This window comes from Lentzea sp. NPDC054927 (assembly GCF_053610285.1).
Genome location: NZ_JBSGXZ010000030.1, coordinates 53,959 through 109,228, shown reverse-complemented (window position 1 = coordinate 109,228; position 55,270 = coordinate 53,959). Strand labels below are relative to the sequence as shown.

The 55,270-nt window shown below is 69.4% G+C and carries 57 protein-coding genes (3 of these 57 only partly in view); 21 read left to right on the top strand and 36 right to left on the bottom strand.

The window, feature by feature from the left end; translation table 11 throughout:
• Positions 1-19, top strand: the final stretch of a protein-coding gene (locus ACWGE0_RS31370) for a DUF742 domain-containing protein (protein ID WP_452264517.1). The gene continues 356 nt to the left of window position 1, outside the view; the window shows 19 of its 375 coding nt (coding positions 357-375); the start codon falls outside the window, past its left edge; it ends in the stop codon at positions 17-19.
• Positions 1-593, top strand: the 3' portion of a protein-coding gene (locus ACWGE0_RS31365) for a GTP-binding protein (protein WP_452264516.1). 1 nt of this gene lie to the left of the window's left edge; the window shows 593 of its 594 coding nt (coding positions 2-594); its start codon straddles the left edge of the window (only 2 of its three bases are visible, at positions 1-2); it ends in the stop codon at positions 591-593. The genes ACWGE0_RS31370 and ACWGE0_RS31365 overlap by 20 nt, the downstream gene beginning before the upstream one ends.
• Positions 594-766: 173 nt before the next feature.
• On the opposite strand, the gene ACWGE0_RS31360 is transcribed toward ACWGE0_RS31365, so the two are convergent.
• The 5 genes from ACWGE0_RS31360 to ACWGE0_RS31340 all read right to left on the bottom strand — a co-directional run bounded on the left by ACWGE0_RS31360 (position 767) and on the right by ACWGE0_RS31340 (position 6,704).
• Entirely contained in the window at positions 767-2,125 is a 1,359-nt protein-coding gene (locus ACWGE0_RS31360) for a tryptophanase (RefSeq protein ID WP_452264515.1), read from the bottom strand.
• A 12-nt stretch (positions 2,126-2,137) separates the two neighbouring features.
• Positions 2,138-3,358: a tryptophan dimethylallyltransferase family protein gene (locus ACWGE0_RS31355; RefSeq protein WP_452264514.1), complete on the bottom strand. Its 1,221-nt coding sequence runs from the start codon at positions 3,356-3,358 to the stop codon at positions 2,138-2,140.
• Positions 3,359-3,601: 243 nt separating this feature from the next.
• Entirely contained in the window at positions 3,602-4,558 is a 957-nt protein-coding gene (locus ACWGE0_RS31350) for a lysyl oxidase family protein (protein WP_452264513.1), read from the bottom strand.
• Positions 4,534-5,880: an NAD(P)/FAD-dependent oxidoreductase gene (locus ACWGE0_RS31345; RefSeq protein WP_452264512.1), complete on the bottom strand. Its 1,347-nt coding sequence runs from the start codon at positions 5,878-5,880 to the stop codon at positions 4,534-4,536. Before ACWGE0_RS31345 ends, ACWGE0_RS31350 begins: the two co-directional genes overlap by 25 nt.
• Entirely contained in the window at positions 5,880-6,704 is an 825-nt protein-coding gene (locus tag ACWGE0_RS31340) for a glycosyltransferase (RefSeq protein ID WP_452264511.1), read from the bottom strand. The genes ACWGE0_RS31345 and ACWGE0_RS31340 overlap by 1 nt, the downstream gene beginning before the upstream one ends.
• Positions 6,705-6,942: 238 nt before the next feature.
• Here ACWGE0_RS31340 and ACWGE0_RS31335 point away from each other — a divergent pair, with 238 nt between their 5' ends.
• Both ACWGE0_RS31335 and ACWGE0_RS31330 read left to right on the top strand, forming a co-directional pair.
• Positions 6,943-8,397: a sugar transferase gene (locus ACWGE0_RS31335; RefSeq protein WP_452264510.1), complete on the top strand. Its 1,455-nt coding sequence runs from the start codon at positions 6,943-6,945 to the stop codon at positions 8,395-8,397.
• Between the two features lie 26 nt (positions 8,398-8,423).
• On the top strand, positions 8,424-9,614 hold the full coding sequence (locus ACWGE0_RS31330) for a putative glycoside hydrolase family 15 protein (protein WP_452264509.1): 1,191 nt from the start codon (positions 8,424-8,426) through the stop codon (positions 9,612-9,614).
• Here the strand turns inward: ACWGE0_RS31330 and ACWGE0_RS31325 are convergent.
• From ACWGE0_RS31325 to ACWGE0_RS31285, 9 genes are read right to left on the bottom strand one after another with little or no spacing between them, the layout of a single operon-like run.
• Positions 9,595-10,692, bottom strand: coding sequence for a glycosyltransferase family 4 protein (locus ACWGE0_RS31325; protein WP_452264508.1), 1,098 nt, complete (start codon positions 10,690-10,692; stop codon positions 9,595-9,597). The two genes, ACWGE0_RS31330 and ACWGE0_RS31325, sit on opposite strands and share 20 nt — an antisense overlap.
• Positions 10,689-11,753 (bottom strand): glycosyltransferase family 4 protein, encoded by a 1,065-nt coding sequence (locus ACWGE0_RS31320; RefSeq protein WP_452264507.1) that lies wholly within the window; start codon positions 11,751-11,753, stop codon positions 10,689-10,691. Before ACWGE0_RS31320 ends, ACWGE0_RS31325 begins: the two co-directional genes overlap by 4 nt.
• Positions 11,750-13,150 carry an oligosaccharide flippase family protein gene (locus tag ACWGE0_RS31315; protein ID WP_452264506.1) on the bottom strand — a complete coding sequence of 467 codons (1,401 nt, stop codon included), beginning with the start codon at positions 13,148-13,150 and terminating at the stop codon, positions 11,750-11,752. The genes ACWGE0_RS31320 and ACWGE0_RS31315 overlap by 4 nt, the downstream gene beginning before the upstream one ends.
• Positions 13,147-14,397 carry a glycosyltransferase family 87 protein gene (locus ACWGE0_RS31310; protein WP_452264505.1) on the bottom strand — a complete coding sequence of 417 codons (1,251 nt, stop codon included), beginning with the start codon at positions 14,395-14,397 and terminating at the stop codon, positions 13,147-13,149. The genes ACWGE0_RS31315 and ACWGE0_RS31310 overlap by 4 nt, the downstream gene beginning before the upstream one ends.
• Entirely contained in the window at positions 14,394-15,248 is an 855-nt protein-coding gene (locus ACWGE0_RS31305) for a hypothetical protein (protein WP_452264504.1), read from the bottom strand. The genes ACWGE0_RS31310 and ACWGE0_RS31305 overlap by 4 nt, the downstream gene beginning before the upstream one ends.
• Positions 15,245-16,279 carry a glycosyltransferase gene (locus tag ACWGE0_RS31300; protein WP_452264503.1) on the bottom strand — a complete coding sequence of 345 codons (1,035 nt, stop codon included), beginning with the start codon at positions 16,277-16,279 and terminating at the stop codon, positions 15,245-15,247. Before ACWGE0_RS31300 ends, ACWGE0_RS31305 begins: the two co-directional genes overlap by 4 nt.
• On the bottom strand, positions 16,261-17,457 hold the full coding sequence (locus ACWGE0_RS31295) for an O-antigen ligase family protein (RefSeq protein ID WP_452264502.1): 1,197 nt from the start codon (positions 17,455-17,457) through the stop codon (positions 16,261-16,263). Before ACWGE0_RS31295 ends, ACWGE0_RS31300 begins: the two co-directional genes overlap by 19 nt.
• Positions 17,448-18,392 (bottom strand): polysaccharide deacetylase family protein, encoded by a 945-nt coding sequence (locus ACWGE0_RS31290; RefSeq protein WP_452264501.1) that lies wholly within the window; start codon positions 18,390-18,392, stop codon positions 17,448-17,450. The genes ACWGE0_RS31295 and ACWGE0_RS31290 overlap by 10 nt, the downstream gene beginning before the upstream one ends.
• The gene (locus tag ACWGE0_RS31285) at positions 18,389-19,213 is read right to left on the bottom strand and encodes a hypothetical protein (RefSeq protein WP_452264500.1); all 825 of its coding nucleotides are present in this window, start codon (positions 19,211-19,213) and stop codon (positions 18,389-18,391) included. The genes ACWGE0_RS31290 and ACWGE0_RS31285 overlap by 4 nt, the downstream gene beginning before the upstream one ends.
• A gap of 111 nt (positions 19,214-19,324) precedes the next feature.
• Between ACWGE0_RS31285 and wecB the strand changes: the two genes are divergently transcribed.
• Positions 19,325-20,440, top strand: a complete 1,116-nt coding sequence (gene wecB / locus ACWGE0_RS31280; protein ID WP_452264499.1) for a non-hydrolyzing UDP-N-acetylglucosamine 2-epimerase — start codon at positions 19,325-19,327, stop codon at positions 20,438-20,440.
• A gap of 54 nt (positions 20,441-20,494) precedes the next feature.
• Here wecB and ACWGE0_RS31275 read toward each other — a convergent pair whose 3' ends face one another.
• Positions 20,495-22,963: an SEFIR domain-containing protein gene (locus ACWGE0_RS31275; RefSeq protein WP_452264498.1), complete on the bottom strand. Its 2,469-nt coding sequence runs from the start codon at positions 22,961-22,963 to the stop codon at positions 20,495-20,497.
• Positions 22,964-23,145: 182 nt separating this feature from the next.
• Here ACWGE0_RS31275 and ACWGE0_RS31270 point away from each other — a divergent pair, with 182 nt between their 5' ends.
• The 4 genes from ACWGE0_RS31270 to ACWGE0_RS31255 are packed head-to-tail and all read left to right on the top strand — an operon-like array spanning position 23,146 to position 26,425.
• The gene (locus tag ACWGE0_RS31270; protein ID WP_452264497.1) at positions 23,146-23,307 is read left to right on the top strand and encodes a hypothetical protein; all 162 of its coding nucleotides are present in this window, start codon (positions 23,146-23,148) and stop codon (positions 23,305-23,307) included.
• Between the two features lie 60 nt (positions 23,308-23,367).
• On the top strand, positions 23,368-24,315 hold the full coding sequence (locus ACWGE0_RS31265) for a TlpA family protein disulfide reductase (RefSeq protein ID WP_452264496.1): 948 nt from the start codon (positions 23,368-23,370) through the stop codon (positions 24,313-24,315).
• Positions 24,312-26,093: an ABC transporter ATP-binding protein gene (locus tag ACWGE0_RS31260; RefSeq protein ID WP_452264495.1), complete on the top strand. Its 1,782-nt coding sequence runs from the start codon at positions 24,312-24,314 to the stop codon at positions 26,091-26,093. The genes ACWGE0_RS31265 and ACWGE0_RS31260 overlap by 4 nt, the downstream gene beginning before the upstream one ends.
• Positions 26,093-26,425 carry a S26 family signal peptidase gene (locus ACWGE0_RS31255; RefSeq protein ID WP_452264494.1) on the top strand — a complete coding sequence of 111 codons (333 nt, stop codon included), beginning with the start codon at positions 26,093-26,095 and terminating at the stop codon, positions 26,423-26,425. The genes ACWGE0_RS31260 and ACWGE0_RS31255 overlap by 1 nt, the downstream gene beginning before the upstream one ends.
• Here ACWGE0_RS31255 and ACWGE0_RS31250 read toward each other — a convergent pair.
• Entirely contained in the window at positions 26,357-26,662 is a 306-nt protein-coding gene (locus ACWGE0_RS31250; protein ID WP_452264493.1) for a helix-turn-helix domain-containing protein, read from the bottom strand. The two genes, ACWGE0_RS31255 and ACWGE0_RS31250, sit on opposite strands and share 69 nt — an antisense overlap.
• A 118-nt stretch (positions 26,663-26,780) precedes the next feature.
• Positions 26,781-27,614, bottom strand: a complete 834-nt coding sequence (map, locus tag ACWGE0_RS31245; RefSeq protein ID WP_452264492.1) for a type I methionyl aminopeptidase — start codon at positions 27,612-27,614, stop codon at positions 26,781-26,783.
• Between the two features lie 125 nt (positions 27,615-27,739).
• Here map and ACWGE0_RS31240 point away from each other — a divergent pair, with 125 nt between their 5' ends.
• A complete protein-coding gene (locus ACWGE0_RS31240) occupies positions 27,740-28,294 on the top strand; it encodes an EF-hand domain-containing protein (RefSeq protein WP_452264491.1) in 555 nt (184 codons plus the stop codon).
• Positions 28,295-28,513: 219 nt separating this feature from the next.
• The gene (locus ACWGE0_RS31235) at positions 28,514-28,804 is read left to right on the top strand and encodes an antibiotic biosynthesis monooxygenase (protein WP_452264490.1); all 291 of its coding nucleotides are present in this window, start codon (positions 28,514-28,516) and stop codon (positions 28,802-28,804) included.
• A 56-nt stretch (positions 28,805-28,860) separates the two neighbouring features.
• Here ACWGE0_RS31235 and ACWGE0_RS31230 read toward each other — a convergent pair whose 3' ends face one another.
• Positions 28,861-30,402 carry a tannase/feruloyl esterase family alpha/beta hydrolase gene (locus ACWGE0_RS31230; protein ID WP_452264489.1) on the bottom strand — a complete coding sequence of 514 codons (1,542 nt, stop codon included), beginning with the start codon at positions 30,400-30,402 and terminating at the stop codon, positions 28,861-28,863.
• Between the two features lie 117 nt (positions 30,403-30,519).
• Here ACWGE0_RS31230 and ACWGE0_RS31225 point away from each other — a divergent pair, with 117 nt between their 5' ends.
• From ACWGE0_RS31225 to ACWGE0_RS31215, 3 genes are read left to right on the top strand one after another with little or no spacing between them, the layout of a single operon-like run.
• Positions 30,520-32,112, top strand: a complete 1,593-nt coding sequence (locus tag ACWGE0_RS31225) for a serine/threonine-protein kinase (protein WP_452264488.1) — start codon at positions 30,520-30,522, stop codon at positions 32,110-32,112.
• A 36-nt stretch (positions 32,113-32,148) separates the two neighbouring features.
• Entirely contained in the window at positions 32,149-32,619 is a 471-nt protein-coding gene (locus ACWGE0_RS31220; protein ID WP_452264487.1) for a cupin domain-containing protein, read from the top strand.
• A gap of 28 nt (positions 32,620-32,647) precedes the next feature.
• Positions 32,648-33,478, top strand: a complete 831-nt coding sequence (locus ACWGE0_RS31215) for a hypothetical protein (protein ID WP_452264486.1) — start codon at positions 32,648-32,650, stop codon at positions 33,476-33,478.
• A 2-nt stretch (positions 33,479-33,480) separates the two neighbouring features.
• Here ACWGE0_RS31215 and ACWGE0_RS31210 read toward each other — a convergent pair whose 3' ends face one another.
• Positions 33,481-33,675, bottom strand: a complete 195-nt coding sequence (locus ACWGE0_RS31210) for a ferredoxin (RefSeq protein WP_452264485.1) — start codon at positions 33,673-33,675, stop codon at positions 33,481-33,483.
• Positions 33,672-34,886, bottom strand: coding sequence for a cytochrome P450 (locus ACWGE0_RS31205; protein WP_452264484.1), 1,215 nt, complete (start codon positions 34,884-34,886; stop codon positions 33,672-33,674). Before ACWGE0_RS31205 ends, ACWGE0_RS31210 begins: the two co-directional genes overlap by 4 nt.
• 124 nt (positions 34,887-35,010) lie before the next feature.
• Here ACWGE0_RS31205 and ACWGE0_RS31200 point away from each other — a divergent pair, with 124 nt between their 5' ends.
• Positions 35,011-35,604, top strand: coding sequence for a TetR/AcrR family transcriptional regulator (locus ACWGE0_RS31200; protein ID WP_452264483.1), 594 nt, complete (start codon positions 35,011-35,013; stop codon positions 35,602-35,604).
• Here ACWGE0_RS31200 and ACWGE0_RS31195 read toward each other — a convergent pair whose 3' ends face one another.
• A complete protein-coding gene (locus ACWGE0_RS31195; protein WP_452264482.1) occupies positions 35,605-35,919 on the bottom strand; it encodes a hypothetical protein in 315 nt (104 codons plus the stop codon). It lies immediately after the preceding gene.
• Positions 35,920-36,013: 94 nt separating this feature from the next.
• Here ACWGE0_RS31195 and ACWGE0_RS31190 point away from each other — a divergent pair, with 94 nt between their 5' ends.
• On the top strand, positions 36,014-36,598 hold the full coding sequence (locus ACWGE0_RS31190; protein ID WP_452264481.1) for a TetR/AcrR family transcriptional regulator: 585 nt from the start codon (positions 36,014-36,016) through the stop codon (positions 36,596-36,598).
• Positions 36,599-36,617: 19 nt separating this feature from the next.
• Here ACWGE0_RS31190 and ACWGE0_RS31185 read toward each other — a convergent pair whose 3' ends face one another.
• The gene (locus tag ACWGE0_RS31185) at positions 36,618-37,289 is read right to left on the bottom strand and encodes an SDR family oxidoreductase (protein ID WP_452264480.1); all 672 of its coding nucleotides are present in this window, start codon (positions 37,287-37,289) and stop codon (positions 36,618-36,620) included.
• A gap of 88 nt (positions 37,290-37,377) precedes the next feature.
• On the opposite strand from ACWGE0_RS31185, the gene ACWGE0_RS31180 reads away from it, so the two are divergent.
• Complete coding sequence (locus ACWGE0_RS31180) at positions 37,378-38,106, top strand: hypothetical protein (RefSeq protein ID WP_452264479.1); 729 nt, start codon at positions 37,378-37,380, stop codon at positions 38,104-38,106.
• A gap of 84 nt (positions 38,107-38,190) precedes the next feature.
• Here ACWGE0_RS31180 and ACWGE0_RS31175 read toward each other — a convergent pair whose 3' ends face one another.
• The 7 genes from ACWGE0_RS31175 to ACWGE0_RS31145 all read right to left on the bottom strand — a co-directional run bounded on the left by ACWGE0_RS31175 (position 38,191) and on the right by ACWGE0_RS31145 (position 45,078).
• Positions 38,191-38,649 carry an SRPBCC family protein gene (locus tag ACWGE0_RS31175; RefSeq protein WP_452264478.1) on the bottom strand — a complete coding sequence of 153 codons (459 nt, stop codon included), beginning with the start codon at positions 38,647-38,649 and terminating at the stop codon, positions 38,191-38,193.
• Positions 38,646-39,425: an SDR family oxidoreductase gene (locus tag ACWGE0_RS31170; RefSeq protein WP_452264477.1), complete on the bottom strand. Its 780-nt coding sequence runs from the start codon at positions 39,423-39,425 to the stop codon at positions 38,646-38,648. The genes ACWGE0_RS31175 and ACWGE0_RS31170 overlap by 4 nt, the downstream gene beginning before the upstream one ends.
• Positions 39,425-40,573 (bottom strand): sulfotransferase family protein, encoded by a 1,149-nt coding sequence (locus ACWGE0_RS31165; RefSeq protein ID WP_452264476.1) that lies wholly within the window; start codon positions 40,571-40,573, stop codon positions 39,425-39,427. The genes ACWGE0_RS31170 and ACWGE0_RS31165 overlap by 1 nt, the downstream gene beginning before the upstream one ends.
• Positions 40,570-41,622, bottom strand: coding sequence for a DUF1214 domain-containing protein (locus ACWGE0_RS31160; RefSeq protein WP_452264475.1), 1,053 nt, complete (start codon positions 41,620-41,622; stop codon positions 40,570-40,572). Before ACWGE0_RS31160 ends, ACWGE0_RS31165 begins: the two co-directional genes overlap by 4 nt.
• Before the next feature lie 59 nt (positions 41,623-41,681).
• Complete coding sequence (gene cysC, locus ACWGE0_RS31155) at positions 41,682-43,457, bottom strand: adenylyl-sulfate kinase (protein ID WP_452264474.1); 1,776 nt, start codon at positions 43,455-43,457, stop codon at positions 41,682-41,684.
• A complete protein-coding gene (gene cysD, locus ACWGE0_RS31150; protein WP_452264473.1) occupies positions 43,457-44,344 on the bottom strand; it encodes a sulfate adenylyltransferase subunit CysD in 888 nt (295 codons plus the stop codon). Before cysD ends, cysC begins: the two co-directional genes overlap by 1 nt.
• Positions 44,345-44,409: 65 nt before the next feature.
• Positions 44,410-45,078 carry a 3'(2'),5'-bisphosphate nucleotidase CysQ gene (locus tag ACWGE0_RS31145; protein ID WP_452264472.1) on the bottom strand — a complete coding sequence of 223 codons (669 nt, stop codon included), beginning with the start codon at positions 45,076-45,078 and terminating at the stop codon, positions 44,410-44,412.
• A gap of 74 nt (positions 45,079-45,152) precedes the next feature.
• On the opposite strand from ACWGE0_RS31145, the gene ACWGE0_RS31140 reads away from it, so the two are divergent.
• Positions 45,153-45,782 (top strand): TetR/AcrR family transcriptional regulator, encoded by a 630-nt coding sequence (locus ACWGE0_RS31140; protein WP_452264471.1) that lies wholly within the window; start codon positions 45,153-45,155, stop codon positions 45,780-45,782.
• On the opposite strand, the gene ACWGE0_RS31135 is transcribed toward ACWGE0_RS31140, so the two are convergent.
• The 7 genes from ACWGE0_RS31135 to ACWGE0_RS31105 form a co-directional block, all read right to left on the bottom strand.
• Positions 45,769-46,410 (bottom strand): hypothetical protein, encoded by a 642-nt coding sequence (locus ACWGE0_RS31135; protein WP_452264470.1) that lies wholly within the window; start codon positions 46,408-46,410, stop codon positions 45,769-45,771. The genes ACWGE0_RS31140 and ACWGE0_RS31135 overlap by 14 nt on opposite strands.
• A 78-nt stretch (positions 46,411-46,488) precedes the next feature.
• Positions 46,489-47,016 (bottom strand): cysteine dioxygenase, encoded by a 528-nt coding sequence (locus ACWGE0_RS31130; protein ID WP_452264469.1) that lies wholly within the window; start codon positions 47,014-47,016, stop codon positions 46,489-46,491.
• Positions 47,017-47,043: 27 nt separating this feature from the next.
• Complete coding sequence (locus tag ACWGE0_RS31125) at positions 47,044-48,039, bottom strand: YeiH family protein (RefSeq protein ID WP_452264468.1); 996 nt, start codon at positions 48,037-48,039, stop codon at positions 47,044-47,046.
• 69 nt (positions 48,040-48,108) lie between these two features.
• On the bottom strand, positions 48,109-49,014 hold the full coding sequence (locus ACWGE0_RS31120; RefSeq protein WP_452264467.1) for a LysR family transcriptional regulator: 906 nt from the start codon (positions 49,012-49,014) through the stop codon (positions 48,109-48,111).
• Positions 49,015-49,071: 57 nt separating this feature from the next.
• Positions 49,072-50,790: a S8 family peptidase gene (locus ACWGE0_RS31115; protein ID WP_452264466.1), complete on the bottom strand. Its 1,719-nt coding sequence runs from the start codon at positions 50,788-50,790 to the stop codon at positions 49,072-49,074.
• A 145-nt stretch (positions 50,791-50,935) separates the two neighbouring features.
• Positions 50,936-52,006 carry an alpha/beta hydrolase gene (locus tag ACWGE0_RS31110; RefSeq protein WP_452264465.1) on the bottom strand — a complete coding sequence of 357 codons (1,071 nt, stop codon included), beginning with the start codon at positions 52,004-52,006 and terminating at the stop codon, positions 50,936-50,938.
• A gap of 103 nt (positions 52,007-52,109) precedes the next feature.
• Positions 52,110-53,849: a BTAD domain-containing putative transcriptional regulator gene (locus tag ACWGE0_RS31105; protein WP_452264464.1), complete on the bottom strand. Its 1,740-nt coding sequence runs from the start codon at positions 53,847-53,849 to the stop codon at positions 52,110-52,112.
• A 149-nt stretch (positions 53,850-53,998) separates the two neighbouring features.
• Between ACWGE0_RS31105 and ACWGE0_RS31100 the strand changes: the two genes are divergently transcribed.
• The 3 genes from ACWGE0_RS31100 to ACWGE0_RS31090 form a co-directional block, all read left to right on the top strand.
• Complete coding sequence (locus ACWGE0_RS31100) at positions 53,999-54,205, top strand: hypothetical protein (RefSeq protein WP_452264463.1); 207 nt, start codon at positions 53,999-54,001, stop codon at positions 54,203-54,205.
• A 72-nt stretch (positions 54,206-54,277) separates the two neighbouring features.
• The gene (locus tag ACWGE0_RS31095) at positions 54,278-54,811 is read left to right on the top strand and encodes a TlpA family protein disulfide reductase (protein WP_452264462.1); all 534 of its coding nucleotides are present in this window, start codon (positions 54,278-54,280) and stop codon (positions 54,809-54,811) included.
• Positions 54,808-55,270, top strand: partial view of an ABC transporter ATP-binding protein gene (locus ACWGE0_RS31090; RefSeq protein ID WP_452264461.1) — the beginning only. 1,370 nt of this gene lie beyond the right edge of the window; 463 of the gene's 1,833 nt are visible here — the first part of the coding sequence; its start codon is at positions 54,808-54,810; its stop codon lies beyond the right edge, outside the window. Before ACWGE0_RS31095 ends, ACWGE0_RS31090 begins: the two co-directional genes overlap by 4 nt.

Here is a 55,270-nt window from a genome sequence, read left to right as displayed (position 1 = left end):
TGGTGTCCGTGCAATCTGAGCAGCAAGAAGAGCTGCTCGTCCCGTCCTCCGTCAAGATCGTCGTGGCGGGTGGCTTCGGCGTGGGCAAGACCACGATGGTCGGCACGGTCAGCGAGATCACGCCGCTGCGGACCGAGGAACTGCTCACCGAGGCCGGCACGGAGATCGACGACCTCGCCGGCGTCGAGGGCAAGAACACCACGACGGTGGCGCTGGACTTCGGTCGCATCACGATCAACCCCGAGGTCGTGCTGTACCTCTTCGGCACGCCCGGCCAGGACCGCTTCTGGTTCATGTGGGACGAGCTGTCGTACGGGGCGATCGGCGCGGTCGTGCTGGTGGACACCCGCAGGCTCGACGGCGGTTTCGGCGCGATCGACTTCTTCGAACGGCGCGGGATCCCGTTCGTGGTCGCGGTGAACTGCTTCGAGGGCAGCTACTCCTACACCGCGGACGAGGTGCGGCACGCACTCGACGTCAGCGAGAACGTTCCGCTGGTGCTGTGCGACGCGCGCGACCGCGAGTCGTGCAAGGCGGTGCTGGCCCGCGTGATCGAGCATGCGATGAGCAAGCTCGACCACGCGGTCGCCTAGTGGTGCGACGCAGAACCTTGGCGGGGTAATCCACGCTCAGCAGGGCACCTCGCGGCACCGCCCCCGCACCCCCATACATCCAGTATGAGGATGCGGGGGCGGCACCACGATGCACCCGTCTGACCGCGAATTCACCCGGCAAGGTTCTGCGCCACACCACTAGCTGTTCGGCGTTACCTGACCTGTTCCAACCGGCAGCGGAACGGTCGCAGCATGGCGGGTGCCTCGGTGAGCCGGTAACCGGGGACCCGCTCGGGGTTCTCGGCGATTCCCGCGAGCGTCTCGGCCACGTACTCCAGGTGGCTGCGGGTGTAGACGCGGCGCGGGATCGCCAGGCGCACCAGCTCGAACGGCGCGGGCGTGATCAGCTCGCCCTCCTCGGTGATCTCCCCGAGGTAGAGCGAACCCAGTTCCGCACAACGGACTCCGCCCGCGAGGTACAGCTCCGACGCGAGCGCGTGACCGGTGAACCGGTGCGGCGGGATGTGCGGCAGGAGCTTGCCCGCGTTGAGGTACACGGCGTGCACACCCGTCGGCTGCACACTGTCCACACCGGCCTGTCGCGCACACTCGGCGAGGTACGCGGTGGCGTCCGCGCGCTCGCGCAGGTACAGCGGGTCGGTGACCTCCTTCAGGCCCTGCGCGCACATGTCGAGGTCACGGCCGGAAAGCCCGCCGTAGGTGCGGAACCCCTCGGTGGCGATCAGCAGGAGTTCGCACTGCTTGGCCAGCGCCGTGTCGTTGAGGGCCAGCAACCCTCCCATGTGGACGATGCCGTCCTTCTTCAGGCTGACCACGCAGCCGTCCGCGAGCCGGAACGCCTTCTTCGCGACCTCACGCGGGCTGTGGTCGCGGTACTTCTCTTCCCGTTGCGTGACGAGCCAGGCGTTCTCGGCGAACCGGGCCGCGTCGAGGATGAACGGAACCCCGTGCTTGCGGCACAACTTGCTGGCCTTCTTGAGGTTCGACATCGAGACGGGCTGTCCGCCGCCGCCGTTGTTGGTGATCGTCATGAGCACCAGGCCGACGTCGTCCGGTCCGCTCAACGCCTCTTCGAGGGCGACGAGGTCGATGTTGCCCTTGAACGGTTCGTCGCTGGAGAGGTCCTTGGCCTCCGGGCACGGGAGGTCGCGGACCACACCGCCGGCGATCTCCACGTTCGCGCGGGTGGTGTCGAAGTGCGTGTTGCTGATGGAGATCTGGCCGGGCTTGAGCAACGCGGTGAACAGGATCCGTTCCGCGGCACGGCCCTGATGCACCGGGTAGACGTGGTCGAAGCCGGTGAGCTCCTCGACCACGTCCCGGAACCGGAACCACGACCGGGCGCCCGCGTAGGTTTCGTCGCCGCGCATGCCGGCCGCCTGCTGCTCCGCGGACAGGGCACCCGTGCCGGAGTCGCTCAGCAGGTCGATCGTGACGTCGTCCGCGGTGAGGTTGAACTGGTTGTACCCGCCTTCGGCGTACCTGCGTTCACGGTAGTCGCGGGTGGTGATGGGGATGGGCTCGACGACCTTGATCCGGTACGGCTCCACGGCACAACCTCTCTAACTCGACATGGCCTTCGTGCGTGGTGGGGTGACGTCGTACGCCTCCGACGACAGGTACACCGTCACTCCAGGTCGAGGTTTGCCCAGCCGCAGCGAGACGTGGGCGATCAGACCGACGCCCTCGCCGAGCGGCCTGCGGACGATGCTCGCCAGCGCCAGCACGAACGGCGCCGTGTCGAGACCGCACCGGGTCATGATCATGAGAACCCTCTCACAGGCTTCCAGGTCGTCCTGCACGTAGTCCCGGACGGGGATGTAGATCGAGTAGCCGCTCGGCCGGTCGGTGTCGCCTGCCATGAAGTTGTAGCTGGACATCAACGGGCGCCGGGTGAACGGCCCGGTGCCACCGCCCGCCAGCTTGACGACGTCGGAGAGCAGGCCCAGATCCACGTCGGGCACCGCGGAGGCGGCCCGCACCACGTCCGTGAGCTCGGCGTCGTCGTGCGACACGTAGGTCTTCACCCTGGCCCGCTTCTCGTCCATGAGGTCGAGAGCGAAGAAGGAGAACCGGTCGAGCCCCTCGCGCCGCAACGCGTGCTCGGCCACCGTCGGGTAGGTCGCGCCGAGGCCGAGCCGGTCCAGGGCCTCGCGGACGAGTGCGGTCGCGCTCTCCCGGCCGCGCACCTCGGGGTTCAGGTAGACCTTGATCGCGGGCGCCACGTCCGGCTGGACGATCAGCGAGTACCAGAACGCGAAGTCGCCCTGGGGATCCGCGGGCAGGAACAGGTCGCGCACCACGTCGAGCCGGCGGAGGTCCAGCTGGTGCCGCTCGGCGAGCCGGTCGAGCACCCCGAGCGCCGCGGCGAGGTTCGTCCGCCGGTCCGGCTGTTCCGCGATGGACTCGACGATCATGCGAACGGCCGGCGGTTCGTTTTGGGCCAAAGCCACCGAGAATTCAACAGGCGTGTGATCGTCCGCCACATTCGACGGCCAATGGGGAACTGCGGAAAGCGGGAGCAAACAGCCGGGTCCTAATGCCTCACCCAGCAGTTCTGTCGACCTGTCTGCCGACTTTGCCAATCCGACAGCGCGCAACAGGTTGTGCAGTTGACCAACGGCGAAATCGCGTAGTGAGACCTTTGCCGCGCTCAAGATGGGGCTCTCCTGTTTGGCCGGGGAAACAGGTTGATCCCTGTCCTGTTGAGGTGGAATCGCGTCGTGAATTCTCTCAACTGGGTACCTGGCCTGGTCAAGAGCCAGTGGGGTTGCGTGCGACACTCTCGCACTGTGATCGAGATTGCACCGCTCGGCCTATTGACTTGCCAGAGTGCTTGATGCGGACGAGTGGAATTGCGCGATTGCCCGCACGCGTGCTATGCGAGATCGCTTTCGGTTTCAAAGAGTGAGGATTGTGCGCTTAGCAGGCGCTGTGGTAAAGCAGGTTTCCCGATCGTTTGTCTCGGTACAAATGCAAACAGGGTGCCCGCCGTGGCGGACACCCTGAATTGGTTCGGAGACTTCTCAGCCCAGCGACTCGGCGCACCGGGCCTTGCCGGGACAGCTGCGGATCAGCCGCACGGCCGGCGGGGCCTCGATCGGAGAAGGCGCCTCGACCGCGCCGCGCGGCCACTGCAGGTGGATTGCGATCGACGACGCGTTGTTGTCGTAGTTCTTCTCCAGCAACATGCGGTCGGAGTTCACGATGTTGACGACGTCGTACACGCCGGACGGCACGTGGGTGAGATCAAGCCACTGGAAGTCGACCTCGTGCCGGTAGTCGTCGCCGGAACCGACGGAGATTCCGAACATCACGTCCAGCGCGGCCGGGTTGTGGTGCTCGCACATGTGACCGTCCAGGCTCTTCGCGAGCAGGCCTGCCGGGCTCGCCGGGTCGTCGGGCCGGCGGTCCAGCTCGTCGTCCAGGGTGTACCGGTCGCCGAGGCAGAAGCCGTTCTTCCGGTCCGTCACCACGGTTTCGCCGTCGGGCTTGCGCAACTGGAAGTACTCGAACCCGAGCAGGTGCCAGTGCTCGTGCGTCTCGGCGGGCTCGTAATAGGCGCCGGCCGGGGTGTCGCGCTGCGCCGTGTCGAACGAGCGCGGGATCGATCCGTCCACACTGGACTGCACGGCCTGGCGAACCTTCATCGTCGCCTCGCCCTGGCCGGACCGGCGGGCGTGCAGCAACAACGGGCCGTCGCCGATGTTGTCGATCGAGGTGGTGAACCGCAGACGGACCGAGCTGATCGGGCCACCGGAGTGGATGCAGCCGCCTCGGGTCTGCGAGCTGTCGCGCACCACGCACACGTCCCAGTCGCGGCACGTGAGCGGATTGCCGGAGAAACCGCCGGGACACCCGACGGGCGCCTGCCTCAGGTCGGGCAGCAGCGGTGTCTGGTCGGCCTGGACGTGTTGGGAGGAAACGAGGTTGACCGCGGTGACCGCCAGAGCTGCGATCACCGCGCCGATTCTGCTGACCATGCCGTGTGCTCCTGGGTCGATGACCTCCTGATGTCGTGCAGGAGGCGGTCCGTCACGGAGTTCGCGAGCTCGACGCTCGAGTTCCAGCTCGTGACGTTCGGGTAGACGTGGGCCGTGGTGGCGAGCAGCAGCCGGCTGCCGGGCACCTCCACGGCGGGCCGCTGGGTCAGGTAGCCGAGCGGGTACACCGGTTCCACGAACGGCGCCTTGAAGACGCGGACCTCGTCGACGTCGTCCTGGAGGAGTCCCTTGTGGAGGCTCAGCAGCTGCTCGGTCCACCTGGCGGCGATCGCGCTGTCGTCCTCGCGGAACAGCGGGGACTCGCGATCGGTGTAGTGCATGACGTACACGAGGTGCCGGCCGCCGTACTGCTCGGTGCCGGTGAGCGCGGACATCTCGATCACGCCGTCGAACTCGGTGCCCGACCGCAGCACCGGCGCCCAGTAGTGGCCCGTCAACGGCTTGCGCAGGAAGAACAACGCGTTGACGACACCCTGGTACGGCAGCCGCACGTCGGGCAGCCGTGGGGTCAGGTCGGCGTCCGCGATGCCCCGCAACGCGGGCAGCGGGACCGTGGAGACCACGTGGTCCGCCTCGATCGTCTCGCCGTCGGACAACGTCACGAGGGCCCGGTCCGGTCCGGCCTCCAGCAGCCGCACGGGGGTGGAGGTCCGCACCTCACCGCCGCCCGCCTCGATGGACGCGCGCAGGGCGTCGATCACGCTCTTGTAGCCACCGCCGGGGTACCCGCGGACGGACTTGTTGCTCTCCCGGCCGAGCCGCTCCCAGAGGTACAGGGCGGGCACGTCACCGAACGCCGAGCCGAACTTGGCGCCGAACATCGGGGCGAGCAGCAGGCTCCAGACCTTGTCGCCGTACAGGCCGCGCAACCAGTCCTCGGTGCGGATCAGGTCGAGGTCCTTGCCCTTGCCGAGCCTGCGCAGCAGCACCGAGATCACGCCGAACCGGATCCGGTCGACGAGGCTCAGCGGCCGGAACCGCAGCAGGTCCAGCGCGGAGTTGAACGGGCGGTGGACGCCGTCGACGATCATGCCCATCTTCGTGGGCCGCCAGCCGACGCTCTCGCGCACGCCGACCTCGTCCAGCAGGGCGAGCAGAGCCGAGTCGGTCGGCATCACGCAGTGGTAGAAGCGTTCCACCGAGCGGCCCTGCGAGGAGAAGAACGTGCCGAGGCCGCCGAGTTGGTCACTGGCCTCGAGCAGCGTCACGGCCACGCCGTCGCGGACGAGCCGGTGCGCGGTCGCGAGGCCGCAGATGCCGCCGCCGATGACCACCACGAGGGCGGGGACGCGGGGCGCCATCAGAGCTTCCGGAACGGGACGGGCGCGAGCCGGTCACGCGTGAGCAGGAGCAGGTACTGCACGAGGGTGCGGCCGAGCCGGAGCTTGCTGGGGCTGGGCTTGCGGTCGTAGCGCAGCTTCAGCGGGATCTCGGTGACCACGGGCGCGCAGTGCCGGAGCTTCATCAGCAGTTCGACCATGCAGGCGAACCCGCGTTCCTCGACCAGTCGCTCGCCCCAGTGCGCGGTGGCCCGGTTCAGCAGGCTCACCCGGTAGGCGCGGAACCCGCTGGTGAAGTCCTGGATGCCCTCGAACCGCACGATCTTGCTGAACACGAACGTCGCGCCGCGGGACAGCACCCGGCGCCAGCGCGGCGCCGTCGAGTCGTCGCCGCCCTCGACGAACCGGGAGCAGATCACGACGTCCGCGCCGTTCGAGATCTCCTTGAGCAGCGCGGGAATCACGCCGGGGTCGTGCGTGTCGTCGGCGTCCATGACGATCGCGACGTGGTCGTCCTCGGCCTCGGCGAGCACCGCCCGCAGTCCTGACTGGACGGCCTGGCCGAGCCCGAGGTTCACCGGGTGGCGCACCAGCCGGACGTCGAGGCCGCGGACCCCGGCCGCGCAGTCGCCGGTGCCGTCGGACGAGCCGTCGTCGATCACCCAGACCGTGATCCGGTCGGCGATCTCGACGTCGGCGATGCGCCGCAGCAACGGCGGGAGCGCCGCCGCCTCGTTGTAGGCGGGGAGGACGACGTGGATGTCGCCGCACGTGCGGATTTCGTTCTGCACGGCCGCGGTCGTGGCCCCCGCCGAATGCCGGATGCCGTGTTCGTCGACTCTCACTCAATACCCCCCACTTCGGTGGCTCACGGTTGGTGGGGGGAATTATTGACACGGCGTGATAAAGCTTTGAGGCGGCCCTGTCGAGTTCAGGGCGAGAACAACGTCGAAACCTCACCAACCGCGTTCGTCTGGAACACCAAAGGGGGAATCTTGATACCTGAAACGGTGACTTCACATCTCAAGTTCACTCTTTCGAGTAGTTCCGCAGCCAAAACTCCTTCGATCGGATGATCTTCTAATGAGGCGATTCTCGGCGGTGGCCGTTCAGACCGCACCACTGCAGGCGGACGACGCGCAGGAGGCCGGCCGCCGGCGACCACCGCTGCGCCGCGGCAGGCCGGAGCGCCGCCGGGCCAGAGACCTGCTCAGCCGGGTGAACGCGGTCGCGGTGCTGCTCGTCCTCGTCGACAGCGGCACGCTGGCCGCGGTGTGCCTGGACCGCCGGATCGGGTGGGCGTGGAGCGCGGCGATCGCGGTGACGGTGCTCACGATCAGGGCGGCCTGGCGGGTCTACCGCCGGCGCCTGTGGCTGTCGTGGCTGCAGGACCTGCCCCGGTCCGCGGCGAGCACGGCGCTGGCCTTCGCGCTGCTCACCGGCATCGGCCTGATCAGCGGCGCGCCCGCGCGGGACGTCGTCGCCGTGCAGTGGGCGATGATCGCGTTCGCGCTGGTCATCGAGCCGATCAGGTGGTGCGTGTTCGCCTTCGGCCGGTGGTGCCGGCGGCGTTTCGACCGCTGCGACCGCACGATCATCGTGGGTGCCGGCGAGGTCGGCGTGAACCTCGCCAGGACGATGCTGGAGCACCCCCAGTTCGGGCTGCGGCCCGTCGCGTTCGCCGACTCCGGCCCCGATCCCGACCGGCACGCGCCCGGTCTGGAGGTCATCGACGGCGACCTGGCCGACGCGATCATCCGGCTGCGGGCGGGCACCGTCGTCCTCGCGTTCTCGCACACCCGCGACTCACCGCTGGTCGACGCGGCCATCACCGCCCACCGGCTGGGCTGCTCGACCCTCGTCGTGCCCCGCATGTACGAGCTGCACCCCGACGGTCCCGGCATCGAACGGCTGCGCAGCTACCCGCTGATGCGCCTGGGCACCGCGCCGACCAGCAGGCCCACCTGGTGGATCAAGCGCGCGGCAGACCTGCTGCTCGCCGCGATCGCCCTGGTCGTGTTGTCGCCGGTCATCGGCCTGTGCGCGCTCGCCGTGCTGGTCGAGAGCGGCCGGCCGCTCTTCTTCCGGCAGGTCCGCGTCGGCATGAACGGCCGCACGTTCGTCCTGTTCAAGATCCGCAGCGTGCGGCAGTCGGGTGAGGACGACTCGCAGGTGAAGTGGTCGGTCGAGGGTGATTCCAGGGTCGGCCCGGTCGGGCGATTCCTGCGCAGGACGTCATTGGACGAGCTGCCCCAGTTGTGGAACGTCCTGCGCGGCGACATGTGCGTGGTCGGGCCCCGGCCGGAGCGTCCGGGTTTCGTTCGCGAGTTTTCGGCCATTCACGAGCTATATTGGGCTCGCCATCGCGTTCCGACCGGCCTGACGGGGCTCGCTCAGGTGCACGGGTTGCGCGGTGACACCTCAATCGCAGACAGGTCTCGATATGACAACTACTACATCGCGAATTGGTCGTTGTGGCTTGACCTGAGGATTCTACTGATGACAGCGGGTGAGTTGTGTTGCCGCAGAAATCGTTGATCCGTCGATTCACCGGTGTTGTTCTCGTGCTCGTCACGAGCGCCGCCTGCACGGTCAGCGCGGCCACCGAACCGATCATCAACGGGCCCGCGCCGAGACCTCTCGCGCCGTGCGCCTGGTGGTACGGCATCGGCGACTCGCCCGCGCAGTGGGAGATCAGGTCCGCCGCCGAGCACTACGACGTCGTGGTGCTCAACGCGTGGGAGACCGCGGCCATGCGCAAGATCCACGAGCTGAACCGGAACGTGAAGGTCCTGGTGTACAAGGACTTCTCCAGTGCCCGGAACTACTCGGGCGCCATCGAGGGTGGTCGTGACGCCAAGTACCTGCCCACCGGGGTCGGGTTCTTCGCGACCGAGCAGGCGCACCCCGAGTGGTTCGCCCAGGACACCGCCGCGAAGCGCATCGAGTGGACCGGCTACCCGAAGCACTGGCAGATGGCCGTGTGGGACAAGACCTACCAGCAGGCGTGGACGGACGCGGTCGTCGGCGAGGTGGTCCGCGAGGGCTGGGACGGCGTGTTGGCGGACAACGACTTCAGCTCGCTGAAGTACTACTCGCAGGCCCTGCTCAAGGGCACCGCCGACGCCGCGGCGACCGACCGGTTGCTGCGCGAGGGCCTCGACGGCTTGCTCGAACTGGCCGGTGACGCCCTGGAGAAGTCCGGGAAGATGCTGGTGCCCAACGTGTCGGAGTCGCAGCTGACGCCGGGCCGGTGGTCGGCGCACTCCCGGTACGCGGGCGCGATGGAGGAGAACTTCGGCCTGCGCGGCGACGACGGCGCCGGCGAGCTGATCACGTTCAACGGCAACCAGTTCAAGGAGCAGCGCGCCCAGGCCGCGCTCGGCGAGTCCTGGCTGCTGCTGATCACGCACACGAAGTCGGACCAGGAGGAACGCGTCGGGTACGCGTCCGCCGCGCTCCTCGCGAGCCCGCACACGTGCTGGACCAGGGCGAACCCCGACTACAAGAGCCCGTACTGGTCGCTGTACCAGGACGCGCGGCTCGGCGAGGCCCGCGAGACGGCGAACCGCATGCCGTCCGGCGTGTGGACGCGGCTCTACACCGGCGGCTGGGTGGCCGTGAACCCGACGAAGGAGGCCGTGCGGCTGACTCCTCCGGCGGGCCTGTTCACGATGCAGGGCGAGGCGGCTCCCGCGGAGCTGAACCTGCCGGCCGCGGACGCCGCGGTGCTGGTCAGTTCACAGCGGCGGTGAGCTTGCGGTACAGGTCGAGGTGACGCCGCGCGCACACCTCTGCCGTGAACCGCTCGCGGGCCCGCATCGCCAGCTTCTCGCCTGTGCCGGCGGGGTCGGGGTCGGCGAACAGTTCGCGCAGCTTCGCGGCGAGCGCGGCCACGTCGCCGGGGCGCGGGCAGTCGGTGCCGGGAACGCCCAGCATGTCGGCCACCCCGCCGGTGTCGGTCGCCACCACGGGTTTGCCCGCTGCCATGGCCTCCGCGACCACGAGCGGCTGTTGTTCCATTGTGGACGGCAGCACCAGCGCGTCGTGTTCCAGCAGCAGTTCCGGGACGTCGGTGCGGAAGCCGGCGAAATTTACCCGGCTCGCGAGGCCCCGGCGGACCGCCCGGCCCTCCGCTTGCGTCCTCTGTGGACCGTCGCCGACGACGGTGAGCGTCGCGTCCTGCGGCATCGTGGTCTCCAGTGCGTCCAGCAGGGTCAGCAAGCCCTTGCGTTCGACGAGCAGGCCCACGAACACCAGCTTGCGCACCGGACCGGCGGGTGGGCTCGCGGCGCCGACGTCGACGCAGTTGTCGATGTGGGTCATGCGGTGGGGCGGCACGTACAGCCGTTCGCGCAGGAACCGGCCCATCTCCCTGGCGGGCACCACGGTCCGGTGCACGACGCGGGCGACGGCGGCGTCGGCGGCGAGCACGGCCCTTGTGTAGGCGGGCGGCGGTTCAGCGCCGCGCACGTTGCGGAACCACTGCTCGCCCACGTCGTCCGGCACGCCGTGGTAGGTGTGCGCGATCTTCGTGCCGGTGGTGGCGAGCGCCGCGCTCACCAGGCCGGCCCGGCGGTCCTGGGCGTGCACGACGTCCGGCCGCCACGCTTTGAGCGCCGCGCGTGCCTGTCGCGCGGCGCGCATGTCTCCCTTGCGGGGGACGAGGATCTCCTCCAGGTACGGGTCGATCAGCTCCGCTCCGCGCCGGGGCCGCGGGCCGAACACGCGCACTTCGGCGTCGCCGGACTTGGCGAGCGCGGCGGCCAGGCGCACCGTGACGTCCACCGGCCCGCCGCTGTCCTGGGTGAGCAGGTAGGCGATCCGTGTCATCGTCGTCCTTCCGTGGAGACCAGCTTTTCGGTGAGCGTCACGATCTGGCTGGTCATGCGGTCGCGGTCGAACAGGGTCTCGGCCCTCATGCGCCCGCGTTTGCCTTCCGCTGTCGCGAGTTCGGGATCCGCGAGCCTGATCGCAATCGCTTGCGCCAGGGCTTTCGTGTCGTTCTTGGGGACCACCTCGCCCGCGTCCCCGAGGCTTTGCTCGACGCCTTCCACGTCGAACGCGACGACCGAGCGTCCGCAGGCCATGGCTTCGAGTGGCACCAATGCCATGCCCTCGGCGCGTGAGGGCAGGACCACGACGTCTGCTCGTTCGTAGAAGTCGGCCACCTGGTCGCTGTGTCCGTGCCAGTGCACCTGTGGGTGGTTGGTGGCTTTGAGCGTGGCGGCCATCGGGCCGTCGCCGACGATCAGGAGCCGGGCGTCCGGAACCCTTTCGAGCACCTGGGGCCAGGCTTGGAGCAGCAGGTCCTGGCCTTTCTGGTGGGCCACCCGGCCGACGCACACCGCTGTGGGGGTGTCGTCTTCTTTGGGTTTCGGGTACAGCCGTTGGGTGTCGACGCCGTTGCAGACGACTTCCGCTGGTGCAGTTACTCCTGCGGTGCGGCCTGCTGCCAGTTCGTCGTCGCTCACGCACACCAGCATGTGCGTCCAGCGGGAGGCCAGTGCTTCCCAACGCCGGCAGGCGCGGCTCAGCAGGCCGTCGGCGATGCGGAACGACCAGAGGTGCGGCTGGAAGAGCGTCGGGGTCCGGCCGCGGGTGACGAGCCTGCCCAGGCCGGCTTTGGAGCTGTGCAGGTGCACGAGATCTGGTCGGAGCTTTCGGAGGATCCTGCGCAGGGCCAGGAGTTCGGTCGCGGTTTTCGGGCCGGGGGAGCGGGTCGCGTGCCACGGGTGGACCGGGATCCCTGCCTGTTCTGCCTGGTCGGTCAGCCAGCCCAGCGGGCAGGCGATGCTGACGTCCCAGCCTCGTCGTTGCTGGGCCTTGGCCAGTTCCAGCACCACGACGGCGACTCCGGCTTCGACCGGTTGCGTCACGTGGACGATCTTCACGCGCGCTCCTTCAGTCCGATGAGGACGGTGCGGTTGGCCGGCAGTGCGATCGCGCAGTAGGCGGCGAGCAGCAGCAGGCCAGTGGTGGCGAGGCCGGCGACGCTGGTGGGGTTCGGCAGGAACGTGCTGAGACCGAAGCAGAGGAGCCCTCCAGCCGCAACGCTCGCGACCGTGCGGGCCAGCCGGGGGAGAGGGAACGCGAGACCGTTGCGGGCCAGCACCAGCCAGGTCACCGGGACCAGCAGCCACACGACGACCAGCTGGGTGGTGGCGACGGCTTCGGCGCCGTGCCGGGTGGTGAACGCCAGTGTCGTCAGCAGCGTGACGAGGTGGGCGGCTTCGAGAGCGAGGTACTGGCGGGCGTGCCCGGCGGCCCTGATCACCTGGTACCAGACGTGCAGCAGGCTCAGTCCGAGTCCGTAGCCGCACAGCAGGGTCAGCGTTTTCGTGGCCGAGGCCCACTGTTCGCCGAGGATCGTGATGCCGTCGGAAAGCAGCGCGACGGTGACGTACAGGCCGCCGGTGATCACCAGCGTGGCCACGGTGAAGCGGTGCGACGGGAGTTCGTCGCGGCGGCCGTTGCGGATGAGGTCGGCGCAGATGGGGAACAACACGCCGCCCAGCACGACCGCGACCACGATGTAGGGCACCCAGGCGATCCGGAACGCGAGCGAGTACCCGCCGACCGCCTCAGTCCCGAGCACGTGCCCGATCGCGAGGTAGTCGACGTTGATCAGCAGGACCGCGATCAGCGCACCGGGTCCGACCACCGCGATCCACCGCGACGCTTCCGCCGCGGCTTCCTTGTCCCAGGTGGGGTGAATCCGAGCTCCCGCAACGGCTGCGAGGATCGGTTGTGCCACCGCCGTGCAGAGGAGACCCAGGACGAGTGCCGTGGGGCCCGTTCCGGTGGCGGCGAGCGACACGGTGGTGATGGCTCCCAGCAGCATGCCGCCCGCGTCCGGCAACATGCGCCGCCGGAAGTCGAGGTTGCGGTGCATCAACGCCATCTGCACCCCGCCCGCCGCTGTGAACGGCAGGGTGAGCGCGGCGAGCCGCAACATCTGGTCCGCCTCGGGCGCGCCGAGGGTGTTCGCGATCGGGCCCGCGGTGGCGATCAGCGTGATGGCGATGGCTGTTCCGGTCGCGATGCTCATCGTCAGCACCGTGCCCGCCGTCCTGGCCGGGTCCAGTGCGGTGCGGCTGACGATGTCGTAGACGCCCATCGCCTGGATGACCTGGCCGATGTTGACGACCGACACCACCAGCGCCACCGCACCGAGGTCGGCTTCGGTGAGGAACAGCGCGAGCGCCAGCGTCACGACGATCTGGCTGCTCTTGCTGACCAGGTTGACCGCGAAGAGCCACAACGAGCCCCGCACCGCCACGTCGGTCATGCGGTGCGCCGGGTGAGCTTTACCGCGAACACCACCAGCACCACCCAGGCCGCGACCACGGCCACCCCGTCCACCGTGACCGCGGCTCGTGCACCGAGCAGGCTCTTCACCGCTGTGTCAACGAAGTACAGGTGCGCGAACGGAACCACGACCAGCAGCGCCGCGACCGCGGCCCACCGCCAGTGGTTCTCCTTCCGCTTGTGCCAGCACACGACCGCGAGCGCCACGAGAGCCGGAACCGCGATCAGCACATCGCCCGGCTGGTGCACGAGCGCGACCACGATCCCGAGGCACGTCAACACGTCCGCCGCCGCGGACCCTTCTTCGTGCCGGTCGAGCCGGCGGGCGAGGACAGCGGTGACCGCCAGAACCCCGCACAACGCCAGGAGCTCCGCCGCGGGGGGCAACCACCCGGTGGTGCGGAAGAACACCGCCGGCAGGTCCACGCGCTGCGCCGTCATCGAGTCGACCGCGCCGTACCCGGTGTGGCTGGCGTGCGCGAGGTTGCGGGAGATGACGTCGAGGAACTCTCCGATCCCACCTCCGCGCACGACCAGAAGCGCGGCCACCGGCAAACTCGCCGCAGCGGCGATCCCGGTGCCCATGAGCGCGACCTTGCGGTCCCCGCGCACGAACATCAGCAACGCCAGCGGCAACCCGAACTGGGGCTTCAACCACGCCAGCGCCAGCGCCACCGACGCCCAGCCGGGGTTCCTGGTGCGCAACAACAACGCCCCGGCCGCACCGACCGCGATCAACGGGTTGACCTGGCCGACGTACATCTGCGCCTTGCCGACCTGGCTCGTCACCAGCAGCGTGCTGATCACGACGGTCCCGGCGACCATCGGGAGTCGGGCTCCAGCCGAGGCCATGACGGCGAGACCGATGAGCAACATCAAGCAGGCCAGCGCGAACGCCACCGCCCCGACCCGGTAGTCCGGCAGCGCGAACGGCAGGTGCAGTACCAGGTGATAGGGCTGGTAGAGGTTGAAGTTCTGGCGCACCGGCCAGTGCGCGAACATCACGGCGGGGTCGTACGGGTTGCCGCCGTTGAGGAACTCGCGGATGGGGAAGTACAGCGCGTCGCGGAAGTCCTGCATGCGCTCTTCTGGCAGGTTCGCCGCGGTGGGCAGCGGGGCCTCCCAGGACGGCTTCAGCGCACGGATGGCGCTCACGGTGCCGGCCAGGGCGACGAGGGCGACGAGGACCTTCTTGGCGAGGCTCGCGCGGTTGGTCGTGGTGATCACGCCAGCACCACCGCCACGACCACCGAGGACGCGGGCAGCACCGCGAGAGCCGTCGCCAGGTCGTTGCGCCGCCCCCGGTCGTTCGCCGCCACCGCGATCACGGCCGTGCCGTCCGCGGGTTCGGAAGCCTTGTCCGGCAACGTCCGCGCGAGTTCCTCCGCGCGTTCTGCCAGCTCCGGGCTGACCGCCAGCACCCGCACCGGACGTGCGGCCGCCACGCACAACGCCGTGAGCCGATCCAGCAAGGCCGGGTCGTCGTCCTGCGCCACCACGACCGGGTGGGCGATGCCCGCGGTCGCCAGGACGCCGCGGACGGGGTTGCCGGCCAGGCGCCGCAGAGCCGCGACGGCTACACCGGCGATCACGGCGGCGACCAGCGCCAGCCCGGAGGCCAGGCGCCAGTCCGGTGACACGGAGATGGTCTCGGGCTGGGGGTCGACCAGGCGGAACCGGGCGGCGGGTGCCAGCAGGTCGGCGTCGATCACGGCCTTGGCCACGGCGGTGACCGCCGCGGACGCGTGGTCGGCCGTGTCGGCGCGCACGGAGATGCGGGCCACGCCGGACGCGGGGACCAGCTCGACCGCGATGGCGTCGGACAGCCGGGCAGGTGTGGTGCCTGCGGCGCGGGACGCGGCGTCGAGGACCGAGGGGCTGCGGACCAGTTGGACGACGGCGGGCGTGGCCAGTGAGGTCACCTCGCCGAACTGGCCGCTGTCCGGTGTGGACGGGGTGGCGAGCAGGGCCAGCCTGCCCTCGCTCTCGCCGCCGCGCAGGGAGACCGCCAGCAGCACGAGCGCGCCCACCGCGACGGCGGCCAGCGCTCCTTCCAGAACGGCTCTGGGAACCTTCATCGTCCCTCCAGGACGGTGCGGAGAAGTTCGTCGTAGGACTTCATCAACGTGTGCGCGTCGGCTGAGCCGTCGCGCGAGGTGGCTACCGCGCGGGCGACCGGGGAGTGGAGCAGGTCGCGCAACGCCTTCGCGGTCGCAGCCGGGTCCCGGCGTGGCACCAGCACTCCGCCGCCGCCGGACAGGATCTCGCGCACTCCGTCCACATCGGACGCGACGATCGGCCGGTCGGCGGCCAGCGACTCGAGCAGCGCGATCGGCATGCCCTCCCAGTCGCTGGTCAGGACGGTGACGTCGGCGGCTTCCAGCAGGTCGCGGACATCGGTGCGGGTGCCCAGGAAACGGACGCGGTCAGCAGCCCGCCCCTCGAGTTCCGCCCGTAGGCTCCCGTCGCCGGCCAGCCACAGCTCTGCGTTCCCTGGGACCTGCGCCCACGCGTCCAGCAGCACGTCGTGGCGCTTCTGCGGTTCCAGCCGGGCCGGGCACAGCGCGACGGGCACGTCCAACGGCGTGCCGAGCGACTTCCGCACGGTCGCCCGATCGACCTGGGGCAGCGTGGGGAAGACCGCGTTGGGGATCACCACCACGGAGTCCAGTCCGGCGTCGAGCAACCGTGCGGCCGAAGCCGAAGCGACGGCGACAACGCAGGAAGGCACGCGCCGCAGCACCCGCACGGCACCGGGTACGTCAGCCTCGGCGACACCGTGGAACACCGTCACCAGAGGCCGCCGGGGAGCCGCGATCCGGGCGACCAGGCTCGCGGACACGTTGTGCGCCAGCACGACGTCCGGCCGGAACCGCCGCACCGCGACCCGAGTCGCCCACGCCGCACGCAGGACGCCGGCGGGAGACCTGCGGGCGAGAGGCACGTCGAACACCGGAACACCGTTGGCGCGCAACGCATCCGCGCGGAAGCCGCCGCCACTCGCGACCGCGGACTCCCAGCCGACGTCGGAGCCCGCCGACGCCATGCCGGCCACGAGCGCCTCCGCACCGCCCGCGCCCATCTCGCTGATCACGTGGAGAACGCGCATCGACTCTCCTTCTGCGATGAATGCCGTGCCGAGTTCCGGGCCCGCACCTCGATCGCGACCGCGATGGCGACGAGCGACCACAGGGGCAGGTAGTACTGCTCGGACAGGAAGATCGACGCGACCAGCACGGCGATCAGCGCCGCCTGCACGGCCACCGCCTCCCTCCGGTCCGGCACGATCCGCACCGCCCGCTCGCTCGCGACGAAACCGATCGCGATCAACCCGATCAGCAGCGCGAACCCGGGCAGCCCGAGTTCGGCGGCCACTTCGAGGAACAGGTTGTGCGCCACCGGGGTCTGCTCGTCGATCTCCGCGTTGTGCGACGCCGCCGCGTACTGCTGACGGAACCCGCCGGGGCCGACGCCGAGCACCGGCGCGTCGGACAACATCCGCGCGGCTGCCTGCCAGCGCAGCATCCTGGTGTCGGCGTTGGTCCCGGCGATGTGGCTCTTCTCCTGGAACGCCCGTGACAGCTCGGCCTGCGCCACCCCGGCGAACACCAGTGCCGCCACCCCCGTCACCGCCGCGGTCACGACCACCGCGCGGACCGGCAGGGCCCGCCGCACGATCAGCCACACCAGCGCGCAGGCCAGCGCGATGCCGCCGCCGCGGGAGAAGGTCGCCGCCGTGCCCGCCACCAGCACCGCGCCCAGCAACAACAACACGATCCGCGACTGGCCCCGAGCCGGCAGCGCGACCAGCAGCGGCAGCGCGCCCACGAGGAAGAACGCCAGGTCGTTGGGGTCCTCCAGCGGCCCGGTGGCGCGCAGCTCACCGCCGAAGAGACTGATCAACCCACCGCCCGCCGCCACCACCGCACCGGCGACGCACGCGGCGAGCAGCGCCCGCACCGGCACCTCCCGCGCGGCCACGTCGGCCAGCACCACCGTGATCACCAGGAACGGCACCCACCGCACCAGGTACTCGACGGTGAACGGCTCGGCCACGTGCACCGCGGAGGTGGTCAGCAGCACCACCGCCAGCAAGGCCAGCAACAGGTGCAGCGGATGCGGCGCGGGCAACCGCCGGTGCCGGACCAGCGAGATCACCCACACGCCGATCAACGCCGCGGGCACGGCCTTGGCCAGCTGCCCGTGCACCTCCAGCAGATAACCCTCCAGCGGGGCCAGCGCCACCGTCGCACAGGCGAGGACCCGCAGCAGGAAGGTCAGCCACATGCGACCGGATCCCGTTCGCGCAGGCCGGAAAGCGCGGCACGGGCGACGTGCTCCCCGGTGCCGACCACGTCGAAGTGCTTGCGCAGCAACGACAACACCCATTCCAGCAACGCGACCTTCTCGCGACCGGGCACCGCCATGCCGGGGAAGAACTCCATGCCGGGCGCCTCGGCGGCCGACAGCACGTCGGTCGGATGCAGCAGCAGCGACGGGGACACGTTCCTGATCAGGCACAACCGCAGCGCCGTGCGGAAGTACCCGCGAGCCAGCGCGGGCGAGATCTGGTGCAGCTGCAACAGGTACGCGCCGTGGATCGGCACCCTCAGCAGCGGCATCGTGGTCACCGGCAGCTCGACCAACCCGTTGTCGCGCCAGCGATACGCGGTGTTCGGCGCTCGCACGCGACCGAAGCCGCCGAACAGGTCCTTGCCGCCGTCGGTCGAGCCCGCGGTGCGGTTGTGGTACGCGCGAGCCAGCGGTCCGATCCAGGTCGGCAGCACACTCGCGTCGTAGCGATATCCACGCCGGCTCAACAGGTCCAGCAGCTGCGGCGTCACGCTGTAACCAGGACCGCGGAACCCGACGGGACGCGGCGCGCCGGCGGCGACGATCGCCTCCTCCGCGCGCACGACCTCGGCTTCGAGTTCGGTGTCCGAGTACCGGTGCAGCCACGGCTCATGCCGGAACGAGTGGTTCGCGACCTCGTGCCCTGCGGCGGTGATCGCCGCGACGGCCGCGGCGCCGTCGTCCCGTTCGGCATCCGCCCCGACGACGAAAACCGTTGTGGTCAACCGCTGTTCGCCGAAGACGTCCAGCAACCTCGGCACCGCGGAGGGCAGGAAGCTGGGCCGGTGTTCCCACCGGGGATCGCCGTGGGTCTTGAGATATGCCCAGAGGTTGTCGAGGTCCAGCGACACACTGGCAACGGGCTTCATCGTTCACTGCCCACGAGCGCCGGAGCGGGCCGGGACACGGATCCGAGCACCAGCACACCGGTCACGACCAGTAGCACGCCCAGCCCGACCCACCACTCGCGTCCCGGCGCGATCTGGTCGCCCATCAGCGCGAGCCCGGCAACAGAACTGATCACCACCGTGGTCGCGTCCATCGACGCCACCGCGGACGTCGCCGAACCGCGCTGCAATGCCGTGGCCAGACACGCCTGCCCGACGAACGCGGCGATCACCATCACCCAGGTCAGCGGGTGCAGGACCAGCTCCAGCAACGGCTTGCCGGCCACCGTTCTCGCGGCCACCGCGACCACGGCGTAGGCGATCCCGGCCAGCACCGGGATCGCGGCCTTGGGCAGGACGCGCGCCAGCGGGAGCACCGCCAGCGTCAGCAGCCCGAGCACGATCACCGCTGGCAGCAAAGGAAGTTCGTGAGCCGTGGACGGCGCGGCGGCACCCGTCAGCAACAGCAGACCGCACGCCATCACCACCAGCACCGCGATCTCGACCCGCCGGATCCGCCAGCCGAGCAGCAGCACGCCGATCACCGCCGCCACCCCGACCGCGCACGACGACCCGGCCTGCACCAGGTAGAGCGGCAGCGACTCGCGAGCGAGGAACGCGAACAGGAATCCGCCGACCTGACCGGTGAAACCCAGCAGGTACAACCGATCCGAGGCCAGCCGGGCGAGCAGCCCCACACCGGTGCCCGGACGTTGATCCGCCCTGCGCGCGGCGACGGTCTGGGCGACTATCCCCAGCCCGTAAAGGACAGTCGACACCGCAAGAGCCAGATGACCGGACATGGCCGGGACAGTACGACACGCCTGTACCGCAACACTTTCGAGCGATAGCCCAAGCAACGCTTTCGAGTGAATGACGCCGGTGCGGCGTGATCGATGAAGTACCTTGCGGCCGTGCGGGAAACGAACACCGTGACGATCGTGTGCGGCACCAGGCCCGAGCTGATCAAGCTGGCACCCCTGATCGACCACTTCGGCAGCGCGTGCACCATGATCTACACCGGTCAGCACTACGACCGCTCGATGTACTCGCTCATCCGCCGTGATGTGCCGGAACCGGGCGCCTTCCACGAACTGCAGCTAGGCGGCCTGCGCCGCGGCGACCAACTAGGCCGCGCGGTCTCGGCGATCGACGGCGTGTTCGCTCTGGAACGCCCGGCAGCCGTGATCGTGCAGGGCGACACGACCTCGGCACTCGCCGGCGCGTTGGCCGCCAACGCCTGCGACGTGCCACTCGTGCACGTGGAAGCGGGCCTGCGCAGCTACGACCGCGCGATGCCGGAAGAGCACAACCGAGTGCTCATCGACCACCTCTCCGACCTGTGCTGCGCGCCGACGTCGTTGAACCGCCACAACCTTCTCGCGGAAGGCGTGGCGGACGGCCGCATCGTCGTCACCGGCAACACCGTCGTAGAGGCACTAGCGCACGCTCTGCCCAGCCAGGACGAGGAAGATGTGGCCCTGGCCGATCTGGGCCTGAAGCGCGACCGCTACGTGCTGGCCACCATCCACCGCCCGGAGAACGTCGACCACGCGGAAAACCTCTCGACGATCCTGCGCGAACTCGGCGAGTTGCCGCTCCCGGTCGTGCTCCCCCTGCACCCGCGAACCGCACAGCGCGTCTCGGCGTTCGGCCTCGAGGGCCTGCTGCACGGCCTCCAGGTGATCGAACCTCAGCCCTACCGGACCTTCCTGGCGCTCGCGCACGGTTCCGCCGTGATCGTGTCGGACTCGGGCGGCATCCAGGAGGAGGTGAGCGTGCTGAAGCGCCCCGTGGTCGTGGTCCGGCGTAGCACCGAACGGCCGGAGATCGAGGGCACGTTCGGAACGCTCGTGCCTCCCGGTCCTGGTGTGGGCGACGCGGTGCTGCCGTGGCTGGACGACGTGGAGGGCCACCGGGCGGCGTTGCGGGAGATCGCTTCGCCCTACGGAACGGGCTCGCCTTCGGCGCGGATCGCGGACGCGGTGCGCGCGATGATCGGCCAGCCCGTCGCCGCAGGAGTGAGCTAGCGCCGGCGCAAGCGCCTGTCCTGGGCGTCGGCGAGCGCCGATCAGCAGGTCTGATCAGCGCTTCCGCCTTGACGATGCCGAGCCAGATCCCTGAACGTTGTTCAAGGCTTCCTCGAATTTCGTCAAGAGCGGGTCGTTCTTGCCGAGGCTGCTGCGTATGCGTGCCAATGTCCCGTGCAGCATGGTCCTCGCCAGCCGCTTGTTTCCGGCGTCCCCGGTCAATATGGCCAGCAGTACGGAGGAATAGAGCGTCAGCCGGTCGTATTGCCCCCGCTGTTCTGCGTGCTGCCTGACGATGTGGGCGAAGAGGTCGCGTGCAGCGGCCGGGCGCCCCGCAATGCTGAGTGCGCGGGCATACTCCATCTGGAGTTCTGTCGTTTGCAGGTCCTGGGCGCCGAACTCGGCAGCAGCGGTGGCGATGACTTCCTCTGCGATGGCGATTGCCTTGTCGACCTGGCCGTTTCTGGCCAGAACGGTCGTCTGATGAATGCGAGTTTCCAGCGTGTGCCTGTGGTTGGGGCCGAGCAGGCGGACGCGCCTGGGCAGCAGTTCATCCAGCAACTTGATAGCACAGTCGTACTGCTCCAGAACGAGATGTGCACGAACCAGATCGTGGGAGGTCATCAGAGTGTCAGGGTGTTCAGGACCGAGAACCCTGACTTGAGCTTCCAGCACTTCGGTGAGCAGCTTGCGGCGTTTGGGCACGTCGAACGCGCTCGACCAGTACGCCACACCGTGCTGTGCACGAAGCACGCGCTCGTTCTCGGCTCCGAGGACTGGGGACATGTCGTCGACCAGTGCCGTCAACAGGGTGGTGGCCGTGTTCATTTCGCCCATGTCGCCGTACAGGAACGCCTGCAGGTAGCGCAGGTCGAACGTCAGCGGGTCGGTGGGCACATGATCGACGACCACGGGTATGTGGTTGCGGAGCTGCTTCCAGATGGCCATCGACCGCAGATCGAGAGGGCGCTCCGGCATCGCCGCTGTGATGAGGTCGCGTGATCTGGCGGCGTGCTCGTGCGTGTCGCCCAGGCCGTGTCGAGTGACGGCCTGGATCAGGCGATGGACGGTGATGGTGCCTTCAGCGCCTCGCGTCACGAGGCTGTGGGAGAGCAGCTCGCCGATCGCTCGGGTGAGCACGAGCTCGTCCTCCACCAGCGGACGCAGCACCGAGATCGGGATCGAGTCCGGAGCGAAGTAAGCGATGGTGTTGAGGATCAGGCGCGCGGGCGGCGACATCTTCTCGATTGCCAGGAGCCAGGTCGTGGCGACGGTGTGCGGGTAGTCGTCGGCGAGCTCGCCCTCGGTGTGCAGCTCGGCGCTGCGGTCCTGGTAGAAGCGCAGATAGGTCGCGAGATCACTCCCGTTGCTGAAGACGAAGGACGCGGCCTGGGTGAGGGCGAGCGGCAGACCGTCGAGCTCCGCGGCGAGTTTGGTCGCGGCTTCGGTGTCGGCGTCCTGGGAGAGCGTGGCCAGCAACTCCACGGCGTCGTCCGTGCCCAGGGGATCGACGGGGCGGACGACGCTGGGATTGGGCCAGCGACTGTCCTGGCTGGTGACGAGTACGTGTCCGTTGCCCTTCGCCGGGTAGAGACCGCGCGCAGACTTGGTGTCGAGGACGTTGTCCAGGACGAGCAGCCACGGCTTGGTGCGTTGGGACAACCAGTTGTTGGCGGCCTGCACCGCGTTGCGCACCAGTTTCGCCTCGGCCGCCGAGTGGGCCTCCTCCAGCAAGCTTCGGTATTCACCGTCGACTGTGTTCGGGTCTTCCGCCCGGATCCACCAGACCACTTCGTAGTCGTCGAGGTGGCGTTGGGCGTAGGCACGGGCGAGGCTCGTCTTGCCCACGCCGCCCATGCCGGTGAGGACTTGGATCACCGGGGTGCGGGAGTTTCGCTGGGCGGTGAACGCCGTGCGCAGGTCGGCCAGCTCCTGGTCGCGGCCGATCACCTCGGCCATGCCCGCGACCTGCGGGGACACGATGCTGTTGGGCCCTGAGGTGGTGGTTACGGAGGGGGCCGAGGTGTCGAAGTCCGGTTCGTCGCCCAGCGGGGTGGCGGAGTACTTGGGCTTGCGCACGAGGAAGCGGAGCAGGTCTTCCGCGCCTTGCTTGGAGAAGTCCTTGACCGTGTAGACCGTGGTCATCTCCGGGGCGAGAAAGTCCGGGACCCCTGCGGCCGACTGCCCTGGTAGCACCACCGGCACGAACTTCTGCAGGTCTTGCTGCGAGTCGTAGAAGGCGGCACGGATCAGCCGGGCCTCCCACTGGACGCCTCTTCCGGTCTGCTCGTCGACCTGGCCCTGTGATCGCAGCCGGTACTGCTCCGAGGCCACGCACAGCACGACGTCCGCTTCCCGGATCTGGTCTGCCATCCACAGCGACCAGTCCTGACGTTGACCAGCGGCGATCTGGTCGACCTCGGCGTCGATGCCGTTCTGCCGGAGGAAGGCGTACAGGTTCAGCACCACGGCGCGATGTTCGGGGGACTCCTGTGCGTAGGAGATGAACACACGCCGCGCCATTGGCCACCCCTATCTGTGCCTGCCAACTACACATCGTGCGTGCCTGCGGATGTGTTGCATCCGCCGTACGGGTGAGCGGGAAGTCCGAGGGCGTCCGAGTCCGTCCGACTCGCTTTCCGTTCCCGGCCGCGGCGGGCGAGCGTGGTCGGCGTTCAAGGTGATCGACTGGGAGGAGCGGACCCGTGAAGCGATTCGCACAGCTGGCCGGTGAACGGCTCGTCGGACTCGTGCTGCCGAAGATCGATGCCGGTGCATGCGTGCCGGAGCACGGGCAGTGTTGCAAGAAGGGATACCGCTTCAACTGCAACGGCATCTGCTCGTCGGTGAGCAGCACCTGCAAGTGATGTGACGGGGTGCCGGCAAGCGCGTCGCCGGCACCCCGCACCTGCTGCTGGAGGCCTGACGTGGTCGATTTGTTCGCTCGTGTGCTGCTCGCGGTGGTGTTCCTCGTGGCTTTCGCCGGCAAGGTGCGTGGCCGGCAGGTGTTCGCCGAGTTCCGGGATTCCGTTGCCGCTGTCGCACCGTGGTTGCCCGCCCGGCTGGTCGCAGTCGCGATCCTCGTGGGGGAGGCGGTTGTCGTTGTGCTGCTTGCCGTTCCTGGGACGAGGCTCGGGTATGCGGCTGTCATCGCATTGCTCGCGGTCTTCTGCGGCGGCATCTTGGTGGCCATCTACGCCGGAGAACCGGTGCGCTGCCGGTGTTTTGGTGCGGACGGCGATGTGCTGGGGCCCAGGCATCTCGTTCGCAACGGGGCGTTGATCGCTGTTGCTCTTGCCGGTGCGTTCGTGACGACGCCCGCCTCTTGGGAGGAACCGTTGACCCTGCTCACGATTGCCGTTGTGCTGCTTGCCGTCGTGGTGGCGCTGCACGTGCTGTTCACGTACGGGCTGGTGGCGAGGGTTCGGGAACTGCAGGAGAAGTCCGGCCCTGTTCGCAACACGAACCTGCCGCAACCCGGCGCGGTGGTCCGGCCGTTCTCGATCGTCGACACCGACGGCATCGCGTTCACCGAGGCCGATCTCGACGGACCGGTGCAGGTCGGGTTCTTCTCGGTCGGATGCGGGCCTTGCCGGACGCTCAGCGACGCGTTGCTGGCCGATCCGCCCACCGTCCGGTTCGTGTCCGTTGTGGACGGTGATGCGAGCGATCCGGAAGGCACGGCGCGGCTGGCCGAGAAGGTGAGCGGGCTCGGGCGAGTGGCGGTCGTCGGCACGGATGATCCGGTGTTGTCCGCGTTCGGCGTGATGGCGTATCCGACGTTGGTGCACACCCACGGCGGTGTGGTGACGGCGTCCGGGATCAGGCTCGCCGACTTCACCAGCTCCGCGGACACTCCGGCGCCGGTGGCATGATCCGGAACGCCGCCGCGGCGCTGGTGCTGCCGTTCAGGGCCGCGCCGGTTGTTGCTTCGATGACCCTTGCCTTGACGGTGCTGGCCGGTGCCGCGCCGGCCACTGGTGCCTGGCTGACGAAGTTGCTGGTCGAGGAGCTCACGTCCGGTGCGGCGAGTGCCGGGCGGGCGGCGTTCCTGGCGGTGGCGTCGGCGCTGGCCGGTGGACTGGCGATCGCGTTGCTGTACCTCTGCGGGCACCTCGGCGAGGTGGTGCAGCACCGCGTCACGCTGACTGTGGAGAGCAGGTTGTTCCGGCGGATCGCGACGTTGCCGGGGTTGCGGCACATCGAGGATCCCGCGTTCCACGACCGGTTGCGGCTCGCCGAGCAGGCCGCGCAGGAGGCTCCCGGCACGATCTCGCAGTTCACCCAGGAGCTGGTGCGGTCGGTGGTGTTGCTGGCCAGTTTCGCGAGTGCGTTGCTGGTGGTGTGGCCGCCGATGACGTTGCTGCTGCTGGCGTCCGTGGTGACGGCCGTGTTCGCGAGGCTGGCGACGGCGAGGCGGGAGGCGGCGACCGAGGAGGCGTGGGTCGCCACCGATCGGCGGCGGTTGTTCTACCGGGCGTTGCTCACGGATGTGCGGGCGGCCAAGGAGATTCGGTTGTTCGGCCTCGGGGAGTTGTTGCACGCCAGGATGGTCGGCTCGTTGACGACGGTGTCCGGGGCGCGGCTCGTGGCACAGCGGCGGGGCACGGTGGTGCAGAGCGCGCTGGCGTTGCTCGGGGCTGTGGTGGGCGGGATCGGCACGGTCGTGGTGGCGCTCGACGTCGCGGCCGGGCGGTCGTCGGTCGGTGACCTCGTGCTGTTCCTGGGGGCGGTGGCCGGGGTGCAGACCGGGTTGTCCGGGGTGGTGCTCCAGCTCGGTGAGGCCGGGCGGGCGGTGCGGTTGTTCGGGCACTACCTCGATGTCATCGGCACGCAGGACGATTTGCCTGCGGGCACAGGTGTTCCGGCCGCTGGGGCGATCGAGCTGCGCGACGTCTGGTTCCGGTACGCGGAGGACGGGCCGTGGGTGTTGCGCGGGCTGAACCTGACCATTCCGGCGGGTGCGGCCGTGGGACTGGTCGGGGTCAACGGTGCGGGTAAGAGCACGCTGGTGAAGCTGCTGTGCCGGTTCTACGACCCGCAGCGGGGCTCGATCACGTGGGGTGGCGTGGACGTACGGGAGCTGGACGTGTCGTCGCTGCGGGCGCGGATCGGCGTGGTGTTCCAGGAGTTCATGGCGTACGACCTGACCGCGGCGGAGAACATCGGCATCGGGCAGGTGCGGGAACTGGACAACCGGGCGCGGATCATCGACGCGGCCGAGACGGCGCGCGTCGCCGACACCGTCAACGCTCTGCCGAACGGGTACGACACGGTGCTGTCGAGGACGCACGCGGATGACGAACGGACGGGTATGACGTTGTCCGGTGGGCAGTGGCAGCGCGTGGCTCTGGCGCGGTGCCTGATGCGCACCGATGCCGAGTTGATGATCCTCGACGAGCCGACGTCCGGGTTGGACGCCGAAGGGGAACATCGGGTGCACGACACCCTGCGCCGGCACGCGGAAGGCCGGACCCGGTTGCTGATCTCGCACCGGATGGCGGCGTTGCGCGGTGCCGATCTCATCGTGACCCTGACCGGCGGGCGGATCGCCGAGCAGGGCAGCCACGACGAGCTGATGGACGCGGACGGCGAGTACGCCCGGCTGTTCCGGTTGCAGGCGGGCGGTTACCAGGATGTGAGGGTCAGCTGATGTGGATCCGAGTCACCGTGCGCGGCAACAGCATGTCGCCGACGCTGCACGACGGCCAGAAGCTGGTGGCACGCAGGCGTTTCCGGGCGCCGCGCCGTCGTGAGGTGATCGTGTTCCGGGTGCCGGACCCCGAGCTGCCGCACCGGATCAAGAGGGTGGCGGCCGTCGCGGGTGATCCGGTGCCGGCGTGGCTCGCTCCGGCGTTGCCCGGGGTGGTGCGGGTGCCGGCCGGATTCGTTGCCGTGGTGGGAGACAACCCTCGTTCACAGGACTCCCGTCAGCTGGGATTGGTCGACTGCCGAGACGTCGTCGGTACGGTTCGAGGTGGTTGATCGAGTGCGCCTGCAAGCCGCGACCCAGCGCAAACGCCAGCGCACGGGATCGCCTCCGCACGCCCGCGCGATAGCCAGCACCGTGTCGAGCTTGGGAAAACGGCGACCGGTCAACGCGTCGTGCAGTGTGCTGCGGGCACAACCGGTGCGGCGTGCCAGTTCCCGATAGGACATGCCGACCAGCAGACGCAGCTCGTCCAGGTCGACGCCGAGCTCTGTCCTGCCCCCTGTGGTCATTCAGACTCCCGTGGTCGTCGGTCCTCCGTCCCTCTCCTCTTCAGCCCACTGCATGGTTACCGGAGCGCGTCCGTCTTCGCCACCATGCGTCGAACGGCCTGGTGGCGGCACTGGTGGATTACGGCAGCCGCGCCTGGGTCTGCTCCGAGGACTCGGACCCCGCCTCAGACTTCCTGGCCAGCTCCGACTTGCGGCGGGTCAGCACCAGCGGCCCGTCCTCGGTGATCGCGATGGAGTGCTCCGAGTGGGCCGTGCGCGAGCCGTCGGCGGACCGCAGCGTCCAGCCGTCCTCGTCGAAGATGATCTGGTCGGTCGTGGCGGCGAGCCACGGCTCGATGGCGATGGTGAGGCCGGGGCGCAGCTTCATGCCGTGCCCGCGCCTGCCGTTGTTCGACACGTGCGGCCCCTCGTGCATGGTGCGCCCGAGCCCGTGGCCGCCGAACTCGAGGTTGGGCGTGAAGCCGTACTCGGCGGAGACCTCGCCGATCGCCGCGGAGATGTCGCCGAGCTTGTTGCCGACCTGCGCGGCCTCGATCGCCGCCTCCAACGCCACCTCGGTGGCGCGGATCAGGTGCACGTCCTCGTCACGGGCGGTGCCCACGATGATCGACACCGCCGAGTCGGCCACCCAGCCGTCGATGCTGACGGCGATGTCCATGGTCAGCAGGTCGCTGTCCTGCAGCACGTAGCTCTTCGGCAAGCCGTGCAGCACCGCGTCGTTGACCGACAGGCAGATGACGTTGCGGAACGGGCCCCGGCCGAACGACGGCGCGTAGTCCCAGTAGCAGGACTCGGCGCCGCGCTTCTCGAGCATGCCGCGCGCGTGCAGTTCGAGGTCGAGCAGGTTGACGCCGACCGCGGCCACCGAGGAGAGCTCGTCGAGCACCTCCGCGATGAACTGGCCGGTGACGTGCATGCGCTCGATCTCCGCTGGGGACTTGAGTTCGATCAACGTGATCCTCCGTACGACGGTGTGCCGGTATAACTATACCGCCTTAGCGGAGACGGCTGAACAACACCACCCAGGAGGGGGACGCGCGTTGCACAACGCGGATCGCCTCAGCACAGTGCCTGGTCATGAAGCAGGTGTTGCAGCACAGGATCGACTCGACGTTCGCCCACTACGACGTCAACGGCAACGGCGTCATCGAGCTCGCGGACGTCTACGCGCTCGCCAACCGGCTGCTGCGGGCGTTCGGCGAGCCGGCGTCGTCGGAGCGGGGCCGCGACCTGGTGGAGGCCTACGACCGGTTCTGGGAGATGCTCGTCAACCACTGCGACGCCGACCGCGACGGCCGCATCGGCCCCGAGGAGTACCGCGAGGCGATGATCGAGCTGGTCCTCGAGGGCGGGCCGATCAACATGGACTTCCTCGAGATCGTGCAGTCGCTGCTCGACCTCATGGACACGAACGGCGACGGGCGCGTTGACACGGACGAGTTCCAGGTCCTGCTGAAGGCGCGCGGGCTTTCCGAGGCGGAGTGCGGGCTGGCGTTCACGCACCTCGACACCGATGGTGACGGTGCGATCAGCGTGCAGGAATACGTTGCGGCGGTGCGTGACTACTACACGAACCCGGCCGAGGACACGCCCGGCAGCTGGCTGTACCCGAAGGCCCTGCAGCGCACCTGACGGGCGTGTCCTGGCTGGGGCAGGACCCGATGAACTCCAGCAGGTCTGCGTTGATCACGTCGGCCCGCGTGGTCGGCATGTCGTGCGGGAAGCCCAGGTAGACCTTCAAGGTCCCGTTCTTCAGCGGTGGGGCCGAGAGCAGCGCGGAGTCGGCGATCGGGAGCGGGCCTTGGCGCTGCCCATCTGGATTTAGCCATAAAACATGACTATCATCAAAGGGTGACTACTTCGGTGGAGCTGACCCGCTTCCGCGTCGCGCCCGAGAAGGTCGAGGCCCTGCTGGCCGCCAGGCCGGGCATGATCGCCGACTTCGAGGCCGACCGCGAGGGTTTCCTCGGCGCCCGGCTCGTGCGGCTGCCCGACGGCGAATGGCTCGACATCGTCGAGTGGCGTTCCTCGCGGGACTACGCCGCGTCCAGTGCGAAGGGCCCGAACCTGCCCGGAATCAAGGCTTTCTTCGACGCGATCGACTCACTGGTCACGGCGGAGGAAGGCGTGCTCTCCGAGTAGTGCCGCTCGGGACGACGACGAAGTCCGCCGCCGTCCCGGACGGCCGGTGCGACAAGCTAGCGGGCGCAGCGGTAGCTCGAAGCGGCCTTCGGGTCGCCGTAGGTGTAGCGCGAGACCTGCGGGTACGGGCACAGGTTGCGCTGGGTGTCGGCCGTGGCCGCCGCCAATGTTGCCGGTGCCTTGCCCTTCTCGACCCAGTCGACGAGCGCACCGAGCGGGTTCGTGGGCTGCGGGCCGTTGCCGCCGAAGCAGTGGTCGACGCCGGGAGCGGTGAACAGGCGGTAGAAGTCGTTCACGTACCCCATGCGCCGCTCGACCTGGTCGCGGTACCCGAGGGTGCCGCCGGGCGGGATCAGCTGGTCGTTGGTGCCGACGAACGTGATCAGCTTGCCGCCCGAGCGACGGAACGCCGACAGGTCGGGGTTCGAGGTGCCGATGGCGTCGTCGAACTCGCGGACCGACTGGCGGAACAGGTCGCGGTACTGCTGGTAGGTCAGCTTCGAGGTGTCGAAACCGGGCTGCTTCAGCAGGAAGCTCTGCACCCACTGGGCCGCGACCGGGAAGCCGGGGCCGGGGTAGCCGGGCAGGGTGCCCGCGAGCCAGAGCGGGTCGGCGCCCTTCGGCAGACCGGGCCAGAGGCTGCGGCCGCGTTCGTCGGTGGGGCCGTCCCAGATCTTGCGCATGACGTCGGCGTCGGCCTGCGTCACGGTGACTTCCTGGTCGCCGCAAAGGATCTTCTTGCCGATCAGCTGGCGCGGGTCGTAGCTGCAGCGGTCCGGGCGGTCGACGATGTTGTTGGTGACACCGTCGTTCGCGTCGCAGGACTCGATCGCGGCCTTGCGGAACGCGTCGAGCACGCAGTTGCCGACGACGTGCCCGTCCTGGTTCTGCACGATCTGCGGCCACAGGGTCGCGACGGCGAACTGGGACCACTTCACGGCGGGCGCGTTCGCGAGGACGCCGTCGAAGTCGTCTGGGAACCGCTGCGCCTCGGCATATCCCTGACGGCCGCCGGTCGAGCAGCCGTTCCAGTAGGAGTAGCTGACCGAACGCTGATAGTGCTTGCGCACCACGGACTTCGCGATGACGGCCGACTCGTGCACCGACCGGGTCGCGAAGTTGGTGAGCAGCGTCTTGTCCAGCTCACCGTTCTTGACGGCCCAGCTGGTGTCGAGTCCGGTGAGCACACCGGCATCGGTCGTCACGGCGGTGTAGCCGTCCTTGACGGCCTGGACCAGTGGCGAACCGGTGTCACCGGCGGCGTACGCGCTGCCGCCCACGCCCTGCAGCCGGCCGGACCAGCCGGTGTCCGGGAGCGCGACGACGACCTTCACGTGATCGTCCGCGTGCGTGAGCGTCACGGTGATCTCGCAGTACGACGGGACGTCGTGGATCGGCGGCGGTGCGGAGAGCGGGGTCTGCGGGAACTCGACGGTGCCGCCAGGACGCTGTACGGCGTCCACCGACTCGATCTTGGCGCCGGCCGGTGCGGAGATCGTCTTCTGGGCACAGGTGGTGGTGCTCGCGGACGCCGGCGCGAGTGGCGCCAGCCCGGTCAGGAGCAGCGTTGTAGCCAACAGCTTTGTCAGTCGTCTCACGCGGCGACGCTAGGTTTTCGGGCTTCGCGCTCGCGACCGTCACACGACGCTAACGGTGTACGTCATCTCACCGGACCGGGTGACGGTGGCGGGTGATCGGCTGCGAGACTTCCGCGCATGCGTGAGGTGGGCAACGGGCGCTACCGGCTGGTCCGCGAGCTCGGCCGGGGCGGCATGGGGGCCGTGTGGCTCGGCAAGGACGCCGTGCTCGGACGTGACGTCGCGGTCAAGGAACTGCTGCTGCCCGGCGGCGTGCCCGCGGACGAACGGGCCGTGTACCAGGAACGCGTGCTGCGCGAGGCGCGGATCGCGAGCCAGCTGGCGGACCCGGCCGTGGTCACCGTGTACGACCTCATCAAAGAGGACGACCAGACGTTCATCGTGATGGAGCTGATCAACGCTCCCACGCTGGAGGAGTCCGTCGAACGGGACGGCCCGCTGCGCGTTCGCGAGGCGGCGGTGCTGGCGTCGCAGCTGCTGGGTGCGCTGGAGGCGGCGCACTCGTCCGGCGTCGTGCACCGGGACGTCAAGCCGGGCAACGTGATGGTGCCCGGCAGGGGCACCGCGAAGCTCACCGACTTCGGCATCGCCCAGGCCGTGGACGATCCCAAGCTGACCGCGACCGGCACGTTGATCGGGTCGCCCGCGTACATGTCGCCCGAACGGCTCGCGGGCGGTCCGGCCATGCCCGCCTGGGACCTGTGGGCGTTGGGGGCGACGCTGTTCTTCGCGACCGAGGGACGCGGGGCGTTCGACCGGCCGACCACCTCGGCGACGATTCTCGCGGTGATGAGCGAACGGCCGGTGCCGCGGATCACCGGACCGCTGGGTGAGCTGATCTCCGGGTTGCTGGAGCCGGATCCGGCCCGGCGGCTGGGCGTGGCGCAGGCACACCGGTTGATCGAACGGGCGCTGGCCGGTGGCGAACCGCAGCTGACCGGGCCGCTGGTGACCGGGCCGCTGGTCACTGGGCCGGTGGTGCCAGGGCCGGTGATGGACGGACGGCCGCCGGTGGCGGCCCCGATCCTGGGTGTCGGGTTCGGGAGCAGACCGGCGCCGAACAGCGGCCCGATCGCGGTCGGTCAGTTCATCAGCGCACCGCCCGTCCCCGTCGCGCCCCAACGGAAGCGCTCGATCGGCCTGATCCTCTCGGCGACGCTGGTCCCGCTGTTCCTGGTAGGTGCGCTGGTCCTGTTGTACTTCACCGTGTTCAAGCCGATGTTCACCACCATCGGCCTCACCGACGGCCCCGCCAGCACGCCCGCGATGCAGCCGGTCCTCACCATGGGTCCGGACGGCGACCTCAAGCACGACTCGCTGATGGCGTTCCGCAACTCCTGCCTGACCTGGCTGCCCGCGAAGGACGCACCGAAGATCGAGTCCAAGGACCGCGTCGGCTGCTACGCGGCACACGACGTCGAGCTGCTGGACACGGTTCTCGCGAACACCGAGATGGAGAAGGACGTGCCGTACCCCGGCGCCGAGGAGCTGACCAGGATCGGCGGCACCGGCTGCACGCGCACGTTCCTGTCGTCCAAGGTGAACGGGCAGGACAAGGAGAAGACGCTGCGGTACTGGGTGATCATCCCGACCGCGGAGGCGTGGAAGGTGAAGACCGAGAACGGCTACCGCAGCTCGGACCGGTTGATCTACTGCTTCGTCGGCAAGGCGGACGGCACGAAGCTGGTCGAACCGCTGATGAAGCAGTAGCCGTCACATTTCGGCGGGCTATCGGGTCTACCAGGTATGTCCTATCCAGAGAAGGTCTACCTCGGCGAGAACGGCGAGGTCAGCGCGACGTACCGGCCCGTGAGCACCCCGCCGGACCTAGGGTCGCCCGGCGACGGCATCCACTACCTCGCGACCACCGAGACCACGCGCGGCGAGTTCGGGCTGTACCGGGTCATGATGAAACCCAGGGCGGCCGGCCCGAGCACGCACTTCCACCGCACGATCTCGGAGTCGTTCTTCATCCTCGACGGCACCGTGCGCCTGTTCAACGGTGAGAAGTGGATCGATGCGGAGGCGGGCGACTTCCTGCTCGTGCCGCAGGGCGGGTTGCACGCCTTCCGCAACGCCTCTGACGCACCGGCCGAGATGCTGCTGCTGTTCACGCCCGGTGCGCCACGCGAGGAGTACTTCGAGATGGTCGGCAAGATCGCGGAGGCCGACCGTCCGGCGTTCCTCGACAAGCACGACTCCTACTTCATCGACTGACCGGTAGCGTTCCCCGTGGGGGGATCGCGTGAAGAAGTGCATGAACTGCCGGCAACCGTTGCGCGGACGTGGCAGGCCCGTCGCCTGGCACGCGCACTGTCTGCCGTGCGCGGCACTGGTCGCGGACCAGATGGAGCCGATCGAGTCCGTCGCGCGGCCCGGCGGCAAGCCGATTCAGATCATGCGTTGCCGTTGGTGCGGTGCGGAGCGCACGTGCCCGGTCGGCTGGGCCACGCGCTGCCACCTGTGTCTCGACGACCGCACGTCGGCGGACGCGACCGCGACAGGGCTCGGTGCGCGCGAGGCAACGCAGCTGCTGGCGGTGACCACGCTCATCGGGGTGCTGGCGCAGTTCGAGCAACCGGGGTGGACGGTCATCGCGGGCGATCTGCTCGGGCTGCCGTGGACCGATGACCAGTACGCACGCAACTCCCACGGCACTTGGGGCAGGCATGACGCGTGCGGACGAATCCAGGTCATGTCCCGCGGTCGTGACGAGTGCGCTGCCTGTCCGCCCGAGCCGGGATCACGCACTCACCGCGCTCGTGCGGACGACACGCATCTGCTCTATTTGGTGCGGTACCGGGATTTCGTGAAGTTCGGCCGCGGCTACCACGGCCGGGTCCGTCACCACCTGCGCCTGGGCGCGACACCCGTGCAGGTGCTGACGGCCCGGCACGCGGAGGTGCACGTGGCCGAGCTCGCGCTCAAGCGCAGGCATGTGACGGACGTGCTGCGAGGCATCACCGGGGTGCCGGAGTCGTTCGGTGCCGGCACCGAGGTGTTGCCCCTGAGGCTCTCACCGGATCTGGCGGCGTTCCTCCGCCAGGGCGAGGACGTCACGCGGCACTTCCGGTGAGGTCAGTCCTCGACGACGATGGCCGAGGCCGGGCACACCGCCGCCGCGTGCCTGACGTCCGCCAGCCGGTTCGGCGGCGGGCTGGCGTCCAGCAGCGCCACCAGGCCGTCGTCGTCGTTCTGGTCGAACACGTCGTCGGCTGCCAGCACGCACTGGCCGGCTCCGACGCACTTTCCCTGGTCCACCACCACCTTCACGCCGACCTCCAGGTGACGGGCAGCTCGGCGACACCGCCGGTGAGGGTGGCGCGGACCTCCAGCTCGTCGAGGCCCTTGGCCAGGCGCAGGTCCGGCAGGCGGCGGGCCAGCGCGGCGAACACCACGCGCAGTTCGGTGCGGGCGAGGGAGGCGCCGATGCAGAAGTGGGCGCCGTGGCCGAACCCGAGGTGTGTCCTTTCCGGACGGTCGGGGTTGAACTCCTCGGCCTCGCTGTACACCTCGACGTCGCGGTTGGCCGCGTTGATGGAGAGGACCACCGCGTCGCCGGCCTGGATCGTCACGCCCGCGATGTCCACGTCCTCGCGCGCGTACCGCAGCAGGCCGAGGTCGCCGGGTGCTCCGAGGCGCATGACCTCCTCCACCACCGCGTCCACCCTGCCGTCCGGGTCGGCGACGAGGGCTTCCCAGCGGGAACGGTCGGTGAGCAGGAAGAGCACGCCGAGACCGATGCGGTTGACGGTGGTCTCGTGGCCCGCGAACAGCAGGCCGACGCAGAGCCGGACCATCTCCTCGTAGTTGAACGACGGGTCCTCGCTCTGGGCGCGGACCAGGTCGGAGATCACGTCCTCGCCGAGCTGCCCGCGCTTGGTCTCGACGAGCCCGACCATGTAGCGGAAGAACTCCTCGCGCGCCTTGTGCGCTTCCTCGCCGATCTCGGTGCCGGCCATGCGTTCGGACAGCGACGCGAACTTCTCGTTGTCCTCCTCCGGCACGCCGAGCAGCCGGCAGATCATGGCCACCGGCAACGGGAACGCGAGCCCGCGGTGCAGATCGACCACGCCGGTGGTCTCGTGTTCGGCGACGAGCTGGTCCAGGTAGCCGTCGACCAGCTCCTCCATGTTCTCGCCCAGCATCCGCATCCGCTTGGCCGAGAACGCGGGCGTCAGCAGGCGGCGCATGCGGACGTGGTCGGCTTCCTCGGTCGAGTACTCGCCGGTCGGGCCGTCCTGCACGGCGGCGGTGGAGATGCGCGAGGCCTTCTCCGGTTCGGGGTGGGAACGGCCGAACCTCTTGTCGCCCAGCAGGAGGCGGACCTCCTCGAACCGCGTCACGAGCCAGGCGGGGTCACCGGCGGGCGTGGTCACGGGGGCGATCGGCGCCTCGCGGCGGAGGACCTCGTAGAGCGGGGCGAGCTCGAGGATGTTCGGCCTGGTGAACGGCAGTCGAAGGCGTTCGGTGGCAGTGCTCATGACTCGACCGTAGCGTTTGTTGGCACTCTCTGCCACTAATTGATTCTGCTGGGTGACGTGCTTAAATCGGCTGATGACGGACGTCGCGACAGAAAACGGGACACCGCGCCGAGGGCGGCCCCCGGTGAGCGACGAGCAACGTCAGCGGCAGCGCATGGACATCTCGCGCCACGCCGTGCGGCTGTTCAGCGAGCAGGGTGTGGCCGGCACGTCGGGGGAGCAGATCGCGCACGCCGCGGGCGTCTCCGAGCGCACGTTCTGGCGCTACTTCCCGCAGAAGGAAGCCTGCGTCGAGCCGTTGCTCACCAAGATGGTCGACGCGTTCTGCGCCGTGCTGCTCGACTGGCCGGCCGAGCTCGAACTGATCGACCACCTGCGCGAGGCTTACAGCCCGCTGCTGGACTCGGCGTCCGACGAGGACATCGAGGCGGTGTTCGCCGTCGTGCGGCTCACCCACCACGAACGCGCGTTGCGCGCCGCGTACCTGATGCTGCGCGAACGGGCGGAGGACGCGCTGGCGGACGTGCTCGCGAAACGCATGGGCAGGCCGGTCGTCACGATCGAAGTCCGGGTGCAGGCCGCCGCCATGAGCTCCGTGCTCAAGGTCGCCACCGACGACATCGCCCGCGCCTCGGCCGAAGGCCTCACGCGGGGCGCCCTAGACGCGCACCGCGAGCAGATCGCCGGCGCGCTGCGGGGCCTGGCGCTGTCGCTGTAGTCAGGGATTCCAGTTCGAGAACGCCACGATGAACAAGATGATCAGCACGATCACCACCAGCACGCCGATCGCGCCCGCCCACGCCATCCCCGAGCCGATCGACCGCCACGGACTCGGTGCGGTGGCCCTGAGCACGGCGCCGGCCACGATCAGGCCGATGGTGATCCAGATGAACGCGTAGGCGTACTCGCCGCCCTGCCATCCGAGGAACGCGAGCGAGTCCTGCAGGAAGGTGACGACGGTGGCGGTGAGCAGGGTTGCCGAAGCGGCGAAGCCGAGCAACGCGGCGTGCCGGTCGCGGACGATTTGGGTCACGCTTCGAGCGTGCGGCAACGGCCGAGCGCGCGGCATCAGTACAACTACGCACGCATAGAAGTCGGTCGTCATCTTTCTGGAGTATCCTGCGGACGTGGGCAGGGCTTCCCGCGCCGAGGCGGCGCAGCACCGCGAGCAGATCGTCACGGCCACCGCGCAGTTGTTGCAGGAGCGCGGGAGTGCCGGCATCAGCGTGCAGGACGTCATGGGTGCAGCGGGGTTGAGCCACGGCGGTTTCTACAAGCACTTCGCGTCCAAGGACGAGCTGCTGGGCCTCGCCACCGAGGTCGCGTTCGGGTCGATGCTGGCCCATCTCGCGGACCTGGCGGGCAACGACGACGCCTGGGGCCGGCTGGTCGGCGACTACCTGTCGGCGCGGCACCGGGACGAGCCGGGAACCGGGTGCCCGAACACGGCGCTCGCGGGGGAGTCGGCACACGCGGGCGGTGAAGCGCCGCTGAGGACGGCGTACGCGGACGGGTTGGTGAAGACCCTGGAGTCCCTGACCAACCTCGAGGGCCTGCCCGCTGATCGGGAGGCGGCTCGCCGCCGGGCCGTGGTCGATCTGTCCACTTTGGTCGGAGCGCTGTCGCTGGCCAGGGCCACCGGCGGTACCGCGTTGTCCGACGAGATTCTGAGGACCGCGCGTGAGGCACTCACGGCGAAGCGGGATCGCTAGGCCGTGAGCGCGGTGGGGTTCACGCGGACAGGCCGGCCTTCACGGCGCGGCTGAGGTCGTCGGCGAGGATCTCGGGCAGCCCCGCGGCGAACCCGTCCAGCGCGATCTTGGCGACCTGCTCGGGTGAGGTCTTGTTCTCGGTCGCCACGTAGTCCGCCATGTCGGTGTCCATGTAGCCGACGTGCAGGGCGCTGACCTGGATGTTCTTGTCGGCGAGCTCGGCGCGGGAGGCGTTGGTCAACGCCCAGGCCGCCGCCTTGGCCGCCGCGTAGGCGCCGTAGTCGGGCAGGTGTACCCACGACAGCGCGGACAGCACGTTCAGGATGCCGCCACCACCGTTGCCCGCGATGACCGGTGCGAACGCGCGAGTCGTCGCCAGCGGGCCGAAGTAGTGCGTCTCCATCTCGAGCCTGATCGAGTCGAGGTCGCCGCTGGTGAGGTAGGTGTGCGTCGAGATCCCGGCGTTGTTGACGAGCAACGTCGCGTCACCGGCCTTGGCGGCCGCCTCGGCGATCGACTCCGGCTTCGTGACGTCCAGGTACAGCGGGGTCACGCCGGGCAGGTCGACGGACTCCGGGCGGCGGGCGGTCGCGTAGACCTTGGCGCCCCGTTCGAGCAGCTGAGCAGCGAGAACGCGGCCGAGACCGCGGTTGGCTCCGGTGATCACGGCGACTGCGTTGGTGAGTTCCACGGTTTTAGATTACAGCCATAATCTATTTTGGCAACGTCGGACCGTGGTCCGATCCCGGCGGGGGCGCTGGTCTCCAGGATTGAGTGGCATGAGGGTTCTCGCGTTGGTGGTCGGTCCGGTGGTCTGGTTCGCCGCGTTGCTCGTGCGGCACCTCGGGGTGGAGACGGCGGGGCTGGACCGGGCGCGCTTCGACGCCGACCCGTTCGCCGCGCCGGAGCAGCTGGCCGCGTACGCGCACGATCCGGGGCTCGTCACGGCCGGGTACGCGTTGTTCGCGCTGGCGTCGATCCTGTTGTGCGCCACGGTGATCGTGTTCGCGCGGGAGATCGGCGGACGGCTGGCCCTGGCCGGTGCGGCGTTGTTCGTGGCGGCGCTGTTCGCTCGCCTGTACTTCTCGGGCATCGACCTGACGGCGTTCGAACTGGTGGACCGGATGGGACTGGAGCAGGCCACCTCGTTCGTGATGGGGTCCTATGTGGACCTTTCGTACGGGTTGTGGCGCATACCGGTGACGGCGTCGGCGGGGTCGATCCTGGGCGCGGTGCTGCTGGCCGTCGCGGGATGGCGCGCGCAGAAGCTGGGGGTCTTGCGGTGTGCGCTGCTGCTGTCGTTCGGCTGGGTGTTCATGGGGGTGTTGAAGGAGGCAACGCTTGCCGGTGTGCTGTTCGGGGGAGTGACGGCGGTGGTGCTGTTCGGCTGGTGGGTAGCGTGGCCTGGTGGAGGATCTGGGGAACATGACCGCGGTGCTGGCCGCCGACGTGGACGCGGTGTGAGGAGTTCTTCGCTCGGATCGGTCGGCGGCTGGCTGATCCGGTGATCGGCTGGAGTCAGGTGGTCGCGCCGATGTTGGCGATCGCGCACCTCACCCACGGCGGTCCGGAAGCCGCGATCGAGGAACTGCTCACGGTGTCAGCGTGAGCGCGGCAACCCGGTCGCGCAGGGCGTGGGCAACGGAATCGAAGCCGTTCTTGACGTACGCGCCCTGCGCCGCGAAGACCGCCTCCGCGTACTTGCCGGTGAACGTCTCGAACGTGTGGTAGCTGCACCGATCAGCCCCGAGCGGGGTGATCACCTGGTCGCGTACGCCGAGCAGGCCGGGGAACGTGTCACCCGTGTCGTAGCGCAACAACCTGGGCGGCTCGACGACGCGGATGTACTCGCGGCTCACCCACGTCCCCTCGCTGCCATCGGGCTTGGGCAGCGTGAGGTCGATCGGCGAGTCGACGGCCAAAGTCGTGTCCACAGCTTGGGTGTACGGATTCCACTGTGGATAGTTCGGGTAGTCGAGCAGAACGCCCCACACGAACGACGCGGGCGCGTCGATCTCCACGGTCACCGACTTGATCAGAAAATCGCTCATGCCGGCATGTACTCCCCGCCGTTGACGTCCAGCACCGCGCCCGTGATCTCGGAAGCACTGCGGGACAAGAGGAACAACACCGCGCCGGCACACGCCTCGTCGGTCGGGATGCGGCCGAGCGGGTTGCGCGCGGCGATCTCGTCGTAGACGTCCTGCTCGCTCACCCCGCGCGTGTTGGCGTTGATCTGCAGGTAGAAGCGCACACCCGGCCCGTCCAGCCAGCCCATGACGGCCTGGTTCGCGCGGATGCCGTGCGGGCCCAGCTCCAGCGCCATGAACTGGGTCGCGGTCGCCATCGCGGCTTTCGCCACCGCGTAACCGGCCTCGCCGCGCATCGGTTTGCGCGTGGTCATGGTGCCGATGTTGACGATCGAACCGCGCCCGGCCGCTTTCATGTGCGGCACGACCTCGCGGGTCACGTTCAACGCGCCGTACAGGATGATGTCCATCGACCGGCGGATCGCCTTCTCCGGCGTTTCCAGCAGATCGAAGAAGCCGGGGTGCCCGAACGCCGAGTTCACCAGGCCGGTGATCGTGCCGAACCGGTCGACGGCGGTCTGCACCAGCCTCGCCACGTCCTCGGGCTTGCGCACGTCGCACTGCACGCCGACCGCCTCGCCGCCGGCCGCGCGCACGTCCTTCTCCACCTGTGTCATCACTTCGGCGGACCGCGCCGCCATCACGACCTTCGCGCCCTCGGCGGCGGCGCGGAGGGCCAGCTTCGAGCCCAGGCCGGGGCCGACGCCGGTGATCACCACGACCTCGTCTTGGAGCATCACAGGTAAACCTCCGAGTAGAAGGCGAAGTCGCGCCGCAGCTGGTCCTCGGACAGCCCGAAGTCCGGTGGCGCGTAGGAGTGCGAGCCGTGCCGTTCGGTGCGGTTCTGCTCCAGGTAGGCCTCGAACGCCGCGTCGTCGGCGGGCCCGGCGGGCAGGCCCAGCGCGTCGAGCACCTGGCGGGCGACTTCCAGGGGTTTGCTGACGGTGTCGGCGAACCGCACGTCCACGAACCGGTCGGGGCGTTCCGCGCGGGCGACGGCGAAGTCCTGCAGGGTCTTGGCGAACCGGCGGGACCAGTACTGTCCAATGAGGACGGGGTCGGCCTTCTCGCTGTACTGCGACGACATCGCGCGCACCATCGAGGCGTACGACGGCACGGCGTTGACCGGCGAGCGATGGGTCATGACGATCTTGCAGCCCTCGAACTCGCTCAGCACGGTGTCGACGGCCGTCAGGTGGTGCGGCGACTTTAGGACCCAGGGCAGGTCGCGCGCGGGGTTCTGCCACTGCAACACCTGCAGCCACTCGCGCAGCTCGCGATAGGCGGGGCGTTGGTCGGCCGAGCGCAGCCAGTCGCCATAGGTCGGCACCCAGTAGAACGAGTCGTAGCTCATCGACACGAACGTCCGGTCGAGCAGGATCACGTCCTCCTCCGGTCCGTCCCACACAACCGTGTGCAGTTCGCCGAAGTCGGGGGAGAGCTGGGAGAACATCTGCATGCGTTCCTGGGCCCGGCGTTTGCGTTCGGCGGCGTCCGGCCCCTCGCCGGGGAACGGCAGCGGGTAGGCGACCTCCCACGACAACGTGGAGGTGACCTGAGGTGACGCCGCGAGCAACCGGTGCAACAGCGTCGATCCGGTGCGCGGCAGGCCGCAGATCTCAGCGGCCACGCGCACTTCGACGTCGAGCACGGACGGGTGCTTGCGTTGCAGGTCACGCAAGCGCAACCGGTCCGACAGCAGCGCGGTCAGCCGGTGCTTGGTCAGCTCGAAACCCAGCGGGGACAGCGCGGCCTCGGTGTTGAGGCTCCCGACGAGCACGTCGAGCGGTTCGCGGAACCAGTCGTCGCCGAAGTCGGAGAGACCGGTCTTCGCGGAGGCCTTCTCCAGCAGTTCGTCGACGTTCAGCGCGGTCGTGACCGTCATCGAATCTCCTCAAGGGTTACCACGCGGCACTTGGGGATCGGGTGGTCGGCCGCGCCGAGCCAGCGCAGCAACGCGGTGCCGGAGCTGTGACCGCAGGTGTCGATCCAGTTCCCGATGCCCGGATCGCGTTCCGCCACCACGATCGTGAGCCTGCCGTCGGCGTCCAGCACCGCCGTGTGCTTGTTGACGGTGATGCGACGGCGGTGGTCGAGCGACTCCATCCACCAGTTGTCCAGCTGGAAGTTCCAGTACGGGCAGTCCGGCACCTCGGTCTCGATCACCCACGCCTCGCCCGGCCGCAGCGTCCAGTACCCGTGCAGGTAGAAGATCTCCGGATCGCCGCCGGCGCGTTGGAACATCTCCTGGCCGAAGTCGGGAAGTTCGTTGGGGCGCGCCATGAACGTGCGGGTCCAGTGTGCGAACGTCGCCGCGGTGCCGTGCACGGACAACGCCGCTCGTCCCAGCGCCTTGCTCAAGAACTCGGGAGTCAGCTCGGCGGGTTCGGCCGGACCGCCGATCTGCTCGATGTGCCACTCACCGGGCGCTTCCGCGGCCCGGTCGAGGTAGGTCTGGCGGACGACGAGACCGGTCGAGTCCGGCGCCAGCGGCAGCCAGTTCCCGCTCTGCTCGGCAGCGCTCGCGATGATCTCCACCGTGCCGTCCGGCGCGACCACGAGATCCGCGTCGGTCAGCTCGCCGGTGGACGCCATGGTGCCGTCCTTGGCGTACCGGTTGGCCTTGGAACCGATGCTGAAGTACGCGATCGTGCCGCGGGTGCCGGTGATCCGGTAGCTCCGGTCGCCGCGGATGTTCGCGGACAGGTAGACGTTGTCCGGGTTGTCCGCACCGATCTTCACCAGGTCGAGCTCGTGGAAGCGCGGGAAGTCCGGGTCGGCGTTGTCCAGGCAGGAGTAGAGCATCTCGCGGGTCAGCCGGGCGAGGTACCGATAGCCCTCCGCACGGTCCAGCGCGGTGTCCGGACCGGAGAAGACCACCTCGCCGGCCTTCTCCAACGCCTGGCAGAACCTCGACCACGCCTGATCCGGCACGGCGGACCTCCCGAATGTAGAACGTGTTCTAGCGGAACATACCCGATTTTGGACAACGTTCAACAGACGCCGAGCGTGCGAAGTCTCGCCACCACGACCTCGGCGGCCGCCTCCGGGCTCAGCGCCGTGGTGTCGAGCCTGACCTCGGGGTTCTCCGGTGTCTCGTAGGGCGAGTCGATGCCGGTGAAGTTCGCCAGCTCACCCCGCCTGGCCTTGCGGTACAGGCCTTTCGGGTCACGTTGCTCCGCGACCTCGAGAGGCGTGTCGACGAAGACCTCGCAGAACTCGTTCTCGCCGACCAGGTCACGGGCCAGTGCCCGCTCGGCCCGGAACGGCGAGATGAACGAGACGAGCACGATCAGCCCCGCGTCGACCATCAGCGCGGCGACCTCGGCGATGCGCCGGATGTTCTCGACCCGGTCGGCGTCGGTGAACCCGAGGTCGGAGTTCAGCCCGTGCCGGACGTTGTCGCCGTCCAGCAGGAACGTGTGCCTGCCGTCCGCGTGCAGCGCCTTCTCGACGAGGTCCGCGATGGTCGACTTGCCCGCGCCGGACAACCCGGTCAGCCACACCACGCACGGCCGATGCCCGTTGCGTGCGCTCCGGGCCTGCTTGTCGACCGTCACGGCCTGCCACCGCAGGTTGGACGACGCGAGTGCGAAGTCGATCATCCCGGCGCCGACCGTGGCGTTGGTCAGCCGGTCGAGCACGACGAACGAGCCGAGATCGCGGTTCGTCCGGTAGCTCTCGAACGGCACGGGTGCGTCGAAGTGCACCTTGTCGACGCCGATCTCGTTGAGCTGCAACGCCTTCGTGGCGGTGAACCCGACGGTGCGGGCGCCGATCTTGGCCAGGTACTGCCGGCCGGGCAGCAGGCCGGTCTCGTTGAGCCAGACCAGGTGCGCCTGGAAGGAGTCCGCGATTCCCGGCGGATCGGCAGCGGCGGCCAGCACGTCACCACGGCTCGCGTCGACGTCGTCGGCCAGCACCACGGTGACCGACGATCCGGTCGGCGCCTCTGCCAGGTCGCCGCCCATGGTCACGATCCGGTCCACAGTGGAGGTTCGGCCCCCGGTGCACACCTCGTCGCCCCGGCGCAACGTCCCGCGCAGCACTCGTCCGGAGAAACCGCGGAACGTGGCGTCCGGCCGATTCACCCACTGCACGAGGAACCGGGACGGGCCTTGCCGCTGAGCCGCGACCTCCACCGTCTCCAGCCACTGCAACAGGGTTGGCCCGTCGTACCAGGGAGTCAGCTCGCTGCGGCCGACCACGTTGACGCCCTCGGTCGCGGACATCGGCACACAGGTGATCCCGGCGAAGTCCAGCTCCGCCGCGAACTCCGCGAACTCGGCCCTGACCTCGTCGAACGCCTCCTGCGAGTATCCCAGGAGATCGAGCTTGTTCACGGCCAGCGCGATGTGCCGAATGCCCAGCAGGGAAGCGATGCGGGCGTGCCGCCGAGTCTGGCTGAGCACACCTTTCGTGGCGTCGAGCAGGATCACCGCGGCCTCGGCGGTGGACGCGCCGGTGACCATGTTGCGCGTGTACTGCTCGTGGCCCGGCGTGTCCGCGACGATGAACCGCCGCGCTTCCGTTGCGAAATAACGATAGGCGACGTCGATCGTGATGCCCTGCTCGCGTTCCGCGGCCAGCCCGTCGACCAGCAGCGCGAAGTCCAGCTCACCGCCACGGGTGCCGACCCGCCGGGAGTCGGCTTCGAGTGCGGCGAGATGGTCCGCGTAGAGCAGTTTCGACTCGTACAGCAGCCGGCCGATGAGCGTGCTCTTGCCGTCGTCGACGCTGCCGCAGGTGATGAACCGCAGAAGCTCCATCAGAAGTACCCCTCCCGCTTCTTGCGCTCCATCGACCCGCTCTGGTCGTGGTCGATCAACCGGCCCTGCCGCTCGGACGTGGTCGCTGCCCGCATCTCCTCGACGATCTCCGGCACCGTCCTGGCCTCACTGCGCACGGCACCGGTCAGCGGATAGCAGCCCAGCGTCCGGAACCGGACCAGTTCGGTGCGCGGTTCCTGGTGCAACGGCATCCGGTCGTCGTCGACCATGATCAGCATGCCGTCGCGGTCGACCACCGGCCGCGGCGCCGCGAAGTACAGCGGCACCACGGGAATCCGCTCGCGTTCGACGTAGCGCCACACGTCCAGCTCGGTCCAGTTCGACAGCGGGAACACCCTGATGCTCTCGCCGGGCGCGACCCGCGTGTTGTAGAGCCGCCACAGCTCTGGCCGCTGGTTCTTCGGATCCCACTGGTGCTGCGCGGTCCGGAACGAGAAGACCCTTTCCTTGGCACGAGAGGCTTCCTCGTCCCTGCGCGCGCCGCCGAACGCGAGATCGAACCGGTGCTTGTCGAGCGCCTGCCGCAGTCCCTGGGTCTTCCAGAGATCGGTGTGCCGCGCGGACCCGTGGTCGAACGGGTTGATGCCCATCGCGACGCAGTCCGGGTTGCGGTGCACGATCAGGTCGAGGCCCAGTTCGGCGGCGGTCCTGTCCCGGAACGCGATCATCTCGCGGAACTTCCACGTGGTGTCGACGTGCAGCAACGGGAACGGCGGCTTCGACGGGTAGAAAGCCTTGCGCGCCAGGTGGAGAAGCACCGAGCTGTCCTTGCCGATCGAGTACAGCAGCACCGGCCGATCGGACTCCGCGACGGCCTCGCGGAAGATGTCGATGCTGTCGGCTTCCAACTGGTCAAGATGGTCCATGCGATCACCGCCGCGGGCACTGGGAGGTGGAACGGCGCTGTCGGCTTCGAGCTGGTCCAGGTGGTTCACGTGAGCGCCCCCGCGAGCTCAGGGCGGCAGATCAGCAGGTCGGGCAACCACGGATCGGGCTGGTTGTAGACCAGCGGCCGGCCGTCGGCGCGGGAGGCGTGCAACCCGGCTGCGCGGGCCACGAAGACCGGCGCGGCCGAATCCCACTCGTACATGCCGCCCGCGTGCAGGTAGGCGTCGGCCTCGCCGCGCACCACCGCCATCGTCTTCGCGCCCGCGCTGCCCATCGGCACCAGCACGGCGTCGATCGCTTCGGCCACCCGCTGCGCGAACGCGGGCGGACGGGTGCGGCTGACCACGATCCTGATCTGGCGGTCGCGTCGAGCCTGCTGGGTGTGGCTCTGTGCGGGCACCGCGACGGCTCCCGCGACGAGGTCCCCTCGTTCCCAGAGCGCCACGTGCACGGCCCAGTCGGTGCGGCCGGGCTCGGCGTACTCGCGGCTGCCGTCCAGCGGGTCGATGATCCACACCCGGTCCGCGGTGAGCCTGCGGGGATCGTCTGGGGCCTCCTCGGACAGCACCGAGTCGTCCGGCCGATGTTGTTTCAGTTGCGCGGCAAGGAAGATCTGCGCGGTCAGGTCGCCGCCACCCGGTCGCACCCTGACCAGCAACCGGCCCGTCTCGATGGCCAAGCGTCTTGCCAACTCGCCGTCGGTCTCCGCCATGGGACCGACTGTAGCGACCAAACCGAACAACGTTCAATATGCTTTTGAACGTTGTTCAAGTTAGGCTGAACGGCGTGAGCACCGAGCAGGCGAATGCGAAGAACACGGCGTGGGGTGACGCGGAGGGCAGGCGGCGCGACATCCTGTCGTCCGCGGAGCTGATCCTCGAACAGCACGGCTACGCGGGCCTGACCATGCGCGCGATCGCGCTGGGGGCGGGTGTCAGTTCCGGCACCGTGTACCAGTACTTCTCCGGCAAGGAGGACGTGTTCGCGGCGTTGATGGAACGCCGGCTGGACGACCTGCAGCGCACGCTCGCGCGGGTCGACCGGAGCCTCGGCATCGCCGGTGTGCTGCGCGAGATCGAGCCCCAGGTGACGGACCTGTGGCGGCGGTTCGGTCGGTCGGCCGCGCAGTGGGAGGCGAAGGTGCTCTCCGGTGGCCGCCGGGGCAAGGAGGTCGCCGGGTCCGCACAGGACTACCGCAAAACGATCAAGGCGCTGGCCAAGGCGTTGCACGAGACCGCGGAGGCCTCAGGGCAGGCGCTGATCGACGACCCGGCGCTGCCGCACTGGGTGTGGGACTCGCTGATCGGGCTGGCGGACGACCTGCTGCTGCAGGGCGCGCGGACCAACAGGGTCAAGCCCGCTCAGCTGATCGCGTTCGCGACCGGGGCGATCGAGCGGGGCGTCATTTCCCGGTGACGAGTGAGTCCAGCGTGGCGTTGCCGTGTTCGCCGCAATGCCGGCGGGACGCGTCGAGCGTGGCGGGTTTGTTCGCTTCGTCCGGTCTGCCGACCTGCCCGAACAGCCGTCTCAGCAGCTCGGCCTGCTCGTCCAGGCCGACCCGCAGGAAGTCGCTGCACGTGGAACGCACGGTGAGGCGGTTGTCCGCCGGCATCAGATCTATCGGGCCGAGGATGAACAGCAACGCGATGATGATCGCCAGGCCACCCGCGATGATGGCGCCGCTGGACGAGGTCTTCCGCGGCGCGAGCCACGCCTCCGCCTGTTCGATGAACGGCTCGACGGGTGTCAGCTCGTGGTCGACCCAGAACTCGAAGCTGTCGCTGCCCGTCACGTCGAACTGGGCGTGACCTGCGGCGATCAGGATGCGAACGACCTGTTTGCGCTCGTAGGACCCCGTCCAGAACGGATCGGGCCGCACGAGCACGAGCCGGTCCGGCAGCAGGAACACCACGTCGCGCTCGCCGCGAGCGAGGCGCTGGGTCTGTCCCGGCTGCACGACCATGCCGCCCAGCCGCGCCAGCACCTGGTCGCGTTCGTGCTCGCCGAGAGCCTGGGCGGCCGTCGACCACAGATCGGGTTCCACGTCACTGCTATCGCTGGAGCACCGGAGATTGGTTAGCAAGCTGAACCGATGTTCGTCCCAATGGCTCCGAACTGTTGTCTAAGACGCGACCGGAAGGTCGTAGCGGCGCCGGATGCTGGTGCCGAGCAGGCCGATGTCGGCGCCGTAGACGTGGATCGAGATCGCGGCCGAGTTCGAGCTGTTGCACACCTTGTGGATGTCTCCCGGCGGCACCAGGTACGACGCCACGCCCTGCGGCGTTCGGTTGGTGCGCATCTGGACTAGACGGTCGCCCACGAGCCGGTAGGTGGTCTCTTCTTCCTCCCCTACATACGTGCCCACCACGCACCACGACACGTGGTCGTGGATGCACGTTTCCTGGCCCGGCAGCCACACGAGCGCGACGACGGAGAAGCTGCCGTCGGGTTCCACGTGCAGAACGTGCTGGCGGTAGGCGTTCGGGTCGGGCTCGCGGTGTTCGGCGTCCAGCAGCAGCGGGTCGGAGAGATGCCTGGTCAGGGCTTTGGTCACGCGTGCGGCGACGGCGTGGTCGTCACCGCCGGCGGTCACCGCGGTGCGGATCGCGCCGACCAGGAGTGCGGCGGTCGGTGAGAGCAGACGAGGCATGGGTGACTCCTTCGCTCACGACGTGAATCACATGATCAACAAGGCTCCGGTCAGCGCGACCGCGGCGATCAGGACGGTGGACAGCAGGCCCAGCGTCAGCGCGGGCAGACCGGAACGGATGAGGGAACGCAGGCGCACGGCCGTGCCGAGCGCGAACATGCCGGCGGCCAGCAACAGGTTGTCCACGAACGTCGCGGCCGACAGCACGACGTCCGGGAGGAGATCGGTGGCGCGCACGGCCGCCGCGACCAGGAATCCGACGACGAACAACGGCACGATCGGCGGGCGCTTGCCGGCGGACGGGAACCTGCGGCGTTCGGCGATGCTCACCGCGGCGAGCATCGGGGCCAGCAGCACGACCCTGGTCAGCTTCACCGCGACCGCGATGGCGAGCGCTCCGGTGACCGGTCCGGCGGCGGCGACCACCTGGGCCACCTCGTGCACGCTGCCGCCCGCCCACACGCCGTACGCGGCGGGGGACAGGCCGGTGAACGGGTACAGCGCCGGCAGGCTGAACATCGCTACGGTGCCGAAGAGCGTGACGAGCCCGAGCGCCCTGGCGACGTCCTCCTCGTCCTGCTCGCGCACGCCGTTCATCGCGGCCACGGCGGACGCGCCGCAGATCGAGAACCCGGTGGCGATCAGCAGCGACAGGCCTTCACCGACGCCCAGCTTCCGTCCGAGCCAGCGGGTCACGACGAACGTCACCACCACGGCGACCATCGCGAGCACCAGCACCTCGTAGCCGAGCGCCAGCACGTCCCGGAAGACCAGCTTCAGCCCGAGCAGCACGATGCCGACCCGCAGCAGCCGCCGTCCGGCGAGCTTGATGCCGGGGGTGAGCGACGACGGGAGCGTCACGACGTTGGCCACCACGGCTCCGAGCAGCACCGCGGCCGTCAGCGCGCTGACCGACGGCACCAGCCAGGCGACGATCATCGCGACGACGACACCGCCGCCGACCAGCGTCAGGCCGGGTACCGGTGAGTCGGTCGCGTGCGCAGTCGTCCTGATGCTGCCCATACCCGCAACCATGACCGGGCTGAGCTATGCGCAGAAGATGGCCATTGCTTGGTGGGTCATAAGGCGCCGTTATACGTTCCGTTGGGCCGCGGTGATCAACGCGTCCACCGTGGCGCGCACGATCGGCAGCCGGATCAGGTCCGGCCACGTGTACAGCGCGGTCTGCCGGTGCGCGCAGGCCTCCACGTCGACAGTGGTCAGGCCGGGATGCCGCAGGAACGACAGCACCAGCCGCGGCACGAGCGCGACCCCCAGCCCGGCACTGACCAGGCTCTGGATGGCCAGGTTGTCGTCGGTGGAACAGGTGATGTCGGGCGTGAAACCGGCGTCGGCGCAGGCCTGGTCGAGCGCGTGCCGGCAGCGCGGACAGCCCGCGATCCAGCGTTCGTTCTCGGTCTCGGCCAGCGACACCCGCTCGCGGCCGGCTAGCCGGTGGCCGACGGGCACGAGCAACGCCATCGGTTCGCGCAACAGCGGCACGTGCAGCATTCCGGCGACGGCGGCCTCGTCCTGCGGCTCACCCTCGTAGCTGAAGCTGATCAGCAGGTCGGCCGCACCGCGCCGGAGCAGCCCGAACGAGTCGGGCGGTTCTTCCTCGACGAGCTCGAGCCGCAGGTGGGGACGTTCCTCGGCCAGGATCGCGGCCGCGGCCGGCACGAGCGAGACGGTCGCGCTGGGGAACGCGCAGATCCGGATGGTGCCGATGTCGTGCGTCGCGATCGCACTGATCTGCTGGTGGGTCGCCGCCAGCTCGTCCAGCAACGCGGTGCCGCGTTCGGCGAGGATGCGGCCGGCCTCGGTGAGGTGCAGCCCGCGGCCGGTGCGGACGAACAACGGGCCGCCGATCTGCCGTTCCAGCGCGCGCATCTGCTGGCTGATCGCCGGCTGGGTGCAGTGCAACTCCCGCGCGGCGGCGCTGAACGACCCGGTCCTGGCCACGGTCGCGAACACCTCTAGCTGGCGGGTATCGAGCATTTCCGCACTCTAAGCCTGATCGGCCGCCCAGATCGGGCGGCCGATCAGGTGTCGCTCCTAGAAGGTCAGCTTCCAGGAGTTGATGTAACCGGTGTCCTGACCTGCGACGTCCTGGACCTTGAGGTTCCAGACGCCGTTCGCGACCTCGCTGGACGCGTTGACCGTGTAGGTCGTCACGATGTTGTCGGCGGAGTCGTTGCTGGAGGCCTTGAGCCGGTACGCCGTGCCGTCCGGGGCGATCAGGTCGATGACCAGGTCACCGCGGTAGGTATGCACGATGTTGACGTCGACCTTCAACGTCGCCGGGGCGTTGCCGGTGATGCCGGAGACCGTGATCGGGCTGGTCACGGCCGCGCCGGCGTCCGGGATGGCGACGTCGGCGGTGTTCTCGAACGAGCCGCCGCCGGGAGGGGTGCCGGTGTCGACCGCGGCGAACGCGTCGACGCGGCCCTCGCCGAAGAAGTTGTTCTTGGCCGTGGTGCCGCTGCACCGGCTGTCCGTGCAGCTCAGGTCGTCCGCCTGGGTGGCGAGCAGCTGACGCAGCTGGGCCGGGGTGGCCGTGGCGTTGGTCGACTTCAGCAGTGCTGCCACGCCCGCGACGTGCGGGGAGGCCATCGACGTGCCCGACTTGCTGCTGAAGCCGCCGCCGGGGGCGGTCGAGTAGACGGCGTCACCTGGTGCGGCGACGTGGATCTTGTCGGTGCCGTAGTTGGAGAACGACGACTTGCCGTTGCCCGAGGTGATCGACGCGACGGTGACGACCCCGGAGACCTCGGTCGGCACGCTCAGGCACGCGTTGGTGATGTTGCGCTGCACCGGGGTGGAGTCGTTGGGGCTGGCCGTGTCGCGGGTCTTGTTCGCGAGGTTGTAGTTCTCGTTGCCCGCCGCGGCGACGTTCAGCACGCCCTTGCCCTCGGCGTAGGCCACGGCCCGCTTCACGCCCTCCAGGATGGCGTCCTGGTCGGCGTTGTCCGGGCAGTTGAACAGCCACGGGTCGGTGTAGTAGCTGTTGTTGGTCACCTCGAACCCGCGGTCACCGGCGAAGACCATGGCGCAGATGGTGTTCTCCGGGAAGAACAGCGTGGTGCCCGGCTCCGCGATGCGCACCGAGGCGATCTTCACGCCCGGCGCCACGCCGACCATGCCGCGGCCGTTCTTGGCGCCCGCGATCGTGCCGGCGACGTGCGTGCCGTGGGTGTCGACGTCCCGCCACGAACCGTCGCGGGTGTCGAGCTTGCCGTAGGCGCACGACGCCGAGTTGGCCTTGTCGAAGTTCGGCTGGAGGTCCGAGTGCAGGTCGTCGACCCCGGTGTCCAGAACTCCGACCGTCACGTTCGGCGAGCCGGGGTTGACCGCCCACGCCCGGTCGGCGCCGATCTGGGTCATGTCCGACCGCGACGTCTCCGTCGTGGTGGTCGGCGTCTGGGCCTTCGCGGCGGGGATCGCCGGGTTGGCCGCCGCGGCGGGGACGTCCGACGTGCGCGACGCTCCCACCTTCTGCACGCCCGCGACGGTTCGCATCTTGGTCGCGAAGTCTGCGGCACCCGAGTGGGCGACGATGACACCGATCGCGTCGTAGCTGCTGAACACCGTGCCGGCGTTGCTGCCCACCGCCGTCTTCGCCGCGGCGGTGTCGCCGGGCGCGGTGATGACCAGATATGCGCGCGTACCTGCGGCAGGTGCCGCTGCGGCGGGGGTGGCCGCCGTCAGCACACCGGCGCCCACGGCCGCGGCGATGACCGCGGTGCGCAGGCGTGCTCGTGAACCCAGGAACACGATTCCTCCAAAACTCCCTAGCGGGCGATGCCCACGCAAGTCGCGCGGGTGCAGGGGCCCGTTAAACGCATTAGAGGAGGTCAGGACGGATTCGGGACGCGCCGTTCCAGAAATGCCCCGTTCGGCTCACGCCGAACGTCGCACGTCAGGCGTGTTGCATGACCAATCGGACGAAGTGGTTCATGTCCGCCTGCACGCACGCCTCGTCCGCGTGCTTGCCGGTGCAGCCCGGCGCCCACCCGCTGCCGTCGCCGTAGTCGGAGAAGTGGAACGGGATGCCCGCGGCGGTGAGGTTCGCGGCGGTCACCAGGTTCGTCTCCCTGGCCCGGTGCTCGAGCACCGCCTGGATCGGGTTGACGGTCAGGTCGCCGCCGTTGCCGGTGTACAGGGCGACGCCCATGCCCCGCAGCGACCCGACGTGGTGGGCCGGGCTCTGCGCGTTCCACACGCCGTCGAACGGCCAGACCGGCGGTCCGAAGATCGCGTCGACGCCCACGGCCGGGCTGCCGGAACCGGGGTTGACCTCACTGGCCACCACCGCCGCGCGCACCTCGGAGTTGCGCAGGTCGAGGCCGCCGGAGAAGCTGCCGGCGTAGCTGAACAGGTCGGGCCGGTGCTCGGCGTAGTGCAACGCCCCGAAGCCGCCCATCGAATGTCCGACGATCGCGCGGCCGGCCCTGGTCGCGACGGTGCGCAGGTTCGCGTCGACGAACGGGATCACCTGCTCCAGGTGGAACGTCTCCCAGTTCTGCGGCCCGGTGGCGCCGGGATTGACCCAGTTCGAGTACCAGCCGCGCCCGCTTCCGTTGGGCTGCACGGTGATCAGCGGCACGCCCGCGGTCGCCTTCTCGACGACGCGCTGCCCCCACTGCGCGTCGGGCCGGTCGGGGTGGCCGTGCAGGTAGTACTGCACCGGGTAGCGGGTCGCGGTGTCGTAGTCCTCGGGCAGCGTGACGACGATGGCGTGCCTGCCGGGTTCCTGGCCGGGCAGCAGCGTCGGCGTGGGCACCTGGTTCGTGGAGACGCTGAAGACGAACGTGCGGTGGTTGTCGTCGACCCACCTCGGCTGGCTCGTCACCACCAGACCGAACCCGTCGGTGAACTGGGGCGGCGACTCGGCGGCCTTCGCCTGCGGGCTCGACAACGTCGTCGCGGCGGTCAGGGCGGCGATCAGGCAGGCCCCGCGTTGTCGCGCGGTGCGGAATCGGCTCGTCATGGAACTCCCCCTCGGTTGCGGTGACCTGATCATGGCGTCGCGCCAGGACCGGGAGCCAGGCCACCCGACCGGCCATCCGTGGCCGGGTGGCCTCACCAGCGGGTTACCGGAACACCACGGCGTGCGCGACCGGGCCCTGGCCGGCGGCGAACAGGCGCATCAGCCCCGGCAACCGGTAGGTGTCGCCGTCGCCCCACTCCGCGAGACCGAGGTCGACCAGCCGGTCCAGCGCCGCCTCGGTCTCCAGCACGTCCGCGCCCAGCAGGGTCGCCGCGGCGGTGACGTCGCACAGCTCGTGCCCGCCGAGGAGCCGGAACGCCGCGGCCGTCAGCGGGTCGGTGACGGCGCTGAAGGCGGTGGCGCACGCCGCGCGCACCGACTCGCCGCCGAAGCTCAGCTCGTCCAGCCTGCGCTGCCGCGGTGCCAGCCGGCGGGCGAGCCACGACAGCGGGCGCGCCGGGCGGTGCGCGAGGATCGTGCCGGCGATGTGCAGCGCGAGCGGAATCCCGTGGCAGCACTGGACGATCTGGCCCGCGGCGGAGGGTTCGGACTCCGCTCTCGGTGCCAGCCGGGTCAGCAGTTCGAGGCCGTCCGCGTCGGACAGCGGGCCGAGCCGGAGGTGTTCCGCGCCGTCCAGCAGGAGCGGGGCCCGGCTGGTGATCAGCACCGCGCACGGGCCGGTCGCGGGCAGCAGGTCGCGCAACGGTGCGGGGTCGGTTGCTCCGTCGAGCACCATGAGCACCGCGCGGTCCGCCAGCCGGGACCGCAGCAGCGCGGCCGCCTCGTCCACCGCGTGCGGCACCTCGGAGACGCCGAGGTGCCGCAGCAGCCGGTGCGGGACGCGCGTCGCCTGACGGAGGTCGACGTAGAGCTGGCCGTCGGGGAACACCGGGGCGGCGCGATGTGCGGCCTCCAAGGCCAGCGCGCTCTTGCCGACGCCGCACGGTCCGTGCACCACGGCTACGGCGGGCGCGTCCCTGGCGAGCAAGGCCTGCAGCCGCGCCACCTCGGATCCGCGGCCGGAGAACGACCGGCAGGGCGCCGGGAGCTCTCTGGGCGCGGGCACCGAGGAGGCGCGCACGGCGACGGCGGCGGTCAGCTTCGGGTCGCGGTCCAGCACGGCCTGGTGCAGTTCGACGAGCTTCGGCGAGGGCTCCAGGCCGAGCCGGTCGGCGATCACCCTGCGGTAGTCGGTGTAGACGGCGAGGGCTCCGGCCAGGTCACCCGCGCGGTACAGCGCGGTCAGCAGGTGCGCCCGCGGCCGTTCCCGCAACGGGTGATCGGAGACGAACTCGCGCAGTGGAGCGATCAGCTCGTGGTGCTCACCGAGTCCCAGCCGGGCGTCGAAGTGGTCCTCGGACACCGCCAGCCGCAGCTCCTCGACCGGCGCGATGGACGCGGCCAGCGCGGCGCAGCCGGCCAGGTCCTCCAGCACCGCGCCCCGGCACGTGGAGAGCGCCTCGCCGAGGTGCCGTGCGGCGGTGGCGTGATCACCGCGGGACAACGCCACCCGGCCCGCGTCGGTGCGTTCGGTGAACAGGTGCAGGTCCAGTTCGCCCGGCCGCAACGTGAGCTCGTAGCCCGCCTGCCGTCCGACGATGCGCTGCCCACCGCCGGGCAGCACCTGGCGCAGGCGGTTGGCGTAGGTGCGCAGGTTCGCCACCGCGGACATCGGCGGCTCGTCGGCCCACAGCGCGCGGACCAGCCTGCGGATCGGCACCGTCCGGCCGGGGTTGAGCAGCAACGTGGCGAGCAGGAGGCGTTGTTTGAGCGAGCCCAGCGCGACGCTCGTGCCGCGGGCGCGCACCTCGATCCTCCCGAGAACCCTGAACTCGACTGACACGCCGCCGATCCTGGCTGTGGCCGCTGACACACCGCCGACACGGCATACACGCGGCCGTGTACGCGCGCTGGCCCTCTCCGTGTACCTGCCGTTTCTACGTTGGCGCCATCGACGCCACCCGGCGTGGAGGAAGTGAGGGAGCGCGACACATGCGCAAGACGTTGGAACTGCTCAGCGACAAGCTGCTCGGCGTGTTCGTGGCCAAGGTCGACGTGGGTGCGGCCTGCCCGCCGGACCCGTTCTACAAGCACTGCTACTGCCGTGAGCGCAGTGACTTCCGCCAGCGCTGTTCGTACAACGGCGCCTGCCGGGTCACCTGTGGTCCCTGCACCGCCTTCCGGATCTGCGGCGCGTGATCTGACGCCGTGAGTGGCGGGCGCGTCCCGCCACTCACGGCTCCCGTTCCCCTCTAGCTTCGGAGACTTGCCATGTCAGTGCTGACCGCCGCGGTCGTGGTCGTCGGAATCCTGTGCGTGCTGGACCTGCTGCTGAGCTTCGGCATCATCCGGCGGTTGCGCGAGCAGAACGAGGCGCTGCGCGACCTGCGGGAGAAACAGGCGGCGACCGAACCGGACATCATGGCGCCGGCCGGTTCCGCGATCTCACTGTCCGCTGTGGACGCTGCGGACGCTGCGGACGCTGTGGACGTTTCGGGCGCGCTGGTCGGCTTCTTCTCGCCGAACTGCGAGCCGTGCAAGGAACGCGTGCCCCAGTTCATCGAGTACGCGACCGGTCACCGCGGCAAGGTGATCGCGATCGCGGCCGGAGATCCCGACGAGGTCGCCGACCTGGTCGTGCGCCTCGGCGAGGTCGCCGAGGTCGTCGTCGAGGAGATGGGCGGCCCGCTGCACACCGCGTTCGGCACCACCGGTTACCCGGCGGTGTGCCTGGTCGACGACGACTCCACGGTGGTGGCGAGCGGCTGGGAGATGTCCGCGCTGCCGGTTCCCGCGTCCCGGTGACCACCGATCTCGGCGCCCGCCGGGTGCTGTCGCTCCTGGTCGGCGCTTTCCGCCTGACTCGGGCGGCCGCGCCGGCGGGCACACCTCTGTACGCGCTGCTCTGCCTGCTCGCCGGTGTGGTGCCGCTCGCGGCGGCGTGGTGCACCAAGGTCCTGCTGGACGGCCTGGCGGCTGGTGGCGGCTGGGCGACGCTGGTGCCGTGGGCGGTCGCGCTGGCGGTGACGGGCCTGGTCAGCGGCCTGCTCCCGGTGGCGTCGGAGTACCTCAAGCAACGGCTGGACCGTGCCGTCGCGGTGCTGACGATGGACCGCCTCTACCAGGCCATGGGCCGCCTCACCGGCCTGGCGCGGATGGAGGACCCGCGGTTCCGCGACAAGCTCCAGCTGGCGCAGCAGACCGGCCGCAGCGGCCCCGGCCAGCTCGTCGACGACGGGCTGGGCGCGGTGCAGGCGGCGGTGA

What these genes read in the sequence shown, in the direction of transcription:
- ACWGE0_RS31350 (WP_452264513.1), bottom strand. Translation starts at nt 4,558, where the DNA reads ATGGTCAGCAGAATCGGCGCGGTGATCGCAGCTCTGGCGGTCACCGCG.
- ACWGE0_RS31345 (WP_452264512.1), bottom strand. Translation starts at nt 5,880, where the DNA reads ATGGCGCCCCGCGTCCCCGCCCTCGTGGTGGTCATCGGCGGCGGCATC.
- ACWGE0_RS31335 (WP_452264510.1), top strand. Translation starts at nt 6,943, where the DNA reads ATGAGGCGATTCTCGGCGGTGGCCGTTCAGACCGCACCACTGCAGGCG.
- ACWGE0_RS31325 (WP_452264508.1), bottom strand. Translation starts at nt 10,692, where the DNA reads ATGACACGGATCGCCTACCTGCTCACCCAGGACAGCGGCGGGCCGGTG.
- ACWGE0_RS31315 (WP_452264506.1), bottom strand. Translation starts at nt 13,150, where the DNA reads ATGACCGACGTGGCGGTGCGGGGCTCGTTGTGGCTCTTCGCGGTCAAC.
- ACWGE0_RS31305 (WP_452264504.1), bottom strand. Translation starts at nt 15,248, where the DNA reads ATGAAGGTTCCCAGAGCCGTTCTGGAAGGAGCGCTGGCCGCCGTCGCG.
- ACWGE0_RS31300 (WP_452264503.1), bottom strand. Translation starts at nt 16,279, where the DNA reads ATGCGCGTTCTCCACGTGATCAGCGAGATGGGCGCGGGCGGTGCGGAG.
- ACWGE0_RS31295 (WP_452264502.1), bottom strand. Translation starts at nt 17,457, where the DNA reads ATGTGGCTGACCTTCCTGCTGCGGGTCCTCGCCTGTGCGACGGTGGCG.
- ACWGE0_RS31290 (WP_452264501.1), bottom strand. Translation starts at nt 18,392, where the DNA reads ATGAAGCCCGTTGCCAGTGTGTCGCTGGACCTCGACAACCTCTGGGCA.
- ACWGE0_RS31285 (WP_452264500.1), bottom strand. Translation starts at nt 19,213, where the DNA reads ATGTCCGGTCATCTGGCTCTTGCGGTGTCGACTGTCCTTTACGGGCTG.
- ACWGE0_RS31275 (WP_452264498.1), bottom strand. Translation starts at nt 22,963, where the DNA reads ATGGCGCGGCGTGTGTTCATCTCCTACGCACAGGAGTCCCCCGAACAT.
- ACWGE0_RS31260 (WP_452264495.1), top strand. Translation starts at nt 24,312, where the DNA reads ATGATCCGGAACGCCGCCGCGGCGCTGGTGCTGCCGTTCAGGGCCGCG.
- ACWGE0_RS31255 (WP_452264494.1), top strand. Translation starts at nt 26,093, where the DNA reads ATGTGGATCCGAGTCACCGTGCGCGGCAACAGCATGTCGCCGACGCTG.
- ACWGE0_RS31250 (WP_452264493.1), bottom strand. Translation starts at nt 26,662, where the DNA reads ATGACCACAGGGGGCAGGACAGAGCTCGGCGTCGACCTGGACGAGCTG.
- ACWGE0_RS31240 (WP_452264491.1), top strand. Translation starts at nt 27,740, where the DNA reads ATGAAGCAGGTGTTGCAGCACAGGATCGACTCGACGTTCGCCCACTAC.
- ACWGE0_RS31225 (WP_452264488.1), top strand. Translation starts at nt 30,520, where the DNA reads ATGCGTGAGGTGGGCAACGGGCGCTACCGGCTGGTCCGCGAGCTCGGC.
- ACWGE0_RS31220 (WP_452264487.1), top strand. Translation starts at nt 32,149, where the DNA reads ATGTCCTATCCAGAGAAGGTCTACCTCGGCGAGAACGGCGAGGTCAGC.
- ACWGE0_RS31205 (WP_452264484.1), bottom strand. Translation starts at nt 34,886, where the DNA reads ATGAGCACTGCCACCGAACGCCTTCGACTGCCGTTCACCAGGCCGAAC.
- ACWGE0_RS31180 (WP_452264479.1), top strand. Translation starts at nt 37,378, where the DNA reads ATGAGGGTTCTCGCGTTGGTGGTCGGTCCGGTGGTCTGGTTCGCCGCG.
- ACWGE0_RS31175 (WP_452264478.1), bottom strand. Translation starts at nt 38,649, where the DNA reads ATGAGCGATTTTCTGATCAAGTCGGTGACCGTGGAGATCGACGCGCCC.
- ACWGE0_RS31170 (WP_452264477.1), bottom strand. Translation starts at nt 39,425, where the DNA reads ATGCTCCAAGACGAGGTCGTGGTGATCACCGGCGTCGGCCCCGGCCTG.
- ACWGE0_RS31165 (WP_452264476.1), bottom strand. Translation starts at nt 40,573, where the DNA reads ATGACGGTCACGACCGCGCTGAACGTCGACGAACTGCTGGAGAAGGCC.
- cysC (WP_452264474.1), bottom strand. Translation starts at nt 43,457, where the DNA reads ATGGAGCTTCTGCGGTTCATCACCTGCGGCAGCGTCGACGACGGCAAG.
- cysD (WP_452264473.1), bottom strand. Translation starts at nt 44,344, where the DNA reads ATGGACCATCTTGACCAGTTGGAAGCCGACAGCATCGACATCTTCCGC.
- ACWGE0_RS31145 (WP_452264472.1), bottom strand. Translation starts at nt 45,078, where the DNA reads ATGGCGGAGACCGACGGCGAGTTGGCAAGACGCTTGGCCATCGAGACG.
- ACWGE0_RS31130 (WP_452264469.1), bottom strand. Translation starts at nt 47,016, where the DNA reads ATGCCTCGTCTGCTCTCACCGACCGCCGCACTCCTGGTCGGCGCGATC.
- ACWGE0_RS31125 (WP_452264468.1), bottom strand. Translation starts at nt 48,039, where the DNA reads ATGGGCAGCATCAGGACGACTGCGCACGCGACCGACTCACCGGTACCC.
- ACWGE0_RS31120 (WP_452264467.1), bottom strand. Translation starts at nt 49,014, where the DNA reads ATGCTCGATACCCGCCAGCTAGAGGTGTTCGCGACCGTGGCCAGGACC.
- ACWGE0_RS31110 (WP_452264465.1), bottom strand. Translation starts at nt 52,006, where the DNA reads ATGACGAGCCGATTCCGCACCGCGCGACAACGCGGGGCCTGCCTGATC.
- ACWGE0_RS31100 (WP_452264463.1), top strand. Translation starts at nt 53,999, where the DNA reads ATGCGCAAGACGTTGGAACTGCTCAGCGACAAGCTGCTCGGCGTGTTC.
- ACWGE0_RS31095 (WP_452264462.1), top strand. Translation starts at nt 54,278, where the DNA reads ATGTCAGTGCTGACCGCCGCGGTCGTGGTCGTCGGAATCCTGTGCGTG.